The sequence below is a fragment of the Roseovarius sp. PS-C2 genome (assembly GCF_018862045.1).
Classification (GTDB): Bacteria; Pseudomonadota; Alphaproteobacteria; order Rhodobacterales; family Rhodobacteraceae; genus Roseovarius.
Map to the genome: position 1 here is coordinate 1 of NZ_JAHKSQ010000002.1, position 54928 is coordinate 54928.

The following is a 54928-nucleotide window of genomic DNA, read 5'->3' on the forward strand; positions in this document are numbered from 1 at the left end:
CGCGCCGGACGCTTGAGCAATTTGAGGGCTCCGCGCCCGGCGCGCTTGCCCAAAACGAAACCGAAGACTATGAAAACCAGACCCGCAGACTCTCGTTATGAATGAGGGAGCCTCGGGGGGCAGGTCAGCTCCACTACTTCCAATTTTTATAGCTAGCCAATCAACGTCTGAAGAAACGCAGACTGATGAAGTCCGATCCTTGATGGCCCAAATATCTGAACTCCATACCAGATTGGACGGAAAGACCGCGACACTCTCTGGCGGCTTGGGCACATTAATTGGAGACACAATATACTTTCAAAGTGACCTTGGGCGTTTCGAAGTTCAATTCGATGCAGGAAGAGAGGCAAGGCGGCTAATTGAGGGGTGTGAAATACCCCTTTTTGGGAATATCGATAGTCGTTGTGTTTTTGAAGTCGACGCTGAATTAAGGGTGTCGGAAAGCTATAGTCTGGCAGACGGTGGTGAAGTTGAATTAATCGTCTATAACGTCAGACAATAGCGGCGGAAAAACCTAAGCGTCTCCGCTTCAAAGCACCCAGCCCGCACCCCGACGCAGCCCGCGCGAACCGTGGCCCGAACCACCCCGGGAGCTGTCCTTTCGCGGGTGAGTGTCGGCTTTAAAGCTGCGGGGATCGTTCGGGGACGCGTGAGACAGCCGCCTTCGCCGTCCCCCGTCAGGTCACCTGCAGGACCCTTCCTTTCTGTTTTTCCGACCAAACCGCCCCCGGATAATGCCCCGGTCGGGAGCGTCGTCGGCGGTTTCGGATGGTTATCTTCGGCTTCGAAGGTCTCCTACCACCCCAGCCAGGTCCTTCCGAATGATCAACCGATGAACCGCGCGGGATGCCCCTCGCTCGAAAGTGCCCCGAACGATGCCCCCGCTCGGGGTGTCTCGGGTGACGGGTTCGACCGGCTCGGCGAGGCCTGTCCCACGCGGTCGTCGTCAGAGGTAGTCCGGATCGGACCCGTAGGCCCAGTGCTCCCAGTCGTCGCGCTTGTTGTCCCGCTGCGAGCCGATCTCCAAGTGGTCGGGGTTGATGCAGCTACGGTTATGGCACCGGTGGCGGACGACGCGGTCGCGTGAGGCGATCTCCTCGTTCAGGACGCAGTAGATGAAGCGATAGGCCTCCCACTGGTGTCCGTTGAAGCGGACCTTCTGGGGCTTCACCGTGTCGGTCACCCGACAGCCATTCTCATCCACCCGCGCAGCCTCAATGAGAGAGAAGGCCCGTCGCCGGGCCTCCTCAAGATGGTTTTCGATTATGTCACGAAACCGTTCCTCGCTGTCGTCTTCGAAGTATTCCAACATTATCTTCTCCTTACGATCATCAGCGGGTCCGGTTCCGGTGATCAGTCAAATGCGAGACGCACGTCTGTGGCCATTCCGAAATGCTCCGCAAGATTCTCTTCGAAGCCGTCGGGACCTTTCAGCTTTCCGCGATCCGCGCAGTAGCCTTTCTCTACCCATATTGCTCTCACGTAATCGCATCCGCCCCATTTGACTTTGTCTTTCCACCAACCAAGTTCGGACATCAGATGTTTGGTGGATGAGATGTTGCCATCCAAGTCCCCCTTCACGATCTTGACGATGTCCTGCTCAGGCAACGCGTGGATACCTTGTTCGGCGAGGTATTCGCGCAGCAAAGTCTTTCGCGTCGCTTCCGATGCGCCGTGAACCCGCCTCATCAGCGGTGTGGCATCATCGACGACGTTTAGAGTCTTCGCGTTGAAGCCCGGAGACTGCTTCCGCGCCATAAGCGCCCGGTAAAGGGCGGCGATCTTACGGTCGTCCTGCATGAACTCGTGTAGTCCTCCAACAATCCCGGAGAACTCGAGCGCATTCTCCCCGGATGCGTGGCCGTCATGGTCGATCTCGATCAGGTAGTACCTGCGATCTTCGGCCTCGATCCAGAGTGGCAGGTGGTTGGTCGTGAACAGGAAGCAGCAAAACTGCTTTACCCTTTCGGCGTCTACCCCCTTTCGTTCGGAAACGGTCTCAGTCTCGGTGATGTAAGTCTTCAACGCATTACCTTGGGACGAGCCACCCTTAAGGTTGACTTCCTCCGAGATCACCAGTTTGCTGGTCAAGACCGGCATGTTGAAGCGTCCTGTGAGCTTCTCAACGCTGTTCTGGACCAAGGTGTTCTCCTCGCCGAAGAGCCTCGCCACCAGCTTGCAAAGCGTACTTTTCCCGGAGCCTTTCGTTTCCGAGTAGAGCAGCGGTGCCCAAGCCGGTTTGTCGTCTTCATTCTGCAAGCTCCAGGACAGCCAATCCAGGAACTTTTCGCGCTCCTCGTCGCGGGTGAAGAAGACATCGAGGAAGTGTCCCGCAAGACCGAAATCCGCTTTCACGTCTTTCTCGTCCCGATAGGCAGGCTTTTTCCACGTGTTGACCTCTACGGTCCCGTTTCGCCATACGTATCGGTCGTCATGCCGGGGACGACAGACCATGCCTCCGCTCCAAACCGGAATCGACTGTTCCCGGTCGAAGTGCTTGGCTTCGAAGGTCCGTCTGAAGACATCCTTCAGGATCGCAGGTTCGCAGTACATTTTGCCATACTCCTCCTTGATCCTGATCAGACAGGCATGCTGGACGTCGTCTTTCGACAGCTTTACGTTCAACCGATCCACGGCGAAGTATTTGCTGTCTTTGCGGACGTACCACGAGCTGATCGCCGTCGAGAGAGCGCTTACCGCCGCCTCGCGATCTTCGTCCGTGGTCTGCCTGTCATCACCTCCAACTTTCTGAGTTGCCGTTTCGTTCTTAACGAGTTTCAATTGTTCAGTCATAGAATTTGGTTCGCCTTATTATTATTGATTATGCCGTCACGAACACCGCGACGGTGGCTTTGAACCTCCCGCTTCAACCTCTTCTCGCGTTTCCGAAACGCTTTATCAGGAGGTTCGTTGAAGTTTCGGGGAAACCGCCACATCTCTGGTTGGCGGGTCTGCTGCGTACTAGTCGGTGGCCCCTTTCGCCGCAACAAGGAGCGAGACATAGGAGCGCTCCCGGACGTGTTCAAGAGGTCGGCCCCAAAAAAATCCACGCGACCGCGTCGTCCGCCACCGGTGCCATAACCGTAGCTGCATCAACCCCGACCACTTGGAGATCGGCTCGCAGCGGGACAACAAGCGCGACGACTGGGAGCACTGGGCCTACGGGTCCGATCCGGACTACCTCTGACGACGACCGCGTGGGACAGGCCTCGCCGAGCCGGTCGAACCCGTCACCCGAGACACCCCGAGCGGGGGCATCGTTCGGGGCACTTTCGAGCGAGGGGCATCCCGCGCGGTTCATCGGTTGATCATTCGGAAGGACCTGGCTGGGGTGGTAGGATTCGAACCTACGATACACGGTACCAAAAACCGCTGCCTTACCACTTGGCTACACCCCAACGGTGACGCGCTAATTACTCTGGACCTCAGGGTGGTTCAAGGCCCGAAACGAAAAAAATCCAGCTTTCTTGAAACTGCCGTCAATCGAGGATTTCGTCGGCGCGGATGCCCCATATATCCGTTTTGGGCGCCCAGCCTTCATAGCCGCCTGCGGATAATTCACACCAGTCGCGCTGGCAGGATGAAATCCGTGCGATGACTCCGAGTTCCAGCCGGGCGATGATCATGGTGTCGGGTTGCGGGCGCGACAGAAGGTCCAGCATTTCTTTCTCCACGATCACCGTTCGGACACCGGACAGGAGAGAGTAGTGAACCCACCCGCCCGCGCCGTCGCGGTCGCGCACCCGGCGCCAATGGCCGTGTTCCGCAGTGATTTCCAGCGGTGCGTCCTTGCGTTTGAACACCCAGTCGATGCGATGCGTCAGGCTGGGGCCGCGACGAATGTTCGCTTCGCTGGCTTTCATCGAAACGAACCGGGGCAGGGGAAGGTTGGTCACGGGGCCGCGCTCCTGTGCCCCGGAGGTCGAAGGGACCAGGATTGCGCCTGCCGACAGCAGAAGAACGCTCAGCAGCGAAAGCACTGATTTCATGTCTGGTATCCGATTTCTGCCCGCGGATGCGATGGGGTTCTTGTGCCCCGCGCTTTCCTGCGCCACTCTGACATCAGACAAGAGCGATTGAAAGGGAAAGGAGGGGCCCGATGCCATCTGAACGCCTGAGTGTTGTCGTAACGCGACGCTTGCCTGACGCGGTCGAACGGCGGATGCAGGAATTGTTCGACGTTACTCTGCGCGAGGATGACAGCCCGATGAGCCGCTCCGAACTGACGCGGGCCGTCCAGCAGGCCGATATCCTGGTGCCGACCCTGACCGACCGGATCGACTCGACCCTGATCGCGCAGGCGGGAGATCGGTTGAAGCTGATCGCGAATTATGGCGCGGGGGTCGATCATATCGATGTTCAGACCGCCCGGCAGCACGGCATCCTGGTTTCCAATACCCCCGGTGTGGCGGCCGACGATACCGCGGATATGGCCATGGCGCTGATTCTCGGTGTGACGCGGCGTATCCCCGAGGGGCTTGCGATCATGCAATCGGGAGATTGGCAGGGATGGTCGCCCACGGCCCTGTTGGGCGGTCGTGTGGCGGGGCGCAGGCTGGGTATTCTGGGGCTGGGGCGAATCGGTCAGGCGGTCGCCCGCCGCGCATCGGCCTTCGGTATGCAGATCCACTATCACAATCGCCGCCGTCTGCGCCCGGAGATCGAGGAAGAACTCGAGGCCACATATTGGGAGAGCCTGGATCAGATGGTGGCGCGGATGGATGTGATCAGCATCAATTGCCCGCATACGCCTTCGACCTTTCATTTGATGAATGCCCGGCGACTGAAGCTGATGAAGCCTGACGCTGTGATCGTGAACACCAGCCGGGGCGAGGTGATCGACGAAAATGCCCTGACGCGCATGTTGCGGGCGGGCGAGATCGCTGGCGCGGGGCTGGATGTCTATGAGAACGGAACGGATGTGAACCCGCGTTTGCGTGAACTCAACAACGTTGTTTTATTGCCTCATATGGGATCGGCGACGGTCGAGGGGCGTCTTGAGATGGGCGAAAAGGTGATCCTGAACATCAAGACTTTCGATGACGGGCATCGTCCGCCCGATCAGGTGGTCCCGGCGATGTTGTAGCATCATGCCCGGTGCCTGTGTCCCGGTCGGGCAGGGAGGCGCAAAAGATGAAGTTACTGCACATTCTCGCTTGTTTCATGTTGGCGGGCGTGCCGGTATGGGGGCAGCAGGCGGCTGATACGGTCGCGCCCGAAGGGGCCGGTGCGGGGCTCGTTCAGGTGTCTCCGGCAGTCAGTGCCGCGCAGGATACCAAGGCCGATGGCCGTGCGGTTGTTGCCGAAAACTGGATGGTGGTTGCCGCGAATCCACTGGCCAGCGATGCCGGGGCAAAAGTGTTGAAAGCCGGCGGGACAGCTGCGGATGCGATGGTGGCGGTCCAGGCCGTTCTGGGGTTGGTCGAGCCGCAGAGTTCCGGGCTTGGAGGCGGCGCGTTCCTGGTCTGGCGCGATGGCGCGACGGGTGAAATCACCACATTGGATGGCCGCGAAACCGCGCCTCTGGCGGCGACGCCACGGCTGTTTCAGGATGCCGAAGGTCAGCCGCTGTCTTTCTACGATGCGGTTGTCGGCGGTCGGTCGGTCGGGGTGCCGGGGACGCCTGCGCTGATGCAGTCGGCGCATGACCGGTGGGGCCGAGCAGAGTGGGCCGGATTGTTCGATGATGCCATTCGGCTGGCCGAAGACGGGTTCGAGGTCAGCCCGAGGCTGGCGTTGATGGTGGCGGGGGATGCGCTGAAATTATCGCGTTTCGAGTCGACTCGCGCATATTTTTTCCCCGATGACAGTTTGCTCGAAGTCGGTACGCGCCTGCAAAATCCGGCTTATGCACGCAGTCTGCGCAGCCTTGCCGAAGAGGGGACCGACCCCTTTTACACAGGCGATATCGCAAGGGACATCGTTCGGACGGTGCAATCCGCGCCGGGCAATCCCGGTGTGATGAGCGAGGTCGATCTGGCCATTTACCGGGTCAGGGAGCGTGATCCGGTTTGTGTTCCGTATCGTGTGTATGAGGTCTGCGGTATGGGGCCTCCGTCATCGGGGGCGCTGACGGTCGGGCAAATTCTGGGGATGCTGGAGCCATATGACCTGGCGGAGATGGGGCCTGACAGTGCGCGGGCATGGCGACTGATCGGCGATGCCAGCCGTCTGGCTTTTGCGGACCGGGGCCGATACATGGCGGACAGTGATTTCGTGCCGGTGCCGGTTCAGGGGTTGGTGTCGCGTAACTACATGAAAACACGTTTAGAATTGTTGCGTGGTGACGATGCCTTGCCCGAGGTGGCGCCCGGAAAGCCCGAATTCGACCATAGCCTGAACTGGGTGGACGACGCGGCGATCGAGTTTCCTTCGACTTCGCATATCTCCATCGTGGATCGGTATGGCAATGCTTTGTCGATGACGACGACGATTGAAAATGCCTTTGGGTCGCGTCTGATGGTGCGCGGGTTCTTGTTGAACAACGAACTGACCGACTTTTCCTTTCGAAGTCATGAAGACGGCGTTCCGGTGGCCAACCGGGTAGAGCCGGGCAAGCGGCCGCGTTCCTCGATGGCGCCGACGATTGTCTTGAAGGATGGCGAGCCGGTTTTGATCGTGGGCAGCCCGGGCGGTAGCCGGATCATCGGCTATGTGGTCAAGGCGATCATTGCGCATCTGGACTGGAAAATGGATGTGCAACAAGCCGTTAGCCTGCCCAATCTGGTCAATCGCTTCGGTGTGTTCGACGTCGAGGCAGGCCGTGTATCGCCCGGTTTGGCGTCGGACCTTGGGGAGATGGGATACGAGGTGTCGCAGCAGCCTCTGGTTTCCGGCCTGCATGCCATTTCCATTGGCGAGGTGTTGCGTGGCGGGGCCGATCCAAGGCGCGAAGGCATCGCCCTGGGGGAGTGAACCGGCCCGAATCGAGCCATGAATCCGTATCGGTATAACGTCGGTATCGTGTCGGTATGACGTCGGTATCGTGTCGGTATGACGTCGGTGCGCGACCGGACTGGTGTGAGTGTGCCGATCAGTCGAACTTGCCCGAGGGTGCCAGAACGGTGGCCTCGCCGATCAGGACCTTCTTGCCGTTCACAAGGCAACGGCAATCCAGTTGCACGCGCCGCTTGGCGTGGTCGATGCCGATGACCTCGACTTCGGTGAAAACCGTGTCGCCGGGGCGAACCGGCCCGAGGAATTTGAGTGTCTGGCCCATGTAGACGGTGCCGTGCCCCGGAAGCTGTTCACCGATCACCGCTGAAACCAGCCCGGCGGTCAGCATGCCGTGTGCGATGCGCCCCTCGAAAATGGTATCCTGCGCATAGGCGTCATCCAGATGGACCGGGTTCCGGTCGGTCGACACCTGCGCGAACATTTCGATATCCTCGTCCGTCACGACTTTGCGCAGGCTGCGCGTCATGCCCATCTCGATTTCTTCGATGGTGATGGTTCCGCGCGGCAAGTTATCCAACATTCGACCCTCCTGGTTGGTCGGTGGGTAATAATCGAGACGCTATTGCGTCAAATGTTGGAACTTTATTGCTTTGCGGGCGCAGAAAATCAAGGCCTATTTTACCTAGCGAAGCTGCCCGATGGTATAGGTCGGGAGCATTTTCTCGTTTTCCAGAAAGGCAGTTAGCGCCTTTTCATCGGGTTGGTGCGACGTTTTGGTTTCTGTCGCCGCCAGCCCGCCGGAAATGAACAGGGAATCGATGTCTTCCCCCAAGGCACCAGCGATGTCGGTGTGAATCCCGTCTCCGATCGCCAGAATTGCGCTGTTCTCCACGTCATGGCCGGTTGCGGCCAGACGGCGGCGGGCCAGGTCGTAGATCGGCGGATGGGGCTTGCCGAAATACAGGCTTTCGCCGCCCATTTCCGTGTAAAGCCGCGCCAGGGCCCCGGCGCACCATTCACGGTGATCGCCCCTGTCGACGACGATGTCGGGGTTGGCGCAAAGCAGTTTCAGCCCCTTCTGCTTGGCGTACAGGAAATCGGGGCGATACACGGCAGGATCGGCGGTGGGGTCGAACGGGCCGGTGCAAACGATGCCCTCGGCCTGATCCAGAGGTACGAGCCGCACATCGACCGGGTCTTCGATGACCTGCAGGGGTTCGAAAAACCTGGTGTCGCGATCTTCGCCGATGAAATAGACCTTTTCACCGACCATGCCGCGGAACATCGCTGCGCGGGCGCTGTCGCCCGAGGTGGCGATGCTGTCCCAGCAATCGCGCGGCACGCCGAAATGATCCAGTTGTTTTTCCACCCCAAGACGCGGGCGCGGCGAATTGGTGACCAGAACCACCACGCCCCCGGAGTCACGGTAGGTCTGCAGGGCGGTCACGGCGGCGGGCAGGGCGCGCACCCCATTGTGCACGCAGCCCCACAGATCGACGAACAAGGCGTCGTAACGGTCTGAAATCTCGGAAAGCGATTGAATAATCTGGGTCATGGTTCTTCGTATGGGAATAGTGGGAGTGGTTCCCTAGCTATGGCAGCGCGGCAACGGATTGGCCACAGGGAATTGTCTTCGTGTTTTCCACCCCGCGCCGATAAGGTTTTCATACGCTTGCAGATTCATTTCTTGGGCGGAGTGGTAATCCGTCTATGTCTTGAAAGAATGCCGGTTCCGCTTTACGCCCGGACCTCGTTGAGTGGGCAGGTGTCCGACGAACAGGAGAGTCTGAGTGGGATGAGGAGTGCTGTGTTGAAAGCGAAGGGAACGCCATGAGCGCGGCACGCGATGCTTTCGTTGCCGCCATGCGGCAGGTGGCGGCCACGGTGACCGTTGTGACGAGCGATGGCCCGGCCGGGCGTATGGGCGCCACGGTAAGCGCGTTTACCTCATTGTCGGCTGATCCGCCGACGGTTCTGGTGTGCCTCAAGACCGACAGCCGCATCGCCAAGTCGGTTGCCGCCAACGGTGTTTTTACAGTCAACGTATTGCACGAGGATGCAATCGAACTGGCGCGGCGGTTTGCCGGGGCTTTCGACGATGAAACGCCTGACAGGTTTCATGGAACCGAGGTGACCCCGACCGAATTCGGGCCGATCCTGCCGCGTGCCACGGCGTTTACCTGCCGGCTTGAGCAAAGCTATATTCACAGCACTCATCTGATCTGTATCGGCGCGGTGACGGGCATTTCCAATGCCGGGGAAAAGCCGCTGACCTATATGCACGGTGCGTTTCACGTCGTTCGTCCCAAGACGGACCGTTGAGCGCATGAAAAACGCCCGCAGCCGGGGCTGCGGGCGCTGATCTGTGTGCAGACCGTTTATGAGTTCAGACGGCCAGGTTCGGAATGATCTGTTTCTTGCGGCTCATCACGCCGGGCAGAACGACGCTGTCGCCGTCCACTTTCGCGCCAAAGGATTTCTCGGCCACGGTTTTCACCAGATCGTTGGGCACCAGCAGGGTGGCTTCCTCGTTGAGGATATCGACCACGAACAGCAGAACCTGATCGACGCCATCCTCACCTGCGACGGTGGTCATGCTGTCCATCAGGCTGGCCTTGCGGTCCAGAACGATGCCGGGCGCGGTGGTTTCCAGAACGCTGACCCGGAACTTCGTATCGCCCACGGCATATTCCTTGGAATCCATACGCAGCAATTCGGCGTCGGAAAAGGCGCTGACATCCGATTTGGCGGCAAACATTTCGGCGGCGTAATCGCCGATATTGACGTTCAGGTCGGCGGCCAGCTTGTTGGCGACGCCACGGTCGTGGTCTGTGGTGGTGGGGCTGCGGAATTCCAGCGTGTCGGACAGGATGCAGGTCAGTGCCGCGCCTTTGATGGCTTCGGGCATTTTGGCGGCGTCATCGCCCATCAGGTCGACCAGAATTGTCGCGGTGCAGGCCAGCGGGCGCACGGTGATGTCGATGGGGCCTTTGGTTTCCAGGCCGCCGACCAGTTTGTGATGGTCGATGATCGCACGCACATCGGCGTCGTTGATGGATGCGGGCAGTTCGGCGGGGTTGTTGGTGTCGACGATCACGCAGGGCTGATCGGCTTCGACATCGTCGATGATGCGCGGTTTGGGCAGGTTCCACTTGTCCAGCATGAAGGCGGCTTCGGTGTTGGGTTCTCCCAGAAGGACGGGCTCGGCCTTGGTGCCCTGAACCTCATTGAGGTACCAGGCCCAGACGATGGGCGAGCCGGTGGAATCGGTATCGGGGGATTTATGGCCGAAAACGAGTTGCGTCATTGTCGCTGTCCTTGAACGTTTGGAACGGATTTGCGCGCCTTATAGGGGCATGATCCGTGCTTGTCACCCATCCATGCCGCGCTGCGGCGGCGCGGATCGGCCGGGGCTTGCCGACCGCCGGATGATCGGTGGCAGGATATTTCAGAACGGCAGGCGCTCGATCGTGAAACCTTCGTTCTCCAACAGGTGCAGGACGCCGTTCTCGCCGGGCAGGTGCGCCGCGCCGACGGCGGCGAACAGGACGTCCTCGGGCGCGTTCAACAGAACGTCGATCCAGCCGGTGTTGCGGTCGGTCAGCAGCAGGCGTTCAAAGCGGTCGAAGTCTTCTTGCGCGGCGTCGCCGCCAAACGTGACCGAGACGGCGCGCGAATAGCTCCAGATCAGGGCGATTTCCTGATTCAGATAGCGTTGCCGCAGGGTATACGCCATGTCGTCGGGATTACCGGGCCAGGCAAAGAACAACCGGATCATGTCGAGTTGCTCGTCCATTGGGAAACTGTCGAGCATCTCCAGCAACGTGCGAAAATCTTCCAGAGACCGGGACGGCGTGCCACGAGAGGCGGCATGATCGCCGATCAGTTTGTCGATCCCCGCACCGTCCATCGCGCCATTGCGTGCCTCGCACGGGCCGATGCCCAGCATCATCGCGGCCCAGACCGGTTTGAACTTGGCGGCAAAGAATGGCGGGATGGTGCGGGCGCGCATTTCGTCCGAGAAACGCTGCCACTCGTCCTCTTCCAGCAGGTCGGGCAGGGTTTTGCCCTCCGTGATGAACATCAACGAGGGGTCTTCGGCCAGCGCGCGTTCCATCGCGGACTGATCGTCGTTCGAGACTTCCAGATAGACGGCTCCGGCGGTCTCGATCATCGGTTTCAGGTTTTCGAGATGCCGCAGCGTTTCATCGTGTGGGAAATGATACGTGCCGAATAGCGTGATCCGCGTGTCGCCACGGGTGGCCTGCCACAGCAGCCCTTCGGAATGCGGCATTGCTGCGGCCTGCGATTCGAGCGCATCGCGTTCGGTCTTGGGCATGGCTGCAATCAGGTCGGTGCCTTCGCAGCGGGCGAAGGCGGCAAGGGGTTGCAGACTCAGGACCAGAATGATCAGTGCACGCAGCATCGTCTTCTCCTGTGGGGAACGGGCACAGGCTAGAGCGCCGTGTGCTGGCCTGCAATCGGAGTTCCAAAAAATTTTGCCGGACTTGTTGACAGCTTTGGCGGACCTCCTTAGCTATGCGCCGTTAGCACTCGAATACGAGGAGTGCTAACGGCCCCGTGACGGGGCCGTTTAGGGAGAAACTTTGAGCCAAGGAGCCAAAGACATGGCATTCAAACCGCTGCATGACCGCGTGCTCGTCCGCCGCGTTGAAAGCGAAGAGAAAACCGCAGGCGGCCTGATCATCCCCGACAGCGCCAAGGAAAAGCCCCAGCAGGGCGAAGTCGTCGCCGTTGGCGAAGGCGGCCGCAAGGACAGCGGCGAACTGATCGAGATGGCCGTGAAAGCCGGTGACACCGTGCTGTTCGGCAAATGGTCGGGCACCGAGATCACCCTCGATGGTGAAGAGCTGCTGATCATGAAGGAAAGCGATATCCTGGGCGTTATGTCCTGATCGCCTTATCCGTAACGCACACTACTGAACTGATAGTCAGGAGAGACACACATGTCTGCTAAAGACGTCAAATTCGACACCGATGCCCGCAACCAGATGCTGCGCGGCGTCAACATCCTGGCCGACGCGGTCAAGGTGACGCTCGGCCCGAAAGGCCGCAACGTGGTTCTGGACAAGTCCTTTGGCGCACCGCGCATCACCAAGGACGGTGTTTCGGTCGCCAAGGAAATCGAACTGGAAGACAAGTTCGAGAACATGGGCGCGCAGATGGTCAAAGAAGTGGCCAGCCGCACCAATGACGAAGCCGGCGACGGCACCACCACCGCCACCGTGCTGGCTCAGGCCATCGTCAAGGAAGGCATGAAAGCCGTGGCCGCGGGCATGAACCCGATGGACCTCAAGCGCGGTATCGACCTGGCCACCGCCAAGGTCGTCGAAGCGATCAAAGCCGCTGCGCGTCCGGTCGAAAACTCGGACGAAGTTGCCCAGGTCGGCACCATTTCGGCCAACGGCGAAGCCGAAATCGGCCGTCAGATCGCGGATGCGATGCAGAAGGTCGGCAATGACGGCGTTATCACCGTCGAGGAAAACAAGGGTCTGGAAACCGAGACCGACGTTGTCGAAGGCATGCAGTTCGACCGTGGGTACCTGTCGCCCTATTTCGTCACCAACTCGGACAAGATGATTGCCGATCTGGAAGACTGCCTGATCCTGCTGCACGAGAAGAAACTGTCGAGCCTTCAGCCGATGGTTCCGCTGCTCGAGCAGGTCATCCAGTCGCAGAAGCCGCTGCTGATCATCGCCGAAGACGTGGAAGGCGAAGCCCTGGCCACGCTGGTGGTCAACAAGCTGCGCGGTGGTCTGAAGATCGCTGCCGTCAAGGCTCCGGGCTTTGGCGATCGCCGCAAGGCCATGCTGCAGGACATCGCAATCCTGACCGGCGGTCAGGTCATCAGCGAAGACCTGGGCATGAAGCTGGAATCGGTCACCATGGACATGCTGGGTTCGGCCAAGAAAGTGTCGATCACCAAGGACGAAACCACCATCGTCGACGGTGCTGGCGACAAGGCCGAAATCGAGGCGCGTGTGGGCCAGATCCGCACCCAGATCGAAGAAACCACCAGCGACTACGACCGTGAGAAGCTGCAGGAACGTGTTGCCAAACTGGCAGGCGGCGTGGCCGTCATCCGCGTTGGCGGCATGACCGAAGTCGAAGTGAAAGAGCGCAAGGACCGTGTCGATGACGCGCTGAACGCGACCCGCGCGGCCGTTCAGGAAGGCATCGTTGTCGGCGGTGGCGTGGCCCTGATCCAGGGTGCCAAGGTGCTGGAAGGCGTCGAAGGCGCCAATGCCGATCAGAACAACGGTGTTGCCATCGTGCGCAAGGCTCTGGAAGCTCCGCTGCGCCAGATCGCCGAGAACGCCGGTGTCGACGGTTCGGTCGTGGCTGGCAAGATCCGCGAAAGCGACGACGTCAAGTTCGGCTACAACGCTCAGACCGAAGAATATGGCGACATGTTCACCTTCGGCGTGATCGACCCTGCCAAAGTGGTTCGCACCGCTCTGGAAGACGCGGCATCGGTTGCCGGTCTGCTGATCACCACCGAAGCGATGGTGGCCGACAAGCCGCAAAAAGACGGCGCTGCCGGTGGCGGCATGCCCGACATGGGCGGCATGGGCGGCATGATGTAATCATCCGCACATCTGTGCTAACGGATCGGGGTCGCCTTTCGGGGCGGCCCCTTTTCTTTGCGAGGATGCGATGACCAAAACCCCCGGTTTCACCCGTGACATGCGCCCCGGCGAGGAGGCCGGTGTGGAGGCCCTGCTGCGTCTTGCGTTTGGCGGCCTTGATGAGGCGCGGTTGGTTGCGGCCCTGCGCAAAAGCGGTGCGATGGCGGGCGAGATGGTTTTGCCCTGTGATGGCGAGATTGTCGGGTATTACGCCCTGTCGCGTTTCATCCGTCCCAAAGGCTGGTTGTGCCTTGCACCGGTGGCGATTCACCCTGACTGGCAAGGAATGCGGCACGGCAAGCGGATGATCGGCCAGTTGACGGAATGGGCGCGTCTGAGTGGCACTTATGTTGTCGTTCTGGGCCAGCCCGCGTTCTATGGCAAGGCGGGGTTCAGTCTGGACCGTGCGGCAGGGCTGACCTCGCCCTATCCGATCACGCAGACGTTGCTGGCCGGTCCGGGACAGGATGTGCCAGAACAGGCACTGACCTATCCCAAAGCCTTCGAGGGACTTTGATGCGCCTCTTCCTCCTGGTCGCCCTGACAATGGGGGCCTTTGCCGCCAATTCGGTTCTGAACCGGCTGGCCCTGGCCGGGGGCACGATTGATCCCGTCAGTTTCGGCACGATCCGATTGGTGGCCGGGGCGGTGATGCTGTTTGCTCTGGTGATGCTTTTGCGCGGTGGTTTGCGTCTTTCGGGGCCGGGGCGCATTGTCGGTGGGCTGTCTTTGTTGGTTTATATCTATGGGTTTTCGCTGGCCTATACCGAACTGGATTCGGGACTGGGTGCGCTGATCCTGTTCGGAGTGGTGCAGATCACCATGTTTTCGGGGGCGGTTCTGGGGGCCGAGACCCTGCCGGCCCGCCGCTGGATCGGGGCAGGGCTGGCTTTTGCCGGTCTGGTCTGGCTGTTGTTGCCGGGGCAGGAGGCACAGAAGAGTGTCAGCCTTTGGCACGGAGCGTTGATGGCATTGGCGGGCATCGGGTGGGGGATTTATTCCCTGAATGGCCGGCGCAGCGGTGATGCATTGCAGGCGACCGCCGCCAATTTCATACTGAGTGCGCCCGTGGCGCTGTTGTTGGCGGCGGTACTCTGGGTCAAAGGGGACGGCAGCCAAATTGGTGGGCACGGAGCCGTTCTGGCGATCGTGTCGGGGGGCGCGACCTCGGGGATGGGATATGCGTTGTGGTATACTCTTTTGCCGCGTCTGGAGGCCTCTCTGGCGGCGGTCGCACAATTGACAGTGCCGGTTCTCGCCATGCTGGGTGGGATGCTGTTCCTGTCCGAGCCTCTGACCTGGCGTTTTGTCAGCGCCGCAGGAATGGTCATGGCCGGGGTTGCACTGTCGGCAATCCCTAAACGTCAAAGCGGATCGCGATGATCTCGAGTTCGACGGTGCCTGTGGGCTTTTGCCAATCCACAACGTCGCCGACACGGGCCTCCATCAATGCCCGCGCCAGCGGCGAAAAGGCTGCAATCAGGCGCTGAGCGGGGTCGGATTCATCCTCGCCCACGATGGTGTAGGATGTCTCGATGCCGTCCTCATCCACGACGGTCACGGTGGCGCCAAAACTGACATGGCCGGGTGGGTCTTCGGGCGGTTCGACCAGAATGGCCGAGGCCAGCCGGGCCTCGACATAACGCAGGTCGCGTTCGGCCACGGCCAATGGGTAACTGTCGGCCATATAGTCGCGATTTTCACGCAGGCGGGCGATCTCGGATTCCAGTTCGTCAGCACGCGCCTTGAGTTGCGCCATTCCTCGCGGAGTGACGTGGTTGGGGTGCTCACTGATCGGAAGGTCGGGCAGGCGCTGTGGCGTCGTGCCGTCCTCTTCCTTGGTAAAGGCCTTGTTCATCGTGTTACTTCACCGGTATTGCCGGTGGATCATAGCCTACAGCGTCTCAAAACGCGAGATTGGTGGGCTACCGGGTTTTCGTCGCCATCATCCGGCATGGGAACATGCGCCCCTTTCAAGCGATATTGGGGCTGTTGCAACGGGGCAAATAAGCCTATCTCAAGTGGCATGAAAGCGATCCTCGCCACCCTTGCCCTGATCCTGTCCGCGCCCGCTGCGCTGGCCGATTGCGTTGTCTTGCTGCATGGGCTGGCGCGTACCGACGCGTCCTTCATCGTCATGGAAGAGGTCTTGCAGGCGCAGGGGTATACGACGTTTCGCCCCGACTACCCGTCGACCGAGTTGAACATTCATCAACTGGCCGAAGAAACGCTACCCTATGCCGTGCGGGTCTGCGGGGATGCCCGTATTCATTTCGTCGCGCATTCGATGGGGGGGATTTTGCTGCGGTTCTGGTTGCAGGACCATCGCCCCGAACGAATGGGGCGCGTTGTCATGCTGGGGACGCCGAACCATGGCTCGGAACTGGTGGACGAACTGGGCGGCCTGGAGTTGTTCGAGTGGCTGAACGGCCCTGCGGGCATGCAGCTTGAGACCGGGCAGAACGGCGTGCCCGAACAATTGCCGCCGGTGGATTTCGAACTGGGGGTGATCGCGGGGACACGCTCGCTCAACCCGTATTTCTCGACCCTGATCGAGGGCGCGGATGACGGCAAGGTCTCGGTCGCCTCGACACGCGTCGAAGGTATGGCCGATCACATCACCCTGCCGGTCACGCATACATTCATGATGAACAATCCCTTGGTGATCGCGCAGACCGAAGCCTTTTTGCGTGACGGCAAGTTCGATCACGAGATGGGCATAGGCGATCTGTTCCGGGGAGGATCACAATGACGATGCCCGATTTGCGACTGGTCGGAGCGCAGGTGCTGACCTCTGATGGCCTGGCCGATCAACCGCTGGTGCTGTCGGAGGGGCGCATCGCCGATGGCGGCAAGGCGCGGGACGTGGACCTGAGCGGGTTCATGGTGATGCCCGGTATCGTCGATATTCACGGCGACGCGTTTGAAAAACACCTCGCGCCTCGTCGTGGCGCGATGAAGGATCTGGATCAGGGCCTGATCGCGACCGAGGCCGAACTGGCGGCAAGCGGGATCACCACCGCCATTATGGCGCAGTTCTACAGTTGGGAAGGGGGGATGCGCGGGGCGGAATTTGCCGGGCGTGTCTTTGCCGCACTGGAGCAGGTACGTGATCGCCTGGTGACTGATATGCGTCCGCAATTGCGGTTCGAAATCTCGATGACCGGGGAGTATCCGGCGGTGACCGAGATGGTGGCGGCGCACCGCATTCCCTATCTGGTGTTCAACGATCACCTGCCGCACGAGGAGCTGGCCAGGGGCAAACGCCCGCCGCGTCTGACAGGGCAGGCCCTGCGGATCGGGCGGAACCCGGAAAAGCATCTGGAATACATGCAGGCGTTGCACGCCGGAATGAACGAAGTGCCGGCCATGCTGGACGAGCTTTGCACCGATCTGACGGCGCGTGGGGTTCTGTTGGGCAGCCATGACGATCATACTGCGGACGATCGCGCCGCATGGCGTGCGCGCGGGGTGCGGATTGCCGAGTTTCCCGAAACCCTGGAGGCCGCCGAGGCCGCGCATGGCGCGGGCGATGCGGTGTTGCTGGGCGCGCCCAACACGGTGCGGGGCGGGTCGCACAAGGGCAATGTCAGCGCAACGGATCTGGTGGTGATGGGCTATTGCGATGCTTTGGCGTCGGACTATCATTACCCCTCGTTGCGCCGTGCCGCGCTGCAACTGGCGGACAGCGGCGTTCTGGATCTGGCCGGAGCCTGGGGGTTGATTTCCAGCGGTCCCGCACGGGTTTTAGGGCTGGCGGACAGGGGCGAGTTGACAGCTGGCAACCGGGCCGACTTGGTCGTTCTGGACGCTGAAACCCGCAATGTCTGCGCCACCCTTTCAGGCGGGCAGGTCAGTTACCTGAGCGGGGAGGCCGCGCGCCGCTTTCTGGCCTGAGCGATCAGGCCGGGGGTGTGTCGCGATAAGGTGCTCCGCGATAGCGGAAAACCCCGGTTGCCGTCGCAAGCAGCGCGCCGGTCTCGTCACGCACCTCGCTTTCGGCAAAATATGTCTTGCGCCCGCCGCCGGTGACACGCGCCGTCGCAATCAGCCGTTCCCCCTGCGCTTGCCCCAGGTAGTTCACGGTCATCGAGAGGGTCAGCGCCATCTGGTGCAGGTTCGGATCGCCCGTGAAACATCCGGCAAAGCCCATCGCGGTGTCCAACAATGTCGCGTGCAGCCCACCATGAGGCAGCCCCTGACGATTGCGGATATTCGGGGAATTGGCGGTCTCGACCCGTGCCCAGCCTTCGCGCCAGCCGGTCATCTCGATTCCCAGATGGGTCGCTATCGCCGAAGGCGCTTCGAACAGGTGAGAATTGTCGTCGTTCATCGGTTGGTGATCTCCAGCCCCTGACGGGCGAATTGGGGCGTATCCGCGCCCGGTTGCAGTCCGTATTCAGGAGTCGACGCGGTCCTGTTCCGCGCGTCTCGTGCCCCCTGCACGATAGCGGCCATGCGGAAATGACAGAAGGCGCGCCAAAATTCAAACCTTTCGATACACGACCGTTTCCCGTGACGGCGATCTTCGTCAGGGGAAAGTTCGAGGAGGGCGAAGATGGCGAACTTGCGATGCACTGGGGCAGTGGCGGGGATGGTCGCCGGTCTCATTTCCATTGCGGGCCTTGACCTCGGCGGGCCAAGGCCGCATGAGCAGAGCAGGGAAAACGAGGTGCTGCCATGACATTCGACAGATCGCTCAAGATCGCCCCCTCCATTCTGAGTGCCGATTTCGCCAATTTCGGTCAGGAGATTCAGGCCGTCGAGGCGCAGGGGGCCGATTGGATTCACGTGGATGTCATGGACGGGCATTTTGTTCCCAACCTGACATTCGGCCCGCCGATGTGTGCCGCGATCCGCAAGCATATCAATACGGTCATGGACGTTCATCTGATGATCGCGCCGGTCGATCCTTATATCGACGCCTTTGCCGAGGCAGGGGCGGATGTGCTGACAGCGCATCTCGAGGCGGGACCGCATGTCCACCGGACCTTGCAGGCCATTCGCGGAGCGGGGTGCAAGGCCGGTCTGGCACTGAACCCCGGAACCGGGATCGAGGATGTCGATTACCTGCTCGATATGGTGGACCTGATTTGCGTGATGACCGTGAACCCCGGCTTTGGCGGACAGAAATTCATTCACAGCCAGATCGACAAGGTGCGCCGCCTGCGCGAGAAAATCGGCGATCGGCCCATCCATATCGAGATTGACGGTGGCATCACCCCCGAAACCGCCCCCTTGATGGTCGATGCCGGAGCCGATGTTCTGGTTGCCGGATCGGCGGTATTCAAGGGCGGCAGCGTCGATGACCCGGCCCCCTATGGTGAAAATATTCGCGCCATCCGGGCCGCCTGCGGAAGCTGACCGGAAACACGGCAAGTTTTCTCTGGCACCGGGGCGGACCGCGGGGCAGAGTCGGGTCATGGATTTACAGCAACGACTGACGGCGGAAATTGCTGCGCGGCGAGATGATCTGGTTGCGCTGACGCAGGATTTGATCCGCATTCCCACGCTCAACCCGCCGGGAGAGAACTATCGCGAGATTTGCGATTATCTGGATCGCCGCCTGTTGCGCGCCGGGTTTCATACCGAACTGATCCGCGCCAAAGGCGCTGTCGGGGACAGCGACAAACACCCGCGTTGGAACATCGTCGCGCGCCGCGAAGGGCAGGGCGCGGGCAAGTGCGTGCATTTCAACAGCCATATCGACGTGGTTGAGGTGGGCCATGGCTGGACGGTCGACCCCTTCGGCGGTGAGGTCAAAGAAGGCCGCGTTTACGGGCGGGGGGCCTGCGATATGAAAGGCGGGCTGGCGGCCAGTATCGTTGCGGCCGAGGCCTTTATTGCGGTTTGCCCGAATTATTCCGGCGCGATTGAAATCAGCGGCACGGCGGACGAGGAATCCGGCGGCTTTGGCGGTGTCGCCTATCTGGCCGAGAGGGGCTATTTCACGCCGGAACGAGTCCAGCATGTCATTATCCCCGAACCGCTGAACAAGGATCGCATTTGCCTCGGGCATCGCGGTGTCTGGTGGGCCGAGATCGAAACCAAGGGCGAAATCGCGCACGGCTCGATGCCGTTTCTGGGGGATTGCGCGGTGCGGCATATGGGGGCTGTCCTGCGCGAAATGGAAGACAGCCTGTTCCCGGCGCTTGCCCGGAAACGCACGGATATGCCCGTTGTGCCCGAAGGCGCACGGCAATCCACGCTGAACATCAATTCGATTCATGGCGGCGAGGCCGAACAGGATGCCGACTATACCGGCCTGCCAAGCCCCTGCGTGCCGGATCGCTGCCGCATGGTGATCGACCGGCGGTTTCTGATCGAAGAAGATATTGCCGACGTTCAGGCCGAAATTCGCGAGGTTCTGGAAACCGTGCGGCGTGGGCGGCCCGGTTTCGACTATGACATTCGCGAGTTGCACCGCGTCCTGCCCACGATGACCGAAAAAGACGCCCCGGTGGTCGGGGCGGTGGCGCGCGCTGTCCGGCAGGTGTTCGGGCGAGAGGCCGATTACGTGGTCAGCCCCGGCACCTATGATCAGAAGCATATCGACCGGATCGGTCGGTTGAAGAACTGTATCGCCTACGGGCCGGGCATTCTGGATCTGGCGCACAAGCCGGACGAATATGTCGGGATCGACGATATGATTCAGTCAGCGCAGGTCATGGCGCTGGCCTTGCTTGAGCTTCTGTCGCCTGAGGGCCACGCCTGATTTCGCTGTCCCCGACAGCCTCGTATACGGCGTTTGGGGCGCGCGCTGGTCGCCGCGTATTTCGGGAATGATGAAACCGGTGGCGTTCAGATTGCGATATTGTCGATCAGCCGGACCCCGGCCAGCCAGGCGGCGGCGAACAGGCGCGCGGGGCGGGAGGGGGTATCGAGCAGGCTGAGATCGTCATTGGCGCGGATTTCAAGGTAATCGACCTCGGTGAAGCCCGCATTTTCCAGCCGCGTGATGGCCGCGCGCTGCAATTCCCCGAAAGGTTGCCCGGCGGCGAGGCCCTCGGTGATCTTTTCCATTTCCTCGTGCAGGCGTGGCGCGGTGACGCGCGCGCGATCCGACAGCAGCAAATTGCGCGAGGACATGGCCAGCCCGTCCATTTCGCGGATCGTGGGGCAGCCATGTACGGTGATCGGAATGTCCAGATCTCCGGCCATGCGGCGCACCACCTGCAATTGCTGAAAGTCCTTTTCGCCGAAAAACGCATCTGTCGCCGCGCTTTGCAGGAACAGCTTGGTCACGACTGTTGAAACCCCGTCGAAATGGCCCGGACGGTGCGCACCCTCCATCACATCGGTCAGCCCGTCGACCGAAACCGTCGTGGAAAACCGATCAGGATACATCTGATCGGCATTGGGCACATACAGGCTGTCGACCGCGAAACGGGTGAGTTTGCGGGCGTCGTCCTCTTCGGTGCGGGGATAATTCTTGAGGTCGTCGGGATTGTTGAACTGCTTGGGATTCACGAAAATCGTGACGACCACCCGGTCGCAGGTCTTTTTCGCGGCTTCGACCAGCGACAAATGTCCGTCATGCAGCGCGCCCATCGTGGGAACGACGCCGATGGTCTCTCCGGCCCGAATCCAGGGCAGGGTTGTGGCGCGCATCTCGGCCAGAGTGCGCATGATGGGGGCAGGAGTGTTCATTTGCCGGGGGCCTTGTCTGCAAAGGTATGTTCGGAGGCGGGGAACTGGCGGGTGCGAACCTCGTCGGCATAGGCGGAAATCGCGGCTTTGCCGTCCTCGCCCAATGTGGCGTAGCGTTTGACGAACTTGGGTTTGAAGGCGGTGAACAGGCCCAGCATGTCATCGATCACAAGGATTTGACCGTCGCAGCCCGCCGAGGCGCCGATACCGATTGTGGGAATGTCGATTTCATCCGTGATCTGATCGGCCAGTGTGGCAGGGACTTTTTCCAGAACCACGCTGAACGCACCGGCGTCGGCAATGGCACGGGCGTCGGCGCGCAGGGCGTCGGCCTGATCGGCCCGGCCCTGGACCTTGTAGCCGCCAAGTGTGTTGATCGACTGCGGCGTCAGGCCGATATGGGCCATGACCGGGACACCGCGCGCGACGAGAAAGGCAATTGTTTCGGCCATGTGCCGTCCGCCTTCCAGCTTGACCGCTGCCGCGCCGGTTTCGCGCATGAGCCGGGCGGCGTTGGCAAAGGCCTGTTGCGGGCTTTCTTCGTAGCTGCCGAAGGGCATGTCTATGACCATCATCGTAGTGGTCAGCCCACGGGCCACCGCCTGCCCGTGCAGGATCATCATCTCCATGGTCACGCCAAGGGTCGAGGGCATGCCGTGCAACACCATCCCCACCGAGTCGCCAACGAGAGCGAAGTCGCAGATGCCGTCCATCATTTTTGCCATGGGGGTCGTATAGGCCGTCAAACTGACAATCGGCGTGCCGCCTTTCATCGCCCGGATATCGTCGGGCAGGGGGGCGGTTTTACGGGCGGTTGCGCTCATGATGTTGTCCAGGGTTCTGCTGCGTCGCAGCGCGGAATATCAAGTTTACAATCCAAAAGCCACTGTCGTGTTGATCGTATAGGTTGGACCTTTGTGGCTTCAGGGGCATCCGTCGCTGCCTTCACCGGCTCAGGCGACCCCGGCGCGCAGGGCGTCGTGGATATGGACGAGACCGCGCAACTGCCCTGTGTCGTCCACGGCGAAAAGCGCGCTGATCTTGTTGGCGTTCATCACGCCGAGAGCCTCGGACAGCAAGGCGTCGGGTGAAATGGTGCGCGGGCCGCGGGTGGCAACCTGGCCGGCGCTGTGGTCCATCAGATTTTCCAGATTGCGCCGCAAATCGCCGTCGGTGATGACACCGGTCAGGCGTCCGTCCTCGACAAGCGCGGCAACGCCGAATCCCTTGGCCGTCATTTCGAGCAGGGTATCGCCCATGGGCGTGTCTTCGGCCACGATTGGCAGGTCGGTGCCGGTATGCATGACCGAGGAAACCTTGAGCAGTTGCGCCCCAAGGGTGCCGCCGGGATGGAAGGCCAGGAAGTTTTCCCGCTCGAACCCGCGCAAGCGCATCAGGGCCACGGCCAGCGCATCGCCAAGCGCCATCGTGCAGGTGGTCGAGGTGGTGGGCGCCATGCCGATGGCGCAGGCCTCGGGCGCATCGGGCAGTTGCAGCAGGTGGTCGGCCTGCGTGGCCAGCGTGCTGCCGGATTTCTTGGTGATCGCGATCAGGGGAATCGAAAACCGGCGGGTATGGGCGATGATGTCGGCCAGTTCGCGGGTCTCGCCGGAGTTGGAAATCAGGATCACCGCGTCCTGTGCCGTGATCATACCTAGATCGCCATGGCTGGCCTCGCCGGGGTGCACATATTGCGCCGGGGTGCCGGTGCTGGCCATCGTGGCTGCGATCTTGGCGGCGACATGACCGGACTTGCCCATGCCCGACACGATGACGCGTCCCGATACCGTGAGCAGCAGAGAAACGACATCGTCAAAGGCCGGTGGCAGGTGGTCGTGCAGGATACCCAGGGCATCGCGTTCGATCATCAGGACATCGCGGGCGATTTCGGTAGGGCGGGGCGTTGTCGTCATGGTCCGGCTCCGGTTTGGTGGTTGCGGTCATAGCGCGGGCGCGCATCGAGGCCAAGCCCTGCCGCAAACGGGGGCTGGTGCATCCGGTGAGGCCGCTCTAACGTCGCGCTCATGACGGATGCGGACATTCTTGACAGCAGATACGCTTGGGTGCGGTTGGCTATTTCCCTGACGATAGCCACGATCGGCAATGTGGGGATGTGGGCCATCGTCGTTATCATGCCCGCAGTGCAGGCCGAGTTCGGCATTGCGCGCGCCGATGCAGCCTTTCCTTATACGATGACGATGGTGGGGTTTGCGGTTGGCAATCTGCTGATTGGGCGGATCGTAGACCGGTTCGGGATCACGGCGGCGCTTATTGCGGCGGCTCTGCTTATTTCGGGCAGCACTGCACTCGCTGCGCTCAGCCCTTCGGTTCTGGTGCTGTCCGTTCTCCAGTTGCTGATCGGCTTCGGCACATCGGCCAGTTTCGGGCCGCTGATCGCGGATGTATCCCTGTGGTTCCTGAAACGGCGGGGTATCGCCGTGGCAATCACGGCGAGTGGCAACTACCTGTCCGGGGCGATCTGGCCGGTCATTCTGGCCGGAGTATTGGCCGAGGAGGGCTGGCGCGCGGTCTATGTGGTGTTGGCGATCGTGACGGTTACGGCCATGCTGCCGTTGGCGTTGTTGCTTCGGCGGCGCGTGCCGCTTGGGGCGCGTGCCCATGCCGATCAGGTATCGGGACTCAGGGCGCAGGCCGCGGGATTTTCGCCGCGCATCCTGATGCTTTTGCTAGGGGTTGCCGGGATCGGTTGTTGCGTGGCGATGTCGATGCCTCAGGTGCATATCGTCAGCCTGTGTGTCGATCTGGGATTCGGCCCCGCAGTCGGCGGGCAGATGCTGTCGCTGATGCTGCTTGGCGGGGTCGTGTCGCGGTTGATTTCAGGGCTGGTGGCCGACCGTCTGGGCGGGGTGATGACCCTTTTGATCGGCTCGGGCCTGCAATGTCTGGCGTTATTCCTGTACCTGCCCGCAGGCGGGCTGGTGTCGCTTTATACCGTCAGCATGATCTTCGGTCTGTCGCAGGGCGGGATCGTGCCCAGCTATGCACTGGTCGTGCGGGAATACATGCCCAGCCAGGAGGCGGGGCAGCGCGTGGGGTTCGTTCTGATGATGACCATCCTCGGCATGGCGCTTGGCGGCTGGATGTCGGGCTGGATTTACGATGTGACGGGCAGCTATCAGATGGCGTTCATCAACGGGATTGTCTGGAACTTTCTGAACATCGCGATCATGGCGATGATCCTGATGCGGACACGACCACGCAAACCCCGCAATGTGGCAGTGGCCTGATCCTAACCTTCGTGGACAACCTTGATATGCTGCTCGCCACGCGCTTCGGCCAGGGAGATCTGTTTTTGCCGTTCGCGGAAACGGGCCTTGTCCTCGGGCGTCGTTTCGTGGGCGCACAGGTGGCATGACACGCCGTGTTCGTATTCGGGGCGTTTCATGTCCTCGGGCAGGATCGGGCGGCGGCAGGCAAAGCATAACTCATGCGGGCCTTCCTGCAGGCCGTGCCCCACCGACACGCGACCGTCAAAGACAAAGCATTCGCCCTTCCATGTGCTGTCTTCCTGTGGAACCTCTTCGAGGTATTTCAGGATGCCACCCTTGAGGTGGTAGACCTCATCCACCCCTTGCCCCAGAAGGTAGTTGGTGGATTTCTCGCACCGGATACCGCCGGTGCAGAACATGGCGATGCGCTTGTTGTGAAAGCGGTGCTTGTTTTCCTCCCACCAGGCGGGAAAGTCGCGGAATGAGTCCGTTTTGGGATCGACCGCGCCTTCGAACGTGCCGATGGCGACTTCGTAATCGTTGCGGGTGTCGATCACGGCCACATCCGGGCTGAGGATCAACTCGTTCCAGTCCTGCGGGTCAACATAATGCCCCACCCGCGCCAGCGGATCGACATCGGGCTGACCCATCGTCACGATTTCTTTCTTCAGGCGCACCTTGAGGCGGCGGAAGGGTTGATCGTCGCTGGTGCTTTCCTTCCACTCCAGATCGGCACAGCCGGGCAGGGCACGGATATGGGCAAGCACGGCGTCGATCCCGGCGCGGGGTCCGGCAATGGTGCCGTTGATCCCTTCATGCGCCAGCAGCAGCGATCCGGAAATCCCTTGCGCATCGCACAGATCGTACAGCGGCCCGCGCACTGCGGCGGGGTCGTCAAAGCGGGTGAAATGATAGAGGGCGGCAATCGTGTACATGACGCGGGATTTAAGCGGACATGGGCCTTTGGGCAAGTGGACAATATGGCGCCGTTGACGCAGTCTGGGAACAGCCCACCTTACGGGACAAGGAGGCCCGGAAACATGACCCAAGCCCTGATCGTGATCGACGTGCAAAATGATTTCTGCCCCGGCGGCGCCCTTGCGGTGGACGATGGCAATCAGATCGTCCCCGGTATCAATGCGCTGATGGAGGAGTTTGCGACTGTGGTCCTGACGCAGGATTGGCATCCGGCAGGGCATTCTTCGTTCGCATCCTCGCATCCGGGCATGGCGCCTTTCGAGATGACAGAGATGCCATACGGCCCCCAGGTTCTGTGGCCCGATCATTGCGTGCAAGGCACGATGGGGGCCGCGTTTCATTCCGATCTGAATACCAACCGGGCCGACATGATCGTGCGCAAGGGGTTTCGCCGCTCTATCGACAGCTACTCGGCGTTCTTCGAGAATGATCACAGGACACCCACGGGCTTGCATGGCTATCTGGAAGAACGCGGGATTTCCGAACTGACGATGGTCGGGCTGGCCACCGATTTCTGCGTGAATTTTTCGGCGGTCGATGCCGCGATACTGGGCTATGACGTGCTGGTTCGGGAAGGACTGTGCAAGGCGATCGACCTTGATGGATCGCTTGAGGCGGCGATGAACGGGATGAAGGATGTCGGCGTCAGGATCGCCTGAGCGATGTCCGGCCTTGTTCGCGAAATAGAAGCCTGTCGTCTTTGTGCCGAAAGCTTTTCCCGGACCGAAACGGCCCACGCGCCCCGGCCCGTTGTCTGGTTTCGCCCCGGTGCGCGTATCCTGATTGCGGGGCAGGCCCCCGGAATGCGGGTGCACAAATCGGGCAAGCCGTTCGATGACCCCTCGGGCGACAGGCTGCGCGACTGGCTGGGGATGAGCGTGGACGAGTTTTATGACATGTCACGCGTGGCGGTGGTGCCGATGGCGTTCTGCTTTCCGGGATATGACGCCAAGGGATCGGATCTACCACCGCCGAAAATCTGCGGCCGGACATGGCATGACAAGGTCATGCAGGAATTGAGCGAAGTGCGGCTGTCAGTGATCGTTGGCGGGTATTCGCAACGCTATCACATGGGCGTGCAAAGCGGTGTGACCGACACGGTAAAAGGCTGGCGGGACCATGCGCCGCGCCTCTTTCCCTTGCCTCATCCGTCGTGGCGCAATACCGCATGGCTGAGGCGCAACCCGTGGTTCGAGGAGGATCTTCTGCCGGTGTTGCGTGGCAAAGTGCGCGAGGTTCTGGATGACTGACACCACCGTTCTGGATGCCGCCCACAGGGCGATGGAGGCCGCACCCGAAGACGCACAGGCGCGGCTACGGTTTTACGAGACCCTGGCGGCGTCCGAGTTGTTCCTGTTGCTGGAGGAAGAGGCCAGCGGGGAAACCGTGACGCCAAGGGTGTTCGAGGTGGAAGGGCAGGGTTTTGTTCTGGTTTTCGACCGCGAGGAACGCCTGGCCGATTTCGCGGGTGGCGAGGCCCCTTATGCCGCGCTGTCGGGACGTGCCGTGGTGGGTATGCTCGCCCCTGAAAAGCTGGGTATGGGCGTGAACCTGCAAGTCGCGCCGTCGTCGATCTTGCTGCCGCCCGAGGCGATGAACTGGATGGCCGAAACGCTGGCGGGCGATCCTGCCGAGCTGGAGGCCAAAGCACAGGCCTTTCATGCCCCCACCGGATTGCCCGACAGCCTGCTTCAGGCTTTGGATATGCGGCTGGCCAGTGCGGTGGGACTGGCCGATCTGGCTTATCTCGTGGGCGTGACCTATGACAGCGGGGCAAGGGGCCACATGCTGGGGGTCGTGGATGCGGTGCCGGGGGCCGAGGGCGCTTTGGCGCGTGCGGTGTCCGATGTGCTGAGCTTTTCCGGGCTCGAGGCTGCGGCGCTGGATGTGGGGTTTTTCCAAGGGTCCGATCCGGTTGCGGCACGACTGGCGCGGGTGGGGTTGCGGTTCGATCTGCCGAAACCGGAAGCGGACGCCCATGTGCCGGGCGCCAATCCGGGGATGGACCCGAACCGGCCACCGCGTCTCAAGTAAGCGGAGAACCCTGACAGGCGATCGCGCCGATCAGTAGCCTAAATCGCGGTTCACAAGGTGCAGGAACGGCCTTCCGGCTTCGCCGCGCCGGATATTCTCGGCTATCACGCGCGATGCCGAAGCGGGCCGTGTTTCCGAGGCAATATGCGGGGTGACCGTGACTCGGGGATGGGCCCAATAGGGATGAGAGGCTGGCAATGGTTCTGTGCGAAACACGTCCAGCGTCGCATGTCCGATCTGTTCCGCGTCCAACGCCGCAAGCAACGCCTCATCGTCTATCAAAGGCCCGCGCCCCGGATTGATGATGACCGCCCCTTTGGGCATCTGGGACAGCGTTTCGGCATTCAGCACGTTTTCGGTGTCAGGCGTATGCGGCAAAAGCAGGATCAGGATTTGCGCCGTGGACAGGGCCTTTTGCAAGCCGGTCTCGCCTGACAGGCAGGTGATTCCGGAGACATCTTTTTGCGAGCGGCTCCAGCCGGTGACGGGAAAGCCCAGGTTGGCCAATGCCTCGCCGCAGGCTTGCCCCAGTGTTCCAAGCCCAAGGATGGTGACAGGACGATCACAGGCCAACGGTGGCACCTCTTTGCGCCACACCCCGTCCTGATTGAGAACATGCAGGTCGGTGTTCAGATGATGGCGCAGAGTGTGGCCGGTGACCCACTCGACCATGCCGCGTGTCAGGCCGTTGTCGACCATGCGCGCCAGCGGCTGAGTCAGGGTGGGATTGTCCACGATCCCTTCGACCCCCGCCCAAAGATTCAATACGGCCCTGGTGCGGGTGTAAGGCGTGAAATCCTGTAGGTCGCTATTTGGCGCATAGACAATGTAATCCACCTGCTCTGGGGCGATGTCGGTGGCAAGGTTCACGTCCAGGGCGGCCTCTGAAAACGCCCTTTTAAGAGGGGTTTCGTAGGTGGTCCATCGGTCGGGGCTGGCCGCGAACAATACATTGACGGGCATCGGTCTTACCTCGGTTTGTGAATATGGGCGCTCTGGATCAATCCAAAGCCGATCATCAGCACCAGCATGGCCGATCCGCCGTAGCTGACCAGGGGGAGCGGCACGCCGACGACAGGCGCCAGCCCCATGACCATCGACATGTTGACGGCGAAGAACAGGAAGAACGTGATCGCGATTCCCAGGGTCAGGAGCGAAGAAAACCGATCACGGTTGTTCAGCGCCGTGGCGATGCAGAACACGAGGATCAGCGTATACAGACCGAGCAGGGAGACACCACCGATGAAACCGAATTCTTCGGCCAGCGTGGTAAAGATGAAGTCGGTATGTTTTTCCGGCAGGAAGTTCAGCCGCGATTGCGTGCCTTGCATGAACCCACGCCCCGTCCATCCACCCGAACCGAGTGCGATCTTGGACTGGGTGATGTGATAGCCCGCCCCCAATGGATCGGAGGAAGGATCGAGAAACGTGTCGATCCTGCGATACTGGTAGTCGGCCAGCAATTGCCAATCTGTGCCACGGCTTTGAAAGACCGCCGTGACCAGTGAAATTCCAAGCGCGATGACGGCGGCGAAATAGGCCCAGTGAACCCCGGCGACAAACATCAACACCCCGCCCCCGGCAATCAAAAGGATCGAGGTGCCAAGATCGGGCTGGCGTAAAACCAACCCCACCGGCAGCAGGATCAGCCCGACCGGAAACAAGACCCACAGAGGACGTGACACGCGGCTCATCGGGAGCCAGTCATAGTAGGCCGCCAGCATCATGATCAGCGTGATCTTCATCAGTTCCGAAGGTTGCAGCCGCATGAAACCGAGGTCGATCCAACGCTGCGCCCCCATGCCGACGGTCCCGAAGAACTCGACCGCCAACAGCAAAAGCACCGATATCACATAGGCCAGTACGGCCATGTTGCGCCAGAACCAGATCGGGATCACCGCCACCATCAACATCATGGCAAAGCCGAGCGCATAGCGTTTCATCTGCGGTTCGGCCCAGGGCGTAAAGGACCCGCCCGCCACCGAATAGAGCATCAGAAACCCGACGCCCGCCACAGTGGTCAGCAAAATGGCGAGCGGCCAGTTCAGATACAGAATCTTGCGTAACCCGCTCGGTGTCGTTTTGACGGTGTACTCGAGATAGCTCATGCCCGATCGCTCCCGCTGCCATCCTGCGAGGGGCGGGCGCGGCGTAGCTGCTCTTGTTGCGTCTCGATACGGCCCCGGTCCTTGGCGGGATAGGCCGTCAGGGGCGGGTCTTCGCCATAAAGGGCCTGCAAGGTAATGTCGCGGGCGATGGGCGCGGCGGCTGTCGAGCCCCCGCCGCCGTGTTCGACGACGACTGCAACGGCCACCTTGGGCGCATCGAACGGGGCGAAATCCACGAACAGGGCGTGATCGCGTCTTTCCCAGGGCAGGTCGGAATTTCGGGTTACGCCACGCGCGCGTTCGGCCGCGGTGATATTGCGGACCTGACTGGTGCCGGTCTTGCCCGCCATGCGAAAGGCATCTTCGATGATGCGGCTGGAATAGGCCGTGCCGCGGCGATTGTTCGAGACAGCGAACATCGCCTTGCGGACCTCGCGCAGGATGTTCTCGTTCAGGCCAAGGTCTTCGCCACGGCCTGTGGGTTGTTCGACGCCGTCGATGGACTTGATCAGGCGCGGGGCAACCTGACGGTTGGTCGCCAGCCGTGCCGTCATCACGGCAAGCTGAAGCGGGGATGACAAAACAAACCCTTGTCCGATGGCCGCATTGACGCTGTCGCCGATCACCCAGTCATTGCCCTTGTTGATCAGCTTCCAGTCCTTGGTGGGGGCCAGCCCCGCCGCAACGGAGGTCATCGGCAGATCGTGCTGGACGCCCAGTCCCAGCCGCCGGGCCATGGCGCTGATCTTTTCGATGCCGGTGCGCAGTGCCAGTTCGTAGTAATAGACGTCGCAACTTTCACGCAAGGACCGGTGCAGGTCCACATTGCCATGACCGGCGCGTTTCCAGCAGTGGAACCGGCGCCCGCTGACTTCGAGGTGGCCGGGGCAATAGACGGTTTCGGCGGGATCGATCTGTCCGTCTTCCAGTGCAGCGAGGGCGGTGACCATCTTGAAAGTGGAGCCGGGGGGATAGATGCCCTGCACCGCCTTGTTCGGCAGGGGACGGTATTTGTTGTCGAGCAGCGCCTTGTATTCGGTCACGGAAATGCCGCGCACGAACAGGTTGGGATCGTAGCTGGGGGACGAGGTGCAGGCCAGCAGATCGCCTGTTTCGCAGTCGATCACCACGGCGGCGGCGCTTTCTTCGGCCATGCGGGCGTGGGTGTAGGATTGCAGGGCGTTGTCGATGGTGATCTGCAAATCGGAGCCTGCCTGGCCCTCCTGGCGATCCAGTTCGCGCATGATACGGCCCGAGGCGTTGACTTCGACCCGCTTGTTTCCTGCCTTGCCACGCAACAGGTTTTCGCGCTGTGCCTCCAGCCCGATCTTGCCGATCTGGAACCGGGGGATCAGAAGCAGTTGATCGGGGGCGTCAATCTGTTCCAGATCGCGATCACTGACCGGACCGACATAGCCGATGACATGCGCGTAATCGGTTCCCTGAGGATAGCGGCGGGACAGGCCGACTTCGGGGGTGATGCCCGGAAGGGCCGGGGTATTCACCGCAACCCGGCTGATATCGCCCCAACTGACCCTGTCGGCGACGGTTACGGGGGTGTCGCCACGCAATTCTCCCAGATCGCGGCGGGCGCGTTCCAGTTCATCGGGGTCCAGTTCGACCAGCCTGGCGAGACGGTTGATGACCTCGTCGATATCGCCGGCCTCTTCCCGAACCATGGTGATGCGGTAGCTGGGGACGTTTTCCGCGACAACGGCGCCGTTTCGGTCAAAGATACGGCCACGGGCCGGAGGGATCAGGCGGATCTTGATGCGGTTTTCTTCGGCCAGCAGGCGGAACTGGTCGGCCTGATCGACCTGCATGAAGCGCATCCGCAGTCCCAGCACGCCTACGAAAGCGGCCTGCGCACCGCCGAGAATCATGGCGCGCCGGGTGATCCGGCGAAGGCTTTCGGCGTTATCGCGGGGTGGGCGTCTCATGTTCGGCCTCCCAGTGCGTCGACATCGCCCGGAGCGATTTTGCGCACGCGCAGCACGGCCTGCGAAGCGAAGGCGACCAGCGGATAAACCACAAGCGTCGCCACCAGTTGCATCAGGCTCAGCCCGAGCGGCACCTGATCGACCAGCATGATGGTCAGAACGATCCGGTAGCCGATGGTCAGGGCAACCAGCGTTGTCGCTACATTCAACCATTCCATTGCAAAGGTCAGGTCGCGCAAACCTGCTTCACGGTTGCGCAGGGTTTGCGAACTGATCAGGACGAAGGCGGCCCACAGGCCGGGCGGACGCTGGAACAGAAGGTCGGCCAACAGGAACACACCGGCGATCAGCAGCGGCGGCACATAATCGGGGCGGCGCAGCACCCAGGCGAATGTCATGGCCAGCATCAGATCGGGCCCGGCCCAACCGCGCGGCAGGGTGTCGAGCGGTAGCAGATGCAAGAAAACCAGTGCCAGGCACAGCACCAGATAAAGAACACGCATGCTCCAGCGATTGGGGGATTTCCGCTCAGCCATCGCCTGCCTCGCCGATGGTGTTTTCGGGGGCCGGGCTTCCCGATGTGTCGGGCAGGATTTCCGGGGCGATCAGGCGTCCCGGTTGATCAATGGTTTCGTTGTTGTAGCTGCGCAGAACACGCAGGAATTCCAATCGTTCGTAATCGGCAGACAGGCGTACCCGCATGCGCCCGCCGGGATCCTGAGCCAGTTGCCCGACCAGAAGACCCGCAGGAAAAACATTGCCGTCGCCCGAGGTCATCACGCGATCTCCCGGCCGAATGGTTTCCGGGGCTTCGATGAAATCAACGATCGGCGCCGCCGTATTGTCGCCGATCAACAGCGCGCGCTGGCCCGAGGGCTGTATCGTTACCGGAATGCGGCTGGAGGTATCGGTCAGCAGGACGACACGCGCGGTATTGTTGCCGACACCTGAAATCCTCCCGACCAGTCCCAGCCCGTCCATGGCGGCCCAGCCATCGACGATCCCGTCCCGGCTGCCGACATTGATCAGCACCGATTGCCGGAAGGGCGAACCGCTGTCGGCCATGACCACACCGGTGACAAAGGTCAGGCGGGGATCGAGCTGCACGTTGTTCAGGTCAAGCAGGCGGGCGTTTTCCTGCTCCAGTTGCAGTGCGGCCTCTTTCCAGGCCTTCATCTGCTGCAGTTCGCGGCGAAGTTCCTGATTTTGCTGATAGATGCGTTGATAGCTTTGGAAATCACGCAGGATGTTCACGGTTGCCGTGACGGGCGCCATGGCCCAGTCGAAACTGGGAACCACCCGGTCCACCACCTGCGCGCGGAAGCGTTCGACCCGAGGGCTGTCGATGCGCCAGAGCAGAAACAGCCCAAGCAGGCACAGAAAGACGACGCCCAGCAACAATCGCTTGAGCGGGCCGGTAAAGTCTTCAGACTGTGCGCGGTCCTTTGCCAAGTTCGCCCCCTTTGCAGCAAAGGGTGGGTGTTTCAGCTGTCGTAGTCAATCGCGTGGCGCAGCTGTTTTTCGAACTCCAGCGCCTTGCCGGTGCCAAGCGCGACACAGTTCAGGCTGTCATCGGCAATTGAAACGGCCAGTCCGGTCTGCTCGCGCAGGGCGAGATCCAGATCGCCCAGCAACGCGCCGCCGCCGGTCAGCATCACGCCGCGGTCGACAATGTCGGCCGCCAGATCGGGCGGCGTGGCTTCGAGCGCGGTCATAACGGCCTCGCAAATCTGCTGTACCGGCTCGGCGAGGGCTTCGGCGACCTGAGCCTGGCTGATCTCGGTTTCCTTCGGGACCCCGTTCAGCAAATCGCGGCCACGGATCTGCATCGAGCTGCCGCGCCCGTCATCGGGCATGCGAGCGGTGCCAATCGAGGTCTTGATGCGCTCGGCGGTCGATTCACCGACCAGCAGGTTCTGCTGACGGCGCAGGTAGCTGATGATCGCTTCGTCCATGCGGTCGCCGCCCACCCGGACCGAACGGGCATAGACGATATCGCCCAGGGACAGAACGGCCACTTCGGTTGTCCCTCCGCCGATATCCACGACCATCGAACCGGTGGGATCGGTGATCGGCATACCCGCCCCAATCGCCGCGGCGATGGGCTCGGCAATCAATCCCGCGCGGCGGGCGCCAGCGGACAACACCGATTGACGGATGGCGCGTTTTTCCACCGGGGTTGCGCCATGAGGGACGCAGACGATGATCTTGGGCTTGGAGAATGTCGAGCGTTTGTGCACCTTGCGGATGAAGTGCTTGATCATGGCCTCGGCGGTGTCGAAGTCCGCGATCACGCCTTCGCGCATCGGGCGGATCGCCTCGATGCTGCCGGGGGTGCGGCCCAGCATCAGCTTGGCGTCTTCGCCGACCGCGAGAACCTTTTTCTGGCCGTCCTTGACATGATACGCCACGACCGAAGGCTCCGACAGAATGATGCCTCGCCCCTTCACGTAGACCAGCGTGTTCGCGGTTCCCAGGTCGATCGCCATGTCAGAAGAAAACAGACCAGGGATATTTTGGAAGATTGGCATTGGCGCTCGATTCCTGTCGTCGAATAGATGTACAGGCCCGCGACTCGCTAGTCGGGGCCGGATGTCCTTATAGTGCGGTGCAGCAAGCGGTTAAAGGGCCACTTTCCGAGGTTGAGCGTCAAATTGCCGGGAAGGGAAATGGTGCTGCTGGGGAGGATTGAACTCCCGACCTCACCCTTACCAAGGGTGCGCTCTACCACTGAGCTACAGCAGCACATCGTGGCGCGCTGATTAGACGCTTCTGTCCGACGGTGCAAGCGTAATCTGGACGCTTTTTTGCACCTGCTGTAGAGAAGGGACCATGAAAGAAAAACAGCCCGGCAAAAAGCCCGACAAAAAGGCCGCAGACCGCGAGGACCGTCTGAAAGCGGCCTTGAAGGCCAATCTGGCACGCCGTAAGGCGCAGCAGCGCGGCCGTGGGCCGGATAATTCGGCAAGCCCCTCCGAGGACAAGGACTAGAGCAGTATGGATTCGATTATCGTTGCGGGCAATGGCCCCTTGAATGGCCAGATCCCGATTGCGGGGGCCAAGAACGCCTGCCTGACCCTGATGCCGGCCACATTGCTGAGTGACGAGCCGTTGACCTTGACCAATGCGCCGCGGCTGAGCGACATCAAGACCATGTCGGCGCTGCTGCAATCTCTGGGGGCCGAGGTGTCGCAATTGCAGGACGGTCAGGTGTTGGCCATGTCCAGCCACGCATTGAACAGTCACGTTGCCGACTACGAGATCGTGCGCAAGATGCGTGCCTCGATTCTCGTGCTCGGGCCCTTGCTGGCGCGTGACGGGCATGCCGTTGTTTCGTTGCCGGGCGGATGCGCCATCGGGGCGCGGCCCGTCGATCTGCACTTGCGCGCGCTCGAGGCCATGGGCGCGGAACTCGAACTGAAGGACGGTTATGTCCATGCCAAGGCACCGGGTGGCTTGAAGGGTGGGACTGTGGACTTTCCGTTGGTGTCGGTCGGCGCGACCGAAAACGCACTGATGGCGGCCACGCTGGCCAAGGGGACGACGGTGCTGAAAAATGCCGCGCGCGAGCCCGAGATCGTCGATCTGGCCGATTGCCTGCGCCGCATGGGCGCGCAGATCGACGGTGACGGGACGGATACCATCACCATCCAGGGTGTCGACCGGTTGGGCGGGGCGACTCATCCTGTGGTGACGGACCGGATCGAGTTGGGCACCTACATGCTGGCGCCGGCAATCTGCGGTGGCGAGGTGGAATGCCTTGGCGGGCGCATCGACCTCGTCGGCGCGTTCTGCGAAAAACTGGACGAAGCAGGAATCGAGGTTTCCGAGACCGAAAAGGGCCTGAAAGTCGCGCGTCGCAATGGCCGCATCAAAGCCGTGGACGTCACGACCGAGCCGTTTCCGGGGTTCCCGACCGATTTGCAGGCGCAGATGATGGCCTTGATGTGTACCGCCGAAGGTGTCAGCGTTCTCGAAGAGAAAATCTTTGAAAACCGTTTCATGCATGCGCCGGAGCTGATGCGTATGGGGGCGCAGATCGACGTTCATGGCGGAACGGCCACCGTGACGGGGGTGGAACGGTTGAAGGGCGCGCCGGTAATGGCCACGGACCTGCGGGCCAGCGTATCGTTGATTTTGGCCGGTCTGGCTGCCGAAGGAGAAACGATTGTGAACCGCGTATATCATCTTGATCGTGGCTATGAGCGGGTCGAGGAAAAGCTCGGGAACCTCGGGGCACGGATAGAACGGGTGTCAGGACAGTGACGGACGATGCAACATTTGAAGAGGGGCGCGAGGCGCCGGTAAACCTCGGGGCGATGGACCCCGAGGATTTGCAGGTGATCTCGTCGCTTGTGCAGGACGCAGTCTTTCCGATCACGGAGATGACGTGGCGTTCTGGAGAGGGGCGTTTTGCCTTACTTCTCAACCGCTTCCGGTGGGAGGATCAGGGGCAGTCCCGTCATGCCCCCGAGCGTGTGCAATCCGTTCTGGCCGTCGACAACGTGTTGCGCGTTGCCAGCCAGGGTATCGACCGCTCCGACAAGGCGACGATTCTGTCGCTGCTGTCCATCGAGTTCCAACCGGGCGAGGAAGGGACGGGATACCTGTTGCTGACCCTGGCGGGCGACGGGGCCTTGCGCCTTGAGGTCGAGGCGCTGGAAGTCACGCTGAAAGACGTGACGCGTCCGTATCGGGCGCCTTCGGGTAAGACACCGGAACACGGGGATTGAGGTATCGGCCACCGGGCGTACATCTCGGGGCCGATGCCGGATATCAGACCAGTGACAGGGTGCGTCCGCACGCCATGACCGTCGCAGCTTCCCCGTCGCGCGGGGCACAACGCCTTCCACACTCTGCATTCTCCGTAGATAGGTCATGCTGAAAAGAATCTTGCCGCAAGGCTCGTGGCTTGTGCCGCGTTTCGGTTCGTTTTAAGGGTTTGCCCTGCAAGGAGAGGTGAAATGCCCGTCTATCTGAACGCGACCGACACCGGTTTCGAGACTGAGTTTACCGCCCTTCTGGGGGCGAAACGCGAAGAGTCTGCCGATGTGGACGATGCGGTTGCCGCGATCATCGCCGATGTTCGCGCGCGGGGCGATGCGGCGGTGATCGAATTGACGGCCAGGTTCGACCGGCTGGATTTGACCCCCGAAACGCTGCGCTTTTCCCGCGAAGAGGTGGATGCGTTGATCGCGGAGGTTCCTGCGCATGAGCGCGAGGCTCTGCAGATCGCTGCGGATCGCATTCGTGCCTATCACGAACGCCAACTGCCCGAGGATGTCAGTTGGACCGACGAGGCTGGTGCAACACTGGGATGGCGTTGGACGCCGGTCAGTGCGGCGGGACTCTATGTGCCGGGGGGGCTGGCCTCGTACCCGTCATCGGTTCTGATGAATGCGATCCCGGCCAAGGTTGCAGGTGTCAAGCGGCTGGCCATTACCGTGCCAACCCCTGATGGTCAGGCCAATCCACTGGTTTTGCTGGCCGCGCGCCTTTCTGGCGTAGACGAGATTTACCGCGTGGGCGGTGCGCAGGCGATTGCCGCCCTGGCCTATGGGACAGAAACCATCGCGCCGGTGGACAAGATCACCGGGCCGGGGAATGCCTTTGTCGCGGCGGCCAAGCGGCGTGTGTTCGGGCGTGTGGGCATCGACATGATTGCCGGGCCGTCGGAGATCCTCGTGATTGCGGACCGGGACAACAATCCAGACTGGATCGCGCTTGATATGCTCAGCCAGGCGGAACACGACGAAAGCGCGCAATCCATCCTGATTACCGACGATCCGGCCATGGCCAAGGCCGTCGAGGCCGCGATCGACCGGCATCTTCAAACGCTTGAGCGGCGCAAGATCGCCGGGGCCAGTTGGCGCGATTTCGGGGCCATCATCACGGTGCCGGATATGGATACTGCCGCCGAATTGTCGAACAGGATCGCGCCGGAGCACCTTGAACTATGCGTCAATGATGCGGAGGCTCTGGCCGAAAAGATCACTCATGCGGGCGCGATCTTCCTCGGGGCGTGGACGCCGGAGGCTATCGGCGATTACGTCGGCGGGCCCAATCACGTATTGCCCACGGCGCGTTCGGCGCGCTTCTCGTCGGGTTTGAGCGTGATGGATTTCGTCAAACGCACCACGATGGCCCGCATGACACCGGCGGCGCTGCGCGCGATTGGACCGGCTGCGGAAACGCTGGCCACTTCCGAAAGCCTCGAGGCGCATGGCCTGTCGGTGACGGCCCGCCTTAACCATTTGAACGAGCAATGAAAATGTCGCGTATCTGCCATATCGAGTTGGACGACGCCAACCTGCCCCCGCCAACCCCCGAGATCGAACAGGAGCGCAAGGTCGCCATGTTCGACCTGATCGAGGAAAATTCGTTTGCCCTGCCAAAACGCGATGATCGGGTGGTGCCGGACGGGCCTTATCGTGTTGGCCTGTCGATCCGGGACAAGCGGCTGGTCTTCGATATCCGCACGGAGGATGAAAACCCGGCGGCGGAGTTCCATCTGTCGCTGTCGCCCTTCCGGCAGGTGGTCAAGGATTACTGGCAGATTTGCGAAAGCTATTTCGACGCGGTCAAGAACATGCCGCCCGCCCAGATCGAGACCATCGACATGGCGCGGCGGGGGATTCACAACGAAGGCGCGCGTATTCTGGAAGAGCGGCTGGACGGCAAGGCCGAGGTCGACAACGATACCGCACGGCGCCTGTTCACGCTGATCTGCGTGCTGCATTTCGGGGGCTGATGGCGGTGGCCTGTGAGCTTCCCCAATCGGTCTTGTTTTGCTGCGATCATAATGCAGTGCGCTCGCCGATGGCCGAAGGTCTCATGAAAAAGTTTTATGGAACAGATGTTTACGTCCAGTCGGCGGGTGTCAAAAGCGACATGGAAATCGACGGGTTTTCCATTGCGGTCTGCGATGAGGTCGGGGTGGAACTGGCCCGGCATCGTACACGCAGTTTCGACGAGATGGAGCAATGGGGCGATGACCTGTCGTCGTTCGATCTGATTGTCGCGCTCAGCCCGGCCAGCCAGCGCAGGGCGCTGGAACTGACGCGGGTGTTTCATCTGGATGTCATCTATTGGCCGATCATGGACCCTTCAGGCCTTGGTGAGACACGGGAGGCCAAGCTGGACGCCTACCGGCAGACCCGCGATCAGATCATTTCCCACCTCAAGGAGAGGTGGGGCGAGCCGAGGGAAATGCAATGAATTCAACGGTCAAAGCCTATTTCGATGCGTTCAACAGGGGGGACGTGGCGGCGATGCTGGCCTGTCTGAGCGATGATGTGGCGCATCATGTGAACGAGGGGCAGGTTCGCACCGGGAAGGATGCCTTCCGGGCCTTTTGCGAGCATATGAATCGCTGCTACCGCGAAGAGCTGACCGATATGGTGATCTTCGACGCCGAAGGCGGGGCGCGCGCGGCGGCGGAATATGTGGTGAACGGGACGTATCTGGAAACCGATGAAGGCTTGCCCGAAGCGAACGGGCAAACCTACCGCTTGCCTGCCGGATCGTTTTTTTCGTTGAAAAACGGGCAGATAACGCGGGTCGTCACCTATTATAACCTGGCTGACTGGATGCGACAGGTCAAAGGATGATCCGGGTCGAGCGGCTGACGGGCGAGGAACTGGCCAAGGCGCTGGACGATGTGGCGCGGCTGCGGATCGAGGTGTTTCGGGCCTGGCCCTATCTATATGATGGGGATGAGGCCTATGAGAGACACTATCTACAGACTTATCGTGACAGCGAGAACGCCATTCTGGTGGCTGCCTTTGACGGGACGCGTCTGGTCGGGGCTTCGACGGGGACGCCTATGGAGGATCATGCCGAGGATTTCGCGGCGGCGTTTGATGGGCAAGGCATTGATTTGAAATACATTTTTTATTGCGCGGAAAGTGTCTTGCTGCCCGGATACCGGGGGCGGGGGATCGGGCATGCGTTTTTCGATGCGCGCGAGGCCCATGCGCGGGCGATGGGGCGGCGGTATGTGGCCTTTTGCGGGGTGATGCGCCCGGCGGATCATCCTTTGAAACCCGAGCAATATCAACCACTTGATCCATTCTGGCGCAAGCGTGGGTATGCGCCGGTGAACGGTGCGGTCGCGCAGTTTCGCTGGAAGGACATAGACCAGCCACAGGAAACGGAGCATCCGCTGCAATTCTGGATGCGGGCGCTCTGAGCGGCGAATCGGACTCAAGTCATTGGTTAACAAGGAAAAACCGTGTTCGGTATTGCATCGGTATCACGTCGGTGTCGCGTCGGTATCGGATCGGTAAATTCGCCGGGTTAACAGGGCGCGCGGCGAAATTCGTACAAAACCAACCCCTGTTTCGTACAAACCTGCTGTCACGCCCCGAAAGCATCAGACAGGTCGCGGACTGACCGGGAAATGGCGGGAATGCGACAGGTCTGGCGGGCAAAGGCGCGGACCATCGGCTATCCCCGATTGTTGCCTGCAGGAGGCCGCCGCGATGCATTCCAACCCGTTCAGCGATGGCGAACTGGCCCGCCGTGTGGCCGCGACCCGACAGCAGATGGAGGCGCGGGGGCTCGACCTGATCCTGCTGAGCGCGCCGGAAAACATCTTTTACCTGATCGGGCTGGATCACTGGGGGTATTTCGCGCCGCATGTTCTGATCGTGCCGTGCGAGGGCGATATGATATTGGTCACGCGCCAGATGGAGCAGGTGGCGATTGCCAACATGGTACGCAACGCGCACTTTCTTGGGCACAGCGATTCCGAAACGGCGGCGGATGTGGTGATCGGGCATCTGGCCGGGTCTTGTGCGGGCAAGGCCGTTGGCGTCGAGGCAGGATCGTCGGGGTTGTCGCTGGCCATGGGCGAGGCGTTGAAAGAGGGGATCGCCGGGGCCGAATGGCGCGACATCACCGGCATGGTGGATGCCCTGCGGCTGGTGAAATCACCCGAGGAGCAGGGATTCATGCGCCGGGCGGCCAGGGCGGCGGATGCGGGAACGCAAGCGGCGATTGCGGCCATTCACGATGGCGCGCAAGAGGCGGACGTTGCCGCCGAATGCCTGTCGGCCATGACGCGCGCGGGCGGCACCCCGCCGGGGTTCGGCCCGTTCCTGCGCCCGGCGGCCCGCATGGCCGAGGAGCATACCAGTTGGGGCGAGGGCACCCATGAAGGGGCGGTGTTTCTGGAAGTCGCCGGGTGTGTTGCCCGCTACAACGCGCCGATGGGGCGGCTGGTGAGTATCGGGCGGATATCCGACGAAGATGCGGCCGTGGCCGAGATCAGCAAGCGGGCCTTCGATGCGACGCTGGCGGCGCTGCGCCCCGGTGTGCGGGCGCGCGATGTGTACGATGGGTGGCAGGCCGTGGTGGATGCCGCCGGGATGCCGGAGTACCGGCGGCATCATTGCGGGTATCTGGTGGGGATCGGGTTTCCGCCGTCATGGACGGGCGGGCCGCGCGTGACGGGGTTGCGGCATGACTCGGACCTTGAGATGCAGGAGGGAATGACGTTTCACCTGATGTCGTGGTTCACCGAAACCGGGCGCGGGAATTTCTTTGTCTCCAACACCGTTCTGCTGGGGCCGGACGGGGCCGAAGTGCTGAACGATACGCCCTATGGGCCGCATGTCGTCTAGATGCCGGTTGTGGGCGGCGGGTGACGCCGCCTGTTTTTTTGGCAACAAAGGCCTTTGCGGGACTTCCCAGGGTGATTCGCGTCTGCTAACCTCTCGTTAATAAAAAAATAAAAGGCAGGCATACAGGCTATGAAAACGGGCTTTAGGGGCGCGTTTGTCATCTCCTGGTCGCAGACGGAAGTGGACGGATTGGTTTCTGCTCCGGTGCAGGCGCTGAGCGTCGGGGCCGCGTGGTCCTGGCGGGGCGATCTTGTCCGGGTGGATGGCCCAAATGAAGTACTGCGCCTTGAGCGGGCAGACGGCGATATGAATTGCCGCAAACGAGCGGCACGGCTGGTGCGGCGGTTGGTAGGGGCCGCGCGCACAAATCAGCGAAACCTGAACGAGGTCGACGTGGACGATCCGCTGACGGACAGCGGTTTCGTGGTCACGAACGGATCGCGCAGTTTCACGGTCACGATGATCGAGGTCGGGGGCGGTGCGCCGCCCTTGCTGTTGTTCGTGGACGATATCCCGCCTTCGGATACCGAAATGTGGGTGGTGCATCATTCCTTCGAGACGGCGCAGAAGGTTGCCTCGACCGGGCCGGAAACCGGCGGCGTGATCTGTTTTACCCCCGATACACGGTTGGAAACACCGCAAGGGCCGCGACTGGTGCAGGAATTGCGCGAGGGCGATCTGGTGCAGACCAAGGATAACGGCGCGCAGGAGGTGCAGTGGATCGGCAGCCGCCGGATGAGCGGCGCGCGCCTGTTCGCGATGCCGCATTTGCGGCCGGTGCGTATCCGGGCCGGGGCCCTGGGTGTGGAGCGGCCCGACCAGGAATTGCTGGTCTCGCCCGAGCATCGCATGTTGATCAAGGGTGACGAGGCGAGGGCCTTGTTCAACACGCCCGAGGTTCTGGTGCGGGCGCGCGATTTGATCAATAACGGCTCGATCGCGGTGGATGTCGCGGTGCGCGAGGTGACCTATATTCACCTGCTGCTGCCCGCGCATGGTGTGCTGTGGGCCAACGGGGTCGAGACCGAAAGCTTCCATCCCGCCAGCACGGCCTTGTCGACGCTGGATGCGGAGGACAGGGCGCGCCTGCTGGCGCTGGATGCGTCGCTGGAGGCCGAACCGCAGCGCTATGGCGGGTTTGCCCGGCGCAGCCTGAGTGCGTCCGAAGCTGCGGTTTTGCGGTATGAGGCGGCCTGATCCGGCAGGGTTCCGGCGTTTGGACGATGAGCGGTTGACTCTGCCCGGAAGGGGCGTATAAGCGCGGCTTCATTGGTGTTGGTGGCCCCCGCAAGGGGATTCCTGTCATTCCGGCAAATACCGGGAAGAGGACAACGCCCTTCGAAACCTGAACGAAGGAGATCAGCCGTGACCAAACGCACGTCTGCCAAGTACAAAATCGACCGCCGGATGGGCGAAAACATCTGGGGCCGTCCGAAATCCCCCGTCAACCGCCGCGAATACGGCCCCGGCCAGCACGGTCAGCGCCGCAAGGGCAAGATGTCCGACTTTGGCCTGCAGCTGCGCGCCAAGCAGAAGCTGAAGGGCTATTACGGCGATCTGACGGAAAAACAGTTCCGCCGCATCTATGCCGAAGCCGAGCGTCTGCGCGGCGACACCGGTGAATTGCTGATCGGCCTGCTGGAGCGCCGTCTGGACGCCGTCGTTTACCGTGCCAAGTTCGTGCCCACGATCTTTGCCGCGCGCCAGTTCGTTAACCACGGCCATGTCCGCGTGAACGGCAAGAAGGTCAACATCCCCTCCTACCGCGTGAAAGAGGGTGACGTGGTCGAGGTGCGCGACCGCTCCAAGCAGATGGCGGCCCTTCTGGAAGCCACCCAGCTGCCCGAGCGTGACGTGCCCGATTACATCGAGGCCGACCATTCCAAGATGACCGCCACCTTCGTGCGGACCCCCGGCCTGGGCGACGTGCCCTATCCGGTGATGATGGAACCGAACCTCGTCATCGAATTCTACGCGCAGAACTAAGCGTTCTGCATACGCTACGGAAAGGCCGCGACGGGGATGCCCGGCGCGGCCTTTCTCATTTGTGCCGATGTGCAGGAGTGGCAGAGCTGCCACGTTTGGACGTCAGCCTTTCGCCGTGTCTTTTGAAGCTGGCCAAGGCCAGGGGGCAAAGCTAGAACACCGGCAGGGGAGTATGCGCCATGACCAAGATCACGCCACAACCGGGTATTCTGGAGATCGACCTGTATCAGGGCGGGGCCTCGCATATCGAGGGTGTGTCGAACGTGGTCAAGCTCAGCTCGAACGAAAACCCGTTCGGTCCGAGCGAGGCCGCCAAGGACGCGTTCCGCAAGGCCGGGTTCGACCTGCACCGGTATCCCTCGACCGATCACCGCGCGCTGCGCGAGGCGATCGGCGAGGTGCACGGCCTCGATCCCGCGCGGGTGATCTGCGGCGCGGGCAGCGACGAGATCATCGCCTTTCTGTGCCAGGCCTATGCCGGGCCGGGCAATGAGGTGATCCACACCGAGCATGGCTTTGCGATGTATCGCATCGGCGCGCTGGCCAATGGCGCGACCCCGGTCGAGGTGCGCGAGCGCGAGCGGGTCACGGATGTGGATGCCATCCTGGCCGCCTGCACCGACGCCACGCGACTGGTGTTCATCGCAAATCCGAACAATCCCACCGGCACGATGATCGGCGAAGGCGAGTTGACACGGCTGGCCGATGGCCTGCCCGATCATGTCCTTCTGGTGATCGACGGGGCCTATGCCGAATATGTCGACGGGTACGATGGCGGCGCGCGGCTGGTGGAGAGCCGCGACAATGTGGTGATGACGCGCACCTTCTCCAAGCTCTACGGGCTTGGCGGGTTGCGCGTGGGCTGGGGGTATGGCCCGCAGCATGTGATCGACGTGCTGAACCGCATTCGCGGCCCCTTCAACCTGAGCCAGCCCGCCCTTGTCACCGCCGAGGCGGCAGTGCGCGATACAGCCTGGGCCGAGAAGTGCCGCAACGACAACACGCGGCTGCGCGCATGGCTGGCCGAGGCTCTGGCCGGGCACGGGGTGCCGTCGGACACGTCGATGGCGAATTTCATCCTTGCGCGGTTCTCCAGCCAGCAAGAGGCCGAAGCCTGCGACGAATACCTGAAATCCGAGGGGCTGATCGTGCGCCGGGTGCATGGCTACAAGCTGCCCAATTGCCTGCGCATCACCGTCGGCGACGAGCCCAGTTGCCGCCGGGTGGCCCATGCGGTGGGGCAGTTCATGGGGGATGAGTGATGGCGCAGGTATATGACCGCGTCGCGCTGATCGGTCTGGGGCTGATCGCCTCGTCGATGTTCTGGGCGATCAGGCGCGCGGGGCTGGCCGGAGAGGTGACGGGCTATGCCCGTTCGGTCGAAACCCGCGATACCGCGCGCGAAATCGGCCTGTGCGACCGGGTGTGCGACAGCGCCGCCGAAGCTGTCGAAGGGGCCGATCTGGTGGTGCTCTGCGTTCCCGTGGGCGCGATGGCCGCCGTTGCCGCCGAGATCGCCCCGGCGCTCAAGCCCGGCGCGACGGTCAGCGATGTCGGATCGGTCAAGAAGGCGGTGATCGAGGCCGTTGCCCCGCATCTGCCCGAAAACGTGCATTTCGTGCCCGCCCACCCGCTGGCGGGCACCGAGCATTCCGGCCCGCGCGCCGGTTTTGCCGAGTTGTTCGACAATCGCTGGTGCCTGATCGTTCCGGTCGAGGGCAGCGATCGCGATGCCGTGGCGCGGGTCGAGGCCCTGTGGCAGGGCATGGGCGCGCTGACCGAAGAAATGGATGCCGAGCATCACGATCTGGTGCTGGCCGTCACCAGCCACGCGCCCCACCTGATCGCTTACACGATGGTGGGCGTGGCCGACGACCTGCGCCGGGTGACCGATAGTGAGGTGATCAAGTATTCCGCCGCGGGCTTTCGGGATTTCACCCGGATCGCCGCCAGCGATCCGACCATGTGGCGCGACGTGTTCCTGAACAACAAAGAGGCCACGCTGGAAATCCTGGGCCGCTTCACCGAAGAGCTGTTCGCGCTGCAACGCGCGATCCGTACCGGTGACGGCGATCACCTGTTCGAGTATTTTACCCGCACGCGTGCCATTCGGCGCGGGATCATTGAAGCCGGGCAGGATACGGATGCACCGGATTTCGGACGGGTGAAAAAAGGGTGACGAGATGCGCAAGGTTCTGCTTATCCCATTGATTTTGATGGGGTGTTCGATGATTCCCGGAGGCGGTCAGCAAGACCCGGTTATATCAAGCCGCGGATCGGTTTGCGGTGATCCGTCGATCAGGGGCGAAGTCGTCGGCGAAGTGCCGGGGCCGGGGGGCTGCGGGATACAGGCGGCTGTGCGCGTGCGCCGGATCGGCGGAATTGCGCTGAGCCAGCCGTCGGTCATGGAATGCAACACCGCGCGCACCCTTAAGGGGTGGATCGACCGCGACATGATTCCGGCGGTCGGCAAGACCGGCGGCGGAGCCACGGCCTTGCGGGTGCCGGCGCATTACGCCTGCCGGACGCGTAATCACCGCCCCGGCGCGCGCCTGTCCGAACACGCCAAAGGCAAGGCCATCGACATCGCCGCCATCCAACTAGCCGACGGGGCGGAAATTTCGGTGTTGAACGATTGGGGACGGGGCAAGCACGGGCGCATCCTGCGGAAATTGCACGGCGCCGCCTGCGGGCCGTTCGGGACGGTTCTGGGGCCCAACTCGGACCGGCACCATCAGGATCATTTCCATTTCGACACGGCCGAACACGGCTATGGGCCGTATTGCCGCTGAGGCATGCGGTGCGCAGTAAATGCGCACCCTACGACATTGCCGATATGGCTTTCTTCTTTTCAGGTAAACGAGATACCAACGATCAGGAGCCAGCCGATGGTCACTTTTGCGAACATCCTCCACACGCGCGGATAAAAGAAGCTGTGGTACTCCAGACATCGAGGGTCGGTTTTGTCGTTGGAGGCAGGGACTGGAAAGAAAATCGGGTCACGATAAGTGTTTTCCGTCCCATAGATTTCATTGCGCCTTTTCAGCGCTTGATCCCAGAACCCGCCGAAGGTTCTGACGATGTAGATGAAGACCGCAAAGATCAGCAGTGTCTTCCAGACATTCTCATAATCGAAGATCAAGACCCTCCCCCTCTTTACCTTGGGCCACCAGTGCCCGTTTTGCCGCGGCTTGCGATGCATCCGTTGCATTCGAAAAGACGCCCGTGAGCGAAAAACTCGCATTTTCGGCAAAGGATGCGTTTGTGTCGGTCACCTGTGGGTCTACGACAGCCATAATCGCACGCCTTTACTACAGTGCTTCATGAAAAATAACTGATCATGCCTGCTACGAATAATGCAGCAAAGACCCTGATCCCGGATTTGCGCGCCAGTCTGTAATACGCATCCGAATACGCCTTGTTGACGGGGTCGTCCTTATCGGGGCCGGGCAGCAAGCGGAGTATCCCAAAATTTCGATTTTCGGCAGAGTGGCCTTCAGGATAGAATTCGTTGTGTAGCTTCCTGATTTTGAACCAAAACCCATAACCATAATATCCCGCGTAAATGATTAACCCCAAAACGATTGCGCCAATCAGGGCCCCATAGTCTTCGGATCCGACAAAATCGTTCAGGGACGCCGCGACGAACGGCAAAGTCATTCTTGAAGTCCCCAAGAGGGCAAATACTTGTGCGAAAATTGACCTCTTTCAAACGCGCTGATGAGATCACGCATTCCTCCTGTGAGGCGGTAAATTTTGCTCGTTGCATAGCCATTGTGAAAACTCATCACTTACTCTCCGTCTTAAATTCTCTAATCAGCCTGAAGCCCGTGAAATCACGCCGGCTCGTCTCGGATGGGCGTGTCCTTCTGGCCGGGCGAAGATTATCCATTCCACTTTGAAACCCACCTCCCTTGGCAACGCGCCGATGTGCGTTTGCATTGACCGGACATGTCTGTGTGCGCGCCAGGTAGGCGCTATCAGTCGGCAATCCCAAATGCTCGTCTGACCAACAAGACCGGGTGAATTCCCACACATTGCCTGACATGTGACGCACCCCCCATCCATTCGCGGCGTCAAGCTCGTCCACGGCAACCACGGTATCGCGGTTCTTGAGATGCGGCAGGGGGACACCAAGGGTCTGTTCGGTTACGCGCCCGAGGAAATTGGCCTGAGTGCTGTCCAGATCGTCCCCCTGCGCAAACCGTGTCGTCGTGCCCGCCCGCGCCGCGTATTCCCATTCCGCTTCGGTCGGCAGACGGTAAACATCATCCCCGACCTGGCTGTTGACCCAGTCTGCAAACTCCACCGCATCCAGAAAAGAGACGTTGATGACAGGGTGATCTGGCCCCAAGGACACATAGCCGCGCTGACTGAGGGTGCGGTGATCGGGAACATGCGAACAGCCCCCCGCCTCGACACAGACCATCCATTCTGCATGTGTCAACTCGTTTCGGCCGATCGCATAAGGAATGTCCATCTCGACCAAGTGACGTGGGTGTTCATTTCGAATTATGTGTATCTCGTCACGCGCACGCTGGCGAAAGGTCGCGTCCTTGCCGAACATATCATAGGGGAACCGCGAGGACTCTTGCGTCGCCCCCATCATGAACGCCCCCGGCGGGATCACGATCATCTCCGGGCAAACGTCGCATTCTCGAAAGCGCTCTAACGGCGCGACGGCCTCCCCGGTGCTCAGTTGGTATGACCGATCGCTATCGGCATGTCCGGGTGCGGCACTGACGACAAGAATGGGAATACACACCCTCAAGCCCCGCTTGGCCGTTGCCAACTTCAGCCCCAAGGGAAAAGGAAGACAGGAAAGCAACACGCAAACGAACCGCACCAAACATCGCCCCCAAGAAAACAACTTATCGGCGATTGGAACTTCATCAACCTTATGAAGTCAACAGGCGGAACCGGAATTCGATTGTTGCGAGTTTCGCAACCTCAAAGCTCAGGTTTACGACGAAGGACGAGTTTGTGGCGGGTATATCGTGAATGTCGTGGGCAAAGCCCCCAAGGCCCTAGCGCAGGCGCAGCACCGGTGCGGGGCCGATGGGTACCGGCCCCAGGAAAACGCCGCCGTTGCGCAGGGTCAGCGGGATATCCAGTGTCCTAGGGTTGCCCGCCATTTGCGAAATCAGGCCCAGCCCGTCGGCCACGGTTCCGGCCATGCCCTGTGGCATCGCCCCGGCCTTCACCGCCAGGTCGAGGATATCGCGCCAGTTGCGGGCCTTGATCATGACCTCGCCCTCGGGGTGGCCCGAGGCATCGACGCTCATTTCGCCGGCCATCTGCAATTCCAGCCGGCCCCAGCGGGCCTCGGCCAGCCGGATGTCGATCCGGCGCGGTTGCGGGCGGGCGTCTTCGATGGCAGTGCGATCCCAGGGTTTGTCGAATTCGACGGTCAGGTCGATGTTGAGCGCATCGAAGGTTTCCGGCAGGCGCCCCGAAGGGTCGACGGTTTCGCGCCATGCAAGCGCGGGCGACAGGCCCTCGGCGGCCAGGCCCAGCCGATAGGTGGCAAGGTTTTGCATCGGGACGTGATCGGCGGCCAGCTGCAGCGCTTGCAGCGAGGTGTCGCCGCTGTCGTCGAGCGGGTGAATCACCAGTTCCTCGGCGGTCAGGGTGGTGCGTTGCAGGGCCAGGCTGGTGTTGGGTTCCAGCACGAGGCTGGCGCGCATGTCCTGGCTTTGCAGGTCGTATTTCGCCAGCGGGGTGGCAAGGCGTTGCGTCTCGGGCCAGACGGCGATCACGTGGTTGGGCCGGTAGCTGAGCGCGTTGATCTGGAATTGCGGCGCGTCCCATGCGAGCCCGGTGTCGGGGTCGGCCAGTGTGAGGCCGGTGACCACCGTGTCGAACCGGTTGGGAAAGCCTTGGACGCCAAGATCACTGTAATCTGCGACCCAGCCTTCGGCCCGGCGCTGATCGAACCACGCGGCAAAGCCCGATTGCACACCTGTCGAGCCGACGAACCAGTACCCGGCCCAGGCCGCAGCGGCGAGCAGAATCACGGTGATCAGGAATCTCAGCATTGCGCGCCCTTTCATGACGGTCCGCGATGGTGTTTAAGACTTCAAAAGCGCGAGGGACAGTAAAATGACGATGTGGGTCTTTGGCTATGGATCGCTGGTGTGGAATCCGGGCTTTGACGTGCAGGATCGGGTGATTGCCACCTTGCCGGGGTATCACCGCAGTTTCTGCATGCGCTCGATCCATCACCGGGGCACCGAGGCCGAGCCGGGTCTCGTGCTGGCGCTGGACGCTGCCGAGGGCGCGCAGTGCCGGGGCGTGGGCCTGTCGGTGGCCGATCACGAGCAGGATCAGGTGCTGGCCTACCTGCGCGAGCGGGAACTCATTTCGTCGGCCTATCTGGAAAAACGGCTGACCATTCATCTGGCCGATGGCCGCGAGGTCGAGGCGCTGACCTATGTGATCGACCCGGATCATGTGCAGTATTGCGGCGGGATGGATCTGGAAGAGCAGGCGCATATCATCGCGCGGGCCGTGGGCGGGCGCGGGCCGAACACCGAATATCTGTTCAACACGGCCGCTCATCTGGACGAGTTGGGCATCATCGATAGCGATCTGGCGTGGCTGACGCGGCGGGTGCGGGCGATCGGTGCATAAGCCCTTGGCTTGAAAGCCGTGTGCGCGTAGGGTTGGCGCAACGAGAACCAGAGCCGGGAGCCGTCCAGATGGACCAGCCGGACCGCGAGGTCGAGCCGCAGTTTTCACGCCCTGTTCGCCAGATCGTTCTGATGCTGATCGTTCTGGGACTGACAGCCGCCGGGGCCTTTCTGGCCCTGCCGCGGGTGTTGCCGGTATTTCAGGCCAATCCGTGGCTGAACGGGTTCATCCTGTTCGTGTTCGTGATCGGCGTGGTGGCCTGTTTCTGGCAGGTGTTCCAGCTGATCGGATCGGTCCGCTGGATCGAAGGGTTCGCCGCCCAGTATCCGGGCCACGAGATGATCAAGGCGCCGCTGTTGCTGGCGCCGCTGGCCACCTTGTTGCGCCAGCGCGGCAAGCGGATGCAGATCGCCTCGACCTCGGCGCGGTCGATACTGGATTCGGTGGCGCAGCGGATCGACGAGGCGCGCGAGATTACGCGCTATATCGTCAACATGCTGATTTTCCTTGGCCTTTTGGGTACGTTTTACGGTCTGGCCACGACCGTTCCGGCGGTGGTCGACACGATCCGCAGCCTTGCCCCGCAAGAGGGCGAAGGCGGTGTCGAGGTGTTCAACCGGCTGATGACCGGGCTGGAGGCGCAGCTTGGCGGCATGGGCGTGGCCTTTGCCTCGTCCCTGCTTGGGTTGGCGGGGTCTTTGGTGGTGGGCCTGCTGGAATTGTTCGCCAGTCACGGGCAGAACCGGTTCTATCGCGAGCTCGAGGAATGGATGTCCACGATCACGCGGGTCGGCTTTTCCTCGGGGGACGGGGAAGGAAGCGGCGAGGCCGGTGCCGTGGCGCATGTGCTGGATTACATGGCCGGGCAGATGGACAGCCTTCAGACGGTGCTGACCCAATCCGATGTCAGCCGTGCCATGGTGGATGAAAAACTGGGCGTCCTGGCGGATTCCATCGAACGCCTGACCCACCGGATGAGCGGCTCCAACCCGGTGAACGCGGCCCTGACGCGGGTGGCCGAGGGGCAGGAACGTTTGATCGACGTCATTCAGGAACACCAGGTCAGGAGTGGGGGCGAGTCCGGTCTGGATGCCGAAAGCCGGATGCGCCTGCGCTCGATCGACGTGCAGATGCTGCGCATTCTCGAAGAGATCAGCGCCGGGCGTCAGGAAACCATGACCGAACTGCGCACCGATCTGGCGGCGTTGACCAAGATTTTCAACCAGATGCGCGACACGCGGCCCGGTATGACACCGCCCATGCATCCGAACGCCGACGACAGGCAGGAGAGCTAGGCGATGGCGCTGTCCCGGCGCACCGGCGCACGATTCCAGGCTTCGATCTGGCCGGGATTCGTGGATGCGATGACGGGGCTGTTGCTGGTGCTGATGTTCGTGCTGACCATTTTCATGGTCGTGCAATTCGCATTGCGGGAAACCATCACGGGGCAGGCCAGCAAACTGGATGAATTGTCGGCGGAGGTGGATGCTCTGGCGCAGGCGCTTGGGCTGGAGCGCGACCGCAGCGCGACGTTGAGCGAGCGCGTGGGCGAGTTGACGGTCACGCTTGGCGATGCCCGTGCCCGGCAGGAAGAACAGGCGGCGCTGATCGCGACCCTGCGCAGCCAGACCGAGGAGCAGGCCGCAGCCCTCGGTGCGGCGCAGGGCCGGATCGCCAGTTTCGAGGAACAGGTCGCCGGGTTGCTGTCGGAGCGGGATCGCGCGCTTGGGCAGGTTGCCGATCTGGAAAGCGAGCGGGAGGAGCTGATCTCGGAGCAGGAGGCGCTGCAACTGGCCTTGTCGAACCTGCGGGACGAGGTGAGCGCAGGTGAAGAGGCGGCCCGTCTGGCCGCCGCCAGGCGCGAGGCGCTCGAGGCTTTGGTGGCCGATCTGCGTGCCGATGCGGCGGACAGCGAGGCGGAGCAGGCGGAATTGACGCGGCAGGTCGGCGATCTCGAGGCCGAGTTGAGCGAAGAGGAAAAGGCACGTCTGGCCGAGGCCGCCGCCGCCGAAGCGTTGCGCGAAAAGCTGAAGAATGCCGATGCGGAACTGACCTCGATGACCTTGGCACTGGAGGAACAGCGCAAGCGCGCCGAGGAAACCCTGACGCTGCTGGCCGCTGCCGAGGTCGCGCAAGAGGACCTGGACGAACGCCTTGCTGCCGCGCTGCTGGCTCGGGAGGAGACCGGCGAGGATCTGGCGCAGAGCGAGGCGCGGATTGCCGAGCTCGAGGCGCAACTGGCCGAAATGGGCGATGTCGGTGATCTGCGTGCGCGTCTGGCCGCGGCCCTGGCGGCCAGGGTCGAGGCCGAAACACGCGCCGAAGACCGGATGAGCGAAGCCGAACAGCGCGCGGTATTGTTGGCGCAGGCGCGGGACAAACTGGCCGAGCAACAGGAGCTCGCCAGCGAAGCGCAGAAGCAGCAGGCGCTTCTGAACCGTCAGGTTGCCGCCTTGCGAGAGCAGTTGTCGCAATTGCAGGGATTGCTGGATGACGCGCGGGCGCGCGAGGCGGCCTCGGACGTGCAGTTGCAATCGCTCGGCAACGAGTTGAACACCGCGCTTGCCCGTGTCGCCGCCGAAGAGCGCCGCCGCCGCGAGGCCGAAGAGGCCCGTGCGAAATTGCTGGAAGAACAGAAAGAGGATCTGGAGCGCTATCGTTCGGAATTCTTTGGCCGGTTGCGCGACGTTCTGGGCACGCATCAGGGGATTCGGATCGAAGGCGACCGGTTCGTGTTTTCCTCGGAGGTGCTGTTTGCGCCGGGCGAGGCGGAATTGTCTGCTGCCGGACGCGGGCAGATCGCCAATGTCGCCGACATTCTGAGCGATGTGATCGACGATATCCCGCCCGAGATCGACTGGGTCTTGCAGGTGGATGGGCATACGGATGATGTGCCGGTGCGTCCCGGCGCGGCCTTTGCCGACAACTGGGAGCTCAGTCAGGCACGGGCGTTGTCGGTGGTGCGCTATATGATCGACGCGCTTGGGCTGCCGCCCGCGCGGCTGTCGGCCAACGGGTTCGGGCAATACCAGCCGGTCAACCCCGCCGACTCCGCGGAGGCGCGGGCGCAGAACCGGCGGATCGAGTTGAAATTTACCGGGAAGTGACGGTGATATCGGCGTGGCGCACGGCGATCACCCGCGCGTCGCGCGTCAGCCGGACATAGCCGCGATACTCGCCCTGGGGCCAGCCACCTTCGGGGGCGTGGCGCCCGAAGGCCCGGAACAGTTGTGCCCGCGGGGTTTCCAGAGTGATCTTCTGGCGGAAAACCTCGCCCTCGGGGCCAGCGGCGCTGAGGGTCAGGACATCGCCCGGTTTGGCATAGAAGGCGTGGCCATAGAGGACCAGTGCCTGATCCGGCGTGGTTTCGCGCACCCGTGCAGCGCCGGATTTGACGGCGTCGAAACCGGGGACCGCCGTGGAAAACCCGGCGGTGAACAGGCCCGCGCGGTCATAGCCGGGGGCATCGCGCCACATGCCCCCGCCCGAGGCCATGCCGCATGTATCGGTGGCCTGGGGCTGGAACGGATCGACGATCTGCCCGTCCTTCAGTACGCCCAGATGGACATGAGGCACGTTCGTTAGCCCGCTGAGGCCGACCAGCCCCAGAATATCGCCCGACTGCACCTTCTGGCCCTTTTCGACCGCGATACTGCCCTGTTTCATGTGGCAATAGAGCGTCTGCCAGCCATCGCCGTGGTCGATCCGCACGGCATTGCCGCATTCGCGCCCCTCGATGCCGGCGCGGTTATCCGCAGTAACGGCCACGTCCGTGACCCCATCGCGGGTGGCGGCCACGATACCCGGCGCGGCGGCCAGAACCCCGACGCCCTGGTCCATCGCCTCGAAGGACAACAGGACGATATCGGTGCCGCGATGGCCGTCGCGGCTTTTCAATCCGCAGGCATAATCGCGCTGTCCGTTGCCGGGATCGGTATCGACGTAATCCTCGACATAGCAGGTGTCGCCAAGCGCACAGTCGATGGGCAGGGACAAACGCGGCATTTCGGCGACCGCGGGGGCGGCCGCCGAAAGCAGGAATGTCCAGAACGCAGCCCGCAGGCCCGGCATCAGTCCGCCGTCAGCAAGGGCGGTTTCTTGCCCGACAGGCGCGGGCGGTCCGGCCCGGCGAGGTGCAGGTCGATCTGACCGTCCTTGACGCCAACCCTGACCACACCGCCCTTGGCCAGTTTGCCGAACAGCAATTCCTCGGCCAGGGGTTTCTTGATGTGTTCCTGAATGACGCGGGCCAGGGGGCGCGCGCCCATCTTGTCGTCATAGCCCTTGTCGGCCAGCCATTCGGCGGCGGGTTTGGTCAGTTCGATGGTCACGTTGCGATCCAGCAGTTGCGCCTCGAGCTGAAGCACGAACTTCTCGACCACTTGCAGGATCACCTCTTTCGGCAGCGGACCGAAGGAAATCACCGCATCCAGACGGTTGCGGAATTCCGGGGTGAAGGTGCGTTCGATCGCGGCGGTGTCTTCGCCCTCGCGGCGGTCGCGGCCAAAGCCCACGGCGGATTTCGCCTGTTCGGTGGCGCCCGCGTTCGAGGTCATGATCAGCACGACATTGCGGAAATCGACGGTGCGGCCGTTGTGATCGGTCAGCGTGCCGTGATCCATCACCTGCAACAGGATGTTATAGACATCCGGGTGCGCCTTTTCGATCTCGTCCAGCAGGAGCACGCAATGCGGGTGCTGATCGACGGCATCGGTCAGCAGGCCGCCCTGATCGAAGCCCACATAGCCCGGAGGCGCACCGATCAGGCGCGAAACGGCGTGTTTTTCCATGTATTCGGACATATCGAACCGCAGAAGTTCCACGCCCAGGGTATCGGCCAGTTGCTTGGCGACCTCGGTTTTGCCCACACCGGTGGGACCGGCGAACAGGTAGTTGCCGATGGGTTTTTCCGGCTCGCGCAGGCCCGCGCGCGACAGCTTGATCGCGCTCGACAAAGCCTCGATCGCCTTGTCCTGCCCGAACACGACACGCTTGAGCGTTTTCTCAAGGTCCTTCAGAACCTCGGCATCGTCCTTGGAGACGTTCTTGGGCGGGATGCGGGCCATTTTGGCGACAACCGCCTCGATCTCCTTGGTGCCAATGGATTTGCGGCGTTTGGAGGCGGCCACCAGATGCTGGGCCGCACCGGCCTCGTCGATCACGTCGATGGCCTTGTCGGGCAGTTTGCGGTCATTG

The 54928-nt window shown here is 61.8% G+C and carries 58 protein-coding genes, 2 tRNA genes and 1 pseudogene (1 of these 61 cut by a window edge); 33 read left to right on the forward strand and 28 right to left on the reverse strand.

The annotated features are described in order from the left end of the window. Nucleotides 1-946: 946 nt before the first annotated feature. Together KPG71_RS03295 and KPG71_RS03300 are read right to left on the reverse strand one after the other, a co-directional pair. Nucleotides 947-1312 carry an HNH endonuclease gene (locus tag KPG71_RS03295; protein WP_216336727.1) on the reverse strand — a complete coding sequence of 122 codons (366 nt, stop codon included), beginning with the start codon at nt 1310-1312 and terminating at the stop codon, nt 947-949. 41 nt (nt 1313-1353) lie between these two features. Further along, the gene (locus tag KPG71_RS03300; protein ID WP_216336728.1) at nt 1354-2793 is read right to left on the reverse strand and encodes a primase-helicase family protein; all 1440 of its coding nucleotides are present in this window, start codon (nt 2791-2793) and stop codon (nt 1354-1356) included. Nucleotides 2794-3064: 271 nt separating this feature from the next. Here KPG71_RS03300 and KPG71_RS19815 point away from each other — a divergent pair. Continuing rightward, nucleotides 3065-3187: pseudogene (locus tag KPG71_RS19815) on the forward strand (HNH endonuclease); the annotation flags it as partial. 136 nt (nt 3188-3323) lie between these two features. Here KPG71_RS19815 and KPG71_RS03310 read toward each other — a convergent pair. After that, a tRNA-Gln gene (locus KPG71_RS03310) sits at nt 3324-3398 on the reverse strand. Nucleotides 3399-3479: 81 nt separating this feature from the next. Beyond that, nucleotides 3480-3989, reverse strand: a complete 510-nt coding sequence (locus KPG71_RS03315) for an SH3 domain-containing protein (protein ID WP_216336729.1) — start codon at nt 3987-3989, stop codon at nt 3480-3482. Nucleotides 3990-4099: 110 nt separating this feature from the next. Here KPG71_RS03315 and KPG71_RS03320 point away from each other — a divergent pair, with 110 nt between their 5' ends. Beyond that, on the forward strand, nt 4100-5086 hold the full coding sequence (locus KPG71_RS03320) for a D-glycerate dehydrogenase (RefSeq protein WP_216336730.1): 987 nt from the start codon (nt 4100-4102) through the stop codon (nt 5084-5086). 47 nt (nt 5087-5133) lie between these two features. Beyond that, nucleotides 5134-6915: a gamma-glutamyltransferase gene (gene ggt / locus KPG71_RS03325; RefSeq protein WP_216336731.1), complete on the forward strand. Its 1782-nt coding sequence runs from the start codon at nt 5134-5136 to the stop codon at nt 6913-6915. 118 nt (nt 6916-7033) lie between these two features. Here the strand turns inward: ggt and KPG71_RS03330 are convergent, their stop codons facing one another. Together KPG71_RS03330 and KPG71_RS03335 are read right to left on the reverse strand one after the other, a co-directional pair. Continuing rightward, complete coding sequence (locus tag KPG71_RS03330) at nt 7034-7477, reverse strand: MaoC family dehydratase (RefSeq protein ID WP_073037264.1); 444 nt, start codon at nt 7475-7477, stop codon at nt 7034-7036. Nucleotides 7478-7579: 102 nt separating this feature from the next. After that, nucleotides 7580-8452, reverse strand: coding sequence for a TIGR01459 family HAD-type hydrolase (locus KPG71_RS03335; protein WP_216336732.1), 873 nt, complete (start codon nt 8450-8452; stop codon nt 7580-7582). 275 nt (nt 8453-8727) lie between these two features. Between KPG71_RS03335 and KPG71_RS03340 the strand changes: the two genes are divergently transcribed. Further along, nucleotides 8728-9219, forward strand: a complete 492-nt coding sequence (locus KPG71_RS03340) for a flavin reductase family protein (RefSeq protein WP_216336733.1) — start codon at nt 8728-8730, stop codon at nt 9217-9219. A gap of 64 nt (nt 9220-9283) precedes the next feature. Here the strand turns inward: KPG71_RS03340 and KPG71_RS03345 are convergent, their stop codons facing one another. After that, on the reverse strand, nt 9284-10204 hold the full coding sequence (locus KPG71_RS03345; protein ID WP_216336734.1) for a manganese-dependent inorganic pyrophosphatase: 921 nt from the start codon (nt 10202-10204) through the stop codon (nt 9284-9286). Nucleotides 10205-10345: 141 nt separating this feature from the next. Beyond that, nucleotides 10346-11323: a TraB/GumN family protein gene (locus KPG71_RS03350; RefSeq protein ID WP_216336735.1), complete on the reverse strand. Its 978-nt coding sequence runs from the start codon at nt 11321-11323 to the stop codon at nt 10346-10348. Nucleotides 11324-11525: 202 nt separating this feature from the next. Between KPG71_RS03350 and groES the strand changes: the two genes are divergently transcribed. The 4 genes from groES to KPG71_RS03370 all read left to right on the forward strand — a co-directional run bounded on the left by groES (nt 11526) and on the right by KPG71_RS03370 (nt 14930). Continuing rightward, nucleotides 11526-11813: a co-chaperone GroES gene (groES, locus tag KPG71_RS03355; protein WP_073037254.1), complete on the forward strand. Its 288-nt coding sequence runs from the start codon at nt 11526-11528 to the stop codon at nt 11811-11813. A gap of 51 nt (nt 11814-11864) precedes the next feature. Then, entirely contained in the window at nt 11865-13505 is a 1641-nt protein-coding gene (gene groL, locus KPG71_RS03360) for a chaperonin GroEL (RefSeq protein ID WP_216336736.1), read from the forward strand. A 70-nt stretch (nt 13506-13575) separates the two neighbouring features. Next, nucleotides 13576-14064: a GNAT family N-acetyltransferase gene (locus KPG71_RS03365; RefSeq protein WP_216336737.1), complete on the forward strand. Its 489-nt coding sequence runs from the start codon at nt 13576-13578 to the stop codon at nt 14062-14064. Then, complete coding sequence (locus KPG71_RS03370; protein ID WP_216336738.1) at nt 14064-14930, forward strand: DMT family transporter; 867 nt, start codon at nt 14064-14066, stop codon at nt 14928-14930. The genes KPG71_RS03365 and KPG71_RS03370 overlap by 1 nt, the downstream gene beginning before the upstream one ends. Here the strand turns inward: KPG71_RS03370 and KPG71_RS03375 are convergent. Beyond that, nucleotides 14905-15405: a GreA/GreB family elongation factor gene (locus tag KPG71_RS03375; protein WP_216336739.1), complete on the reverse strand. Its 501-nt coding sequence runs from the start codon at nt 15403-15405 to the stop codon at nt 14905-14907. The genes KPG71_RS03370 and KPG71_RS03375 overlap by 26 nt on opposite strands. A gap of 168 nt (nt 15406-15573) precedes the next feature. On the opposite strand from KPG71_RS03375, the gene KPG71_RS03380 reads away from it, so the two are divergent. Together KPG71_RS03380 and KPG71_RS03385 are read left to right on the forward strand one after the other, a co-directional pair. Continuing rightward, nucleotides 15574-16299, forward strand: a complete 726-nt coding sequence (locus KPG71_RS03380; RefSeq protein WP_216336740.1) for a triacylglycerol lipase — start codon at nt 15574-15576, stop codon at nt 16297-16299. After that, nucleotides 16296-17444, forward strand: coding sequence for an alpha-D-ribose 1-methylphosphonate 5-triphosphate diphosphatase (locus KPG71_RS03385; RefSeq protein WP_216336741.1), 1149 nt, complete (start codon nt 16296-16298; stop codon nt 17442-17444). Before KPG71_RS03380 ends, KPG71_RS03385 begins: the two co-directional genes overlap by 4 nt. 4 nt (nt 17445-17448) lie before the next feature. Here KPG71_RS03385 and KPG71_RS03390 read toward each other — a convergent pair whose 3' ends face one another. Then, nucleotides 17449-17880 (reverse strand): PaaI family thioesterase, encoded by a 432-nt coding sequence (locus KPG71_RS03390; protein ID WP_216336742.1) that lies wholly within the window; start codon nt 17878-17880, stop codon nt 17449-17451. A 347-nt stretch (nt 17881-18227) separates the two neighbouring features. On the opposite strand from KPG71_RS03390, the gene rpe reads away from it, so the two are divergent. Further along, nucleotides 18228-18911 (forward strand): ribulose-phosphate 3-epimerase, encoded by a 684-nt coding sequence (gene rpe, locus KPG71_RS03395; RefSeq protein ID WP_216336743.1) that lies wholly within the window; start codon nt 18228-18230, stop codon nt 18909-18911. A 58-nt stretch (nt 18912-18969) separates the two neighbouring features. Then, entirely contained in the window at nt 18970-20262 is a 1293-nt protein-coding gene (locus KPG71_RS03400) for an acetylornithine deacetylase/succinyl-diaminopimelate desuccinylase family protein (protein ID WP_216336744.1), read from the forward strand. Between the two features lie 86 nt (nt 20263-20348). Here the strand turns inward: KPG71_RS03400 and panC are convergent, their stop codons facing one another. From panC to KPG71_RS03415, 3 genes are all read right to left on the reverse strand, one after another. Next, nucleotides 20349-21197 carry a pantoate--beta-alanine ligase gene (panC, locus tag KPG71_RS03405; protein ID WP_216336745.1) on the reverse strand — a complete coding sequence of 283 codons (849 nt, stop codon included), beginning with the start codon at nt 21195-21197 and terminating at the stop codon, nt 20349-20351. After that, a complete protein-coding gene (panB, locus tag KPG71_RS03410) occupies nt 21194-22021 on the reverse strand; it encodes a 3-methyl-2-oxobutanoate hydroxymethyltransferase (RefSeq protein WP_216336746.1) in 828 nt (275 codons plus the stop codon). The genes panC and panB overlap by 4 nt, the downstream gene beginning before the upstream one ends. Before the next feature lie 129 nt (nt 22022-22150). After that, nucleotides 22151-23110, reverse strand: coding sequence for an SIS domain-containing protein (locus KPG71_RS03415; protein ID WP_216336747.1), 960 nt, complete (start codon nt 23108-23110; stop codon nt 22151-22153). Between the two features lie 111 nt (nt 23111-23221). On the opposite strand from KPG71_RS03415, the gene KPG71_RS03420 reads away from it, so the two are divergent. Beyond that, nucleotides 23222-24445: an MFS transporter gene (locus KPG71_RS03420; protein WP_216336748.1), complete on the forward strand. Its 1224-nt coding sequence runs from the start codon at nt 23222-23224 to the stop codon at nt 24443-24445. Between the two features lie 2 nt (nt 24446-24447). On the opposite strand, the gene KPG71_RS03425 is transcribed toward KPG71_RS03420, so the two are convergent. Beyond that, the gene (locus tag KPG71_RS03425; protein ID WP_216336749.1) at nt 24448-25362 is read right to left on the reverse strand and encodes a rhodanese-related sulfurtransferase; all 915 of its coding nucleotides are present in this window, start codon (nt 25360-25362) and stop codon (nt 24448-24450) included. A 105-nt stretch (nt 25363-25467) separates the two neighbouring features. On the opposite strand from KPG71_RS03425, the gene pncA reads away from it, so the two are divergent. Genes pncA through KPG71_RS03440 form a run of 3 tightly spaced genes read left to right on the forward strand, consistent with a single transcriptional unit; the run spans nt 25468 to nt 27439 of the window. Beyond that, entirely contained in the window at nt 25468-26064 is a 597-nt protein-coding gene (pncA, locus tag KPG71_RS03430; protein WP_216336750.1) for a bifunctional nicotinamidase/pyrazinamidase, read from the forward strand. Nucleotides 26065-26067: 3 nt separating this feature from the next. Further along, a complete protein-coding gene (locus tag KPG71_RS03435) occupies nt 26068-26655 on the forward strand; it encodes a uracil-DNA glycosylase family protein (protein ID WP_216336751.1) in 588 nt (195 codons plus the stop codon). Further along, nucleotides 26648-27439: an SseB family protein gene (locus KPG71_RS03440; protein ID WP_216336752.1), complete on the forward strand. Its 792-nt coding sequence runs from the start codon at nt 26648-26650 to the stop codon at nt 27437-27439. Before KPG71_RS03435 ends, KPG71_RS03440 begins: the two co-directional genes overlap by 8 nt. A gap of 30 nt (nt 27440-27469) precedes the next feature. Here KPG71_RS03440 and KPG71_RS03445 read toward each other — a convergent pair whose 3' ends face one another. The 7 genes from KPG71_RS03445 to KPG71_RS03475 all read right to left on the reverse strand — a co-directional run bounded on the left by KPG71_RS03445 (nt 27470) and on the right by KPG71_RS03475 (nt 34232). Further along, a complete protein-coding gene (locus tag KPG71_RS03445) occupies nt 27470-28402 on the reverse strand; it encodes a glyoxylate/hydroxypyruvate reductase A (protein WP_216336753.1) in 933 nt (310 codons plus the stop codon). A 5-nt stretch (nt 28403-28407) separates the two neighbouring features. Beyond that, the gene (gene rodA / locus KPG71_RS03450; protein ID WP_216336754.1) at nt 28408-29547 is read right to left on the reverse strand and encodes a rod shape-determining protein RodA; all 1140 of its coding nucleotides are present in this window, start codon (nt 29545-29547) and stop codon (nt 28408-28410) included. Then, complete coding sequence (mrdA, locus tag KPG71_RS03455; protein ID WP_216336755.1) at nt 29544-31487, reverse strand: penicillin-binding protein 2; 1944 nt, start codon at nt 31485-31487, stop codon at nt 29544-29546. The genes rodA and mrdA overlap by 4 nt, the downstream gene beginning before the upstream one ends. Then, nucleotides 31484-31990, reverse strand: a complete 507-nt coding sequence (locus KPG71_RS03460) for a rod shape-determining protein MreD (protein ID WP_253196077.1) — start codon at nt 31988-31990, stop codon at nt 31484-31486. The genes mrdA and KPG71_RS03460 overlap by 4 nt, the downstream gene beginning before the upstream one ends. Nucleotides 31991-32015: 25 nt before the next feature. After that, nucleotides 32016-32939 (reverse strand): rod shape-determining protein MreC, encoded by a 924-nt coding sequence (mreC, locus tag KPG71_RS03465; RefSeq protein ID WP_216336757.1) that lies wholly within the window; start codon nt 32937-32939, stop codon nt 32016-32018. A gap of 32 nt (nt 32940-32971) precedes the next feature. Next, nucleotides 32972-34018 (reverse strand): rod shape-determining protein, encoded by a 1047-nt coding sequence (locus KPG71_RS03470; protein ID WP_216336758.1) that lies wholly within the window; start codon nt 34016-34018, stop codon nt 32972-32974. Between the two features lie 139 nt (nt 34019-34157). After that, nucleotides 34158-34232 (reverse strand) — tRNA-Thr (locus tag KPG71_RS03475). A gap of 87 nt (nt 34233-34319) precedes the next feature. Between KPG71_RS03475 and KPG71_RS03480 the strand changes: the two genes are divergently transcribed. From KPG71_RS03480 to KPG71_RS03545, 14 genes are all read left to right on the forward strand, one after another. Beyond that, entirely contained in the window at nt 34320-34478 is a 159-nt protein-coding gene (locus KPG71_RS03480; RefSeq protein ID WP_216336759.1) for a hypothetical protein, read from the forward strand. 6 nt (nt 34479-34484) lie between these two features. Further along, nucleotides 34485-35753, forward strand: coding sequence for a UDP-N-acetylglucosamine 1-carboxyvinyltransferase (gene murA, locus KPG71_RS03485; protein WP_216336760.1), 1269 nt, complete (start codon nt 34485-34487; stop codon nt 35751-35753). Further along, nucleotides 35750-36220, forward strand: coding sequence for a DUF2948 family protein (locus KPG71_RS03490; protein WP_367397302.1), 471 nt, complete (start codon nt 35750-35752; stop codon nt 36218-36220). Before murA ends, KPG71_RS03490 begins: the two co-directional genes overlap by 4 nt. 231 nt (nt 36221-36451) lie before the next feature. Next, nucleotides 36452-37756, forward strand: a complete 1305-nt coding sequence (gene hisD, locus KPG71_RS03495) for a histidinol dehydrogenase (protein WP_216336761.1) — start codon at nt 36452-36454, stop codon at nt 37754-37756. 2 nt (nt 37757-37758) lie between these two features. Beyond that, a complete protein-coding gene (locus tag KPG71_RS03500) occupies nt 37759-38238 on the forward strand; it encodes a UPF0262 family protein (protein ID WP_216337193.1) in 480 nt (159 codons plus the stop codon). Next, nucleotides 38238-38705 (forward strand): low molecular weight phosphatase family protein, encoded by a 468-nt coding sequence (locus KPG71_RS03505; protein ID WP_216336762.1) that lies wholly within the window; start codon nt 38238-38240, stop codon nt 38703-38705. Before KPG71_RS03500 ends, KPG71_RS03505 begins: the two co-directional genes overlap by 1 nt. Beyond that, the gene (locus tag KPG71_RS03510; protein WP_216336763.1) at nt 38702-39097 is read left to right on the forward strand and encodes a ketosteroid isomerase-related protein; all 396 of its coding nucleotides are present in this window, start codon (nt 38702-38704) and stop codon (nt 39095-39097) included. Before KPG71_RS03505 ends, KPG71_RS03510 begins: the two co-directional genes overlap by 4 nt. Beyond that, entirely contained in the window at nt 39094-39678 is a 585-nt protein-coding gene (locus tag KPG71_RS03515; protein WP_216336764.1) for a GNAT family N-acetyltransferase, read from the forward strand. The genes KPG71_RS03510 and KPG71_RS03515 overlap by 4 nt, the downstream gene beginning before the upstream one ends. 292 nt (nt 39679-39970) lie before the next feature. Further along, nucleotides 39971-41113 (forward strand): Xaa-Pro peptidase family protein, encoded by a 1143-nt coding sequence (locus KPG71_RS03520; RefSeq protein WP_216336765.1) that lies wholly within the window; start codon nt 39971-39973, stop codon nt 41111-41113. 129 nt (nt 41114-41242) lie between these two features. Next, entirely contained in the window at nt 41243-42310 is a 1068-nt protein-coding gene (locus KPG71_RS03525) for a Hint domain-containing protein (RefSeq protein ID WP_216336766.1), read from the forward strand. Nucleotides 42311-42478: 168 nt separating this feature from the next. After that, nucleotides 42479-43099, forward strand: a complete 621-nt coding sequence (rpsD, locus tag KPG71_RS03530; RefSeq protein WP_073037190.1) for a 30S ribosomal protein S4 — start codon at nt 42479-42481, stop codon at nt 43097-43099. A 179-nt stretch (nt 43100-43278) separates the two neighbouring features. Next, nucleotides 43279-44361, forward strand: coding sequence for a histidinol-phosphate transaminase (gene hisC, locus KPG71_RS03535; protein ID WP_216336767.1), 1083 nt, complete (start codon nt 43279-43281; stop codon nt 44359-44361). Next, on the forward strand, nt 44361-45278 hold the full coding sequence (locus KPG71_RS03540; protein WP_216336768.1) for a prephenate/arogenate dehydrogenase family protein: 918 nt from the start codon (nt 44361-44363) through the stop codon (nt 45276-45278). Before hisC ends, KPG71_RS03540 begins: the two co-directional genes overlap by 1 nt. A gap of 4 nt (nt 45279-45282) precedes the next feature. After that, nucleotides 45283-45891: an extensin family protein gene (locus KPG71_RS03545; RefSeq protein WP_216336769.1), complete on the forward strand. Its 609-nt coding sequence runs from the start codon at nt 45283-45285 to the stop codon at nt 45889-45891. A gap of 59 nt (nt 45892-45950) precedes the next feature. On the opposite strand, the gene KPG71_RS03550 is transcribed toward KPG71_RS03545, so the two are convergent. The 5 genes from KPG71_RS03550 to KPG71_RS03570 form a co-directional block, all read right to left on the reverse strand. Further along, entirely contained in the window at nt 45951-46241 is a 291-nt protein-coding gene (locus KPG71_RS03550) for a hypothetical protein (RefSeq protein WP_216336770.1), read from the reverse strand. Further along, nucleotides 46225-46395, reverse strand: coding sequence for a hypothetical protein (locus tag KPG71_RS03555; protein ID WP_216336771.1), 171 nt, complete (start codon nt 46393-46395; stop codon nt 46225-46227). The genes KPG71_RS03550 and KPG71_RS03555 overlap by 17 nt, the downstream gene beginning before the upstream one ends. A gap of 25 nt (nt 46396-46420) precedes the next feature. After that, nucleotides 46421-46759 (reverse strand): hypothetical protein, encoded by a 339-nt coding sequence (locus tag KPG71_RS03560; RefSeq protein ID WP_216336772.1) that lies wholly within the window; start codon nt 46757-46759, stop codon nt 46421-46423. A gap of 127 nt (nt 46760-46886) precedes the next feature. After that, the gene (locus tag KPG71_RS03565; RefSeq protein ID WP_216336773.1) at nt 46887-47735 is read right to left on the reverse strand and encodes a formylglycine-generating enzyme family protein; all 849 of its coding nucleotides are present in this window, start codon (nt 47733-47735) and stop codon (nt 46887-46889) included. A 391-nt stretch (nt 47736-48126) separates the two neighbouring features. Then, entirely contained in the window at nt 48127-49137 is a 1011-nt protein-coding gene (locus KPG71_RS03570) for a DUF2125 domain-containing protein (protein WP_216336774.1), read from the reverse strand. Nucleotides 49138-49201: 64 nt separating this feature from the next. Here KPG71_RS03570 and KPG71_RS03575 point away from each other — a divergent pair, with 64 nt between their 5' ends. From KPG71_RS03575 to KPG71_RS03585, 3 genes are all read left to right on the forward strand, one after another. Continuing rightward, nucleotides 49202-49732: a gamma-glutamylcyclotransferase gene (locus KPG71_RS03575; RefSeq protein WP_073037181.1), complete on the forward strand. Its 531-nt coding sequence runs from the start codon at nt 49202-49204 to the stop codon at nt 49730-49732. 68 nt (nt 49733-49800) lie between these two features. After that, a complete protein-coding gene (locus KPG71_RS03580; protein WP_253196079.1) occupies nt 49801-51027 on the forward strand; it encodes a biopolymer transporter ExbB in 1227 nt (408 codons plus the stop codon). Between the two features lie 3 nt (nt 51028-51030). Further along, entirely contained in the window at nt 51031-52839 is a 1809-nt protein-coding gene (locus tag KPG71_RS03585) for a peptidoglycan -binding protein (RefSeq protein WP_216336775.1), read from the forward strand. On the opposite strand, the gene KPG71_RS03590 is transcribed toward KPG71_RS03585, so the two are convergent. Beyond that, nucleotides 52826-53803, reverse strand: a complete 978-nt coding sequence (locus KPG71_RS03590; protein ID WP_216336776.1) for a M23 family metallopeptidase — start codon at nt 53801-53803, stop codon at nt 52826-52828. The genes KPG71_RS03585 and KPG71_RS03590 overlap by 14 nt on opposite strands. Further along, nucleotides 53803-54928 carry the 3' end of an ATP-dependent Clp protease ATP-binding subunit ClpA gene (clpA, locus tag KPG71_RS03595; protein WP_216336777.1) on the reverse strand. 1208 nt of this gene lie beyond the right edge of the window, so only the last 1126 of its 2334 coding nucleotides appear in the window; its start codon lies beyond the right edge, outside the window; the stop codon is at nt 53803-53805. Before clpA ends, KPG71_RS03590 begins: the two co-directional genes overlap by 1 nt.

Excerpts from the sequence above, each read along its gene's own strand:
- KPG71_RS03295 (WP_216336727.1), bottom strand. The coding sequence starts at position 1,312 with ATGTTGGAATACTTCGAAGACGACAGCGAGGAACGGTTTCGTGACATA.
- KPG71_RS03300 (WP_216336728.1), bottom strand. The coding sequence starts at position 2,793 with ATGACTGAACAATTGAAACTCGTTAAGAACGAAACGGCAACTCAGAAA.
- KPG71_RS03315 (WP_216336729.1), bottom strand. The coding sequence starts at position 3,989 with ATGAAATCAGTGCTTTCGCTGCTGAGCGTTCTTCTGCTGTCGGCAGGC.
- KPG71_RS03320 (WP_216336730.1), top strand. The coding sequence starts at position 4,100 with ATGCCATCTGAACGCCTGAGTGTTGTCGTAACGCGACGCTTGCCTGAC.
- ggt (WP_216336731.1), top strand. The coding sequence starts at position 5,134 with ATGAAGTTACTGCACATTCTCGCTTGTTTCATGTTGGCGGGCGTGCCG.
- KPG71_RS03330 (WP_073037264.1), bottom strand. The coding sequence starts at position 7,477 with ATGTTGGATAACTTGCCGCGCGGAACCATCACCATCGAAGAAATCGAG.
- KPG71_RS03335 (WP_216336732.1), bottom strand. The coding sequence starts at position 8,452 with ATGACCCAGATTATTCAATCGCTTTCCGAGATTTCAGACCGTTACGAC.
- KPG71_RS03340 (WP_216336733.1), top strand. The coding sequence starts at position 8,728 with ATGAGCGCGGCACGCGATGCTTTCGTTGCCGCCATGCGGCAGGTGGCG.
- KPG71_RS03345 (WP_216336734.1), bottom strand. The coding sequence starts at position 10,204 with ATGACGCAACTCGTTTTCGGCCATAAATCCCCCGATACCGATTCCACC.
- KPG71_RS03350 (WP_216336735.1), bottom strand. The coding sequence starts at position 11,323 with ATGCTGCGTGCACTGATCATTCTGGTCCTGAGTCTGCAACCCCTTGCC.
- groES (WP_073037254.1), top strand. The coding sequence starts at position 11,526 with ATGGCATTCAAACCGCTGCATGACCGCGTGCTCGTCCGCCGCGTTGAA.
- groL (WP_216336736.1), top strand. The coding sequence starts at position 11,865 with ATGTCTGCTAAAGACGTCAAATTCGACACCGATGCCCGCAACCAGATG.
- KPG71_RS03365 (WP_216336737.1), top strand. The coding sequence starts at position 13,576 with ATGACCAAAACCCCCGGTTTCACCCGTGACATGCGCCCCGGCGAGGAG.
- KPG71_RS03370 (WP_216336738.1), top strand. The coding sequence starts at position 14,064 with ATGCGCCTCTTCCTCCTGGTCGCCCTGACAATGGGGGCCTTTGCCGCC.
- KPG71_RS03375 (WP_216336739.1), bottom strand. The coding sequence starts at position 15,405 with ATGAACAAGGCCTTTACCAAGGAAGAGGACGGCACGACGCCACAGCGC.
- KPG71_RS03380 (WP_216336740.1), top strand. The coding sequence starts at position 15,574 with ATGAAAGCGATCCTCGCCACCCTTGCCCTGATCCTGTCCGCGCCCGCT.
- KPG71_RS03385 (WP_216336741.1), top strand. The coding sequence starts at position 16,296 with ATGACGATGCCCGATTTGCGACTGGTCGGAGCGCAGGTGCTGACCTCT.
- KPG71_RS03390 (WP_216336742.1), bottom strand. The coding sequence starts at position 17,880 with ATGAACGACGACAATTCTCACCTGTTCGAAGCGCCTTCGGCGATAGCG.
- rpe (WP_216336743.1), top strand. The coding sequence starts at position 18,228 with ATGACATTCGACAGATCGCTCAAGATCGCCCCCTCCATTCTGAGTGCC.
- KPG71_RS03400 (WP_216336744.1), top strand. The coding sequence starts at position 18,970 with ATGGATTTACAGCAACGACTGACGGCGGAAATTGCTGCGCGGCGAGAT.
- panC (WP_216336745.1), bottom strand. The coding sequence starts at position 21,197 with ATGAACACTCCTGCCCCCATCATGCGCACTCTGGCCGAGATGCGCGCC.
- panB (WP_216336746.1), bottom strand. The coding sequence starts at position 22,021 with ATGAGCGCAACCGCCCGTAAAACCGCCCCCCTGCCCGACGATATCCGG.
- KPG71_RS03415 (WP_216336747.1), bottom strand. The coding sequence starts at position 23,110 with ATGACGACAACGCCCCGCCCTACCGAAATCGCCCGCGATGTCCTGATG.
- KPG71_RS03420 (WP_216336748.1), top strand. The coding sequence starts at position 23,222 with ATGACGGATGCGGACATTCTTGACAGCAGATACGCTTGGGTGCGGTTG.
- KPG71_RS03425 (WP_216336749.1), bottom strand. The coding sequence starts at position 25,362 with ATGTACACGATTGCCGCCCTCTATCATTTCACCCGCTTTGACGACCCC.
- pncA (WP_216336750.1), top strand. The coding sequence starts at position 25,468 with ATGACCCAAGCCCTGATCGTGATCGACGTGCAAAATGATTTCTGCCCC.
- KPG71_RS03435 (WP_216336751.1), top strand. The coding sequence starts at position 26,068 with ATGTCCGGCCTTGTTCGCGAAATAGAAGCCTGTCGTCTTTGTGCCGAA.
- KPG71_RS03440 (WP_216336752.1), top strand. The coding sequence starts at position 26,648 with ATGACTGACACCACCGTTCTGGATGCCGCCCACAGGGCGATGGAGGCC.
- KPG71_RS03445 (WP_216336753.1), bottom strand. The coding sequence starts at position 28,402 with ATGCCCGTCAATGTATTGTTCGCGGCCAGCCCCGACCGATGGACCACC.
- rodA (WP_216336754.1), bottom strand. The coding sequence starts at position 29,547 with ATGAGCTATCTCGAGTACACCGTCAAAACGACACCGAGCGGGTTACGC.
- mrdA (WP_216336755.1), bottom strand. The coding sequence starts at position 31,487 with ATGAGACGCCCACCCCGCGATAACGCCGAAAGCCTTCGCCGGATCACC.
- KPG71_RS03460 (WP_253196077.1), bottom strand. The coding sequence starts at position 31,990 with ATGCGTGTTCTTTATCTGGTGCTGTGCCTGGCACTGGTTTTCTTGCAT.
- KPG71_RS03470 (WP_216336758.1), bottom strand. The coding sequence starts at position 34,018 with ATGCCAATCTTCCAAAATATCCCTGGTCTGTTTTCTTCTGACATGGCG.
- KPG71_RS03480 (WP_216336759.1), top strand. The coding sequence starts at position 34,320 with ATGAAAGAAAAACAGCCCGGCAAAAAGCCCGACAAAAAGGCCGCAGAC.
- murA (WP_216336760.1), top strand. The coding sequence starts at position 34,485 with ATGGATTCGATTATCGTTGCGGGCAATGGCCCCTTGAATGGCCAGATC.
- hisD (WP_216336761.1), top strand. The coding sequence starts at position 36,452 with ATGCCCGTCTATCTGAACGCGACCGACACCGGTTTCGAGACTGAGTTT.
- KPG71_RS03500 (WP_216337193.1), top strand. The coding sequence starts at position 37,759 with ATGTCGCGTATCTGCCATATCGAGTTGGACGACGCCAACCTGCCCCCG.
- KPG71_RS03505 (WP_216336762.1), top strand. The coding sequence starts at position 38,238 with ATGGCGGTGGCCTGTGAGCTTCCCCAATCGGTCTTGTTTTGCTGCGAT.
- KPG71_RS03510 (WP_216336763.1), top strand. The coding sequence starts at position 38,702 with ATGAATTCAACGGTCAAAGCCTATTTCGATGCGTTCAACAGGGGGGAC.
- KPG71_RS03515 (WP_216336764.1), top strand. The coding sequence starts at position 39,094 with ATGATCCGGGTCGAGCGGCTGACGGGCGAGGAACTGGCCAAGGCGCTG.
- KPG71_RS03520 (WP_216336765.1), top strand. The coding sequence starts at position 39,971 with ATGCATTCCAACCCGTTCAGCGATGGCGAACTGGCCCGCCGTGTGGCC.
- KPG71_RS03525 (WP_216336766.1), top strand. The coding sequence starts at position 41,243 with ATGAAAACGGGCTTTAGGGGCGCGTTTGTCATCTCCTGGTCGCAGACG.
- hisC (WP_216336767.1), top strand. The coding sequence starts at position 43,279 with ATGACCAAGATCACGCCACAACCGGGTATTCTGGAGATCGACCTGTAT.
- KPG71_RS03540 (WP_216336768.1), top strand. The coding sequence starts at position 44,361 with ATGGCGCAGGTATATGACCGCGTCGCGCTGATCGGTCTGGGGCTGATC.
- KPG71_RS03545 (WP_216336769.1), top strand. The coding sequence starts at position 45,283 with ATGCGCAAGGTTCTGCTTATCCCATTGATTTTGATGGGGTGTTCGATG.
- KPG71_RS03555 (WP_216336771.1), bottom strand. The coding sequence starts at position 46,395 with ATGGCTGTCGTAGACCCACAGGTGACCGACACAAACGCATCCTTTGCC.
- KPG71_RS03560 (WP_216336772.1), bottom strand. The coding sequence starts at position 46,759 with ATGACTTTGCCGTTCGTCGCGGCGTCCCTGAACGATTTTGTCGGATCC.
- KPG71_RS03565 (WP_216336773.1), bottom strand. The coding sequence starts at position 47,735 with ATGATCGTGATCCCGCCGGGGGCGTTCATGATGGGGGCGACGCAAGAG.
- KPG71_RS03570 (WP_216336774.1), bottom strand. The coding sequence starts at position 49,137 with ATGCTGAGATTCCTGATCACCGTGATTCTGCTCGCCGCTGCGGCCTGG.
- KPG71_RS03575 (WP_073037181.1), top strand. The coding sequence starts at position 49,202 with ATGACGATGTGGGTCTTTGGCTATGGATCGCTGGTGTGGAATCCGGGC.
- KPG71_RS03580 (WP_253196079.1), top strand. The coding sequence starts at position 49,801 with ATGGACCAGCCGGACCGCGAGGTCGAGCCGCAGTTTTCACGCCCTGTT.
- KPG71_RS03585 (WP_216336775.1), top strand. The coding sequence starts at position 51,031 with ATGGCGCTGTCCCGGCGCACCGGCGCACGATTCCAGGCTTCGATCTGG.
- KPG71_RS03590 (WP_216336776.1), bottom strand. The coding sequence starts at position 53,803 with ATGCCGGGCCTGCGGGCTGCGTTCTGGACATTCCTGCTTTCGGCGGCC.